This window comes from Bacillus sp. BD48 (assembly GCF_046566805.1).
Taxonomy (GTDB): Bacteria; Bacillota; Bacilli; order Bacillales; family Bacillaceae; genus Bacillus; species Bacillus safensis.
In genome coordinates, this window is sequence record NZ_JANGFM010000005.1 from 115,344 (window position 1) to 173,014 (window position 57,671).

At 40.6% G+C, this 57,671-nt stretch carries 58 protein-coding genes, 1 tRNA gene, 1 riboswitch and 1 other annotated feature (2 of these 61 cut by a window edge); of the genes, 8 read left to right on the forward strand and 51 right to left on the reverse strand.

All coding sequences use genetic code 11. From position 1 onward, the window contains the following. The 4 genes in view from ACLGGR_RS15015 to hemA are tightly spaced (at most 37 nt apart) and all read right to left on the reverse strand, a layout consistent with a single transcriptional unit that may run on beyond the window. Window positions 1–522, reverse strand: partial view of a uroporphyrinogen-III synthase gene (locus tag ACLGGR_RS15015; protein WP_410973375.1) — the 5' portion only. It extends 270 nt beyond the left edge of the window; only the first 522 of its 792 coding nucleotides appear in the window; its start codon is at window positions 520–522; its stop codon lies off the left edge, out of view. Beyond that, window positions 519–1,451: a hydroxymethylbilane synthase gene (gene hemC, locus ACLGGR_RS15020; RefSeq protein WP_025092449.1), complete on the reverse strand. Its 933-nt coding sequence runs from the start codon at window positions 1,449–1,451 to the stop codon at window positions 519–521. Before hemC ends, ACLGGR_RS15015 begins: the two co-directional genes overlap by 4 nt. A 37-nt stretch (window positions 1,452–1,488) precedes the next feature. After that, entirely contained in the window at window positions 1,489–2,319 is an 831-nt protein-coding gene (locus ACLGGR_RS15025) for a cytochrome c biogenesis protein (RefSeq protein ID WP_251216424.1), read from the reverse strand. A 7-nt stretch (window positions 2,320–2,326) separates the two neighbouring features. Then, a complete protein-coding gene (hemA, locus tag ACLGGR_RS15030) occupies window positions 2,327–3,694 on the reverse strand; it encodes a glutamyl-tRNA reductase (protein ID WP_024427831.1) in 1,368 nt (455 codons plus the stop codon). Window positions 3,695–3,936: 242 nt separating this feature from the next. Here hemA and ACLGGR_RS15035 point away from each other — a divergent pair, with 242 nt between their 5' ends. Then, window positions 3,937–4,422: a hypothetical protein gene (locus tag ACLGGR_RS15035; RefSeq protein ID WP_142945567.1), complete on the forward strand. Its 486-nt coding sequence runs from the start codon at window positions 3,937–3,939 to the stop codon at window positions 4,420–4,422. Between the two features lie 205 nt (window positions 4,423–4,627). On the opposite strand, the gene yihA is transcribed toward ACLGGR_RS15035, so the two are convergent. The 14 genes from yihA to ilvE all read right to left on the reverse strand — a co-directional run bounded on the left by yihA (window position 4,628) and on the right by ilvE (window position 22,975). Beyond that, the gene (gene yihA, locus ACLGGR_RS15040; RefSeq protein WP_024423177.1) at window positions 4,628–5,215 is read right to left on the reverse strand and encodes a ribosome biogenesis GTP-binding protein YihA/YsxC; all 588 of its coding nucleotides are present in this window, start codon (window positions 5,213–5,215) and stop codon (window positions 4,628–4,630) included. Beyond that, the gene (gene lon, locus ACLGGR_RS15045) at window positions 5,212–7,536 is read right to left on the reverse strand and encodes an endopeptidase La (protein WP_095285529.1); all 2,325 of its coding nucleotides are present in this window, start codon (window positions 7,534–7,536) and stop codon (window positions 5,212–5,214) included. The genes yihA and lon overlap by 4 nt, the downstream gene beginning before the upstream one ends. Before the next feature lie 171 nt (window positions 7,537–7,707). Further along, a complete protein-coding gene (gene lonB / locus ACLGGR_RS15050) occupies window positions 7,708–9,369 on the reverse strand; it encodes an ATP-dependent protease LonB (protein WP_048239026.1) in 1,662 nt (553 codons plus the stop codon). Window positions 9,370–9,505: 136 nt separating this feature from the next. Then, a complete protein-coding gene (clpX, locus tag ACLGGR_RS15055; RefSeq protein ID WP_024423180.1) occupies window positions 9,506–10,771 on the reverse strand; it encodes an ATP-dependent protease ATP-binding subunit ClpX in 1,266 nt (421 codons plus the stop codon). Between the two features lie 251 nt (window positions 10,772–11,022). Then, a complete protein-coding gene (tig, locus tag ACLGGR_RS15060) occupies window positions 11,023–12,297 on the reverse strand; it encodes a trigger factor (protein ID WP_034279803.1) in 1,275 nt (424 codons plus the stop codon). A 240-nt stretch (window positions 12,298–12,537) separates the two neighbouring features. Continuing rightward, window positions 12,538–13,545, reverse strand: coding sequence for a DNA damage checkpoint antagonist DdcA (gene ddcA, locus ACLGGR_RS15065; protein ID WP_034279801.1), 1,008 nt, complete (start codon window positions 13,543–13,545; stop codon window positions 12,538–12,540). 125 nt (window positions 13,546–13,670) lie between these two features. After that, window positions 13,671–14,270: a 3-isopropylmalate dehydratase small subunit gene (gene leuD, locus ACLGGR_RS15070; protein WP_410973376.1), complete on the reverse strand. Its 600-nt coding sequence runs from the start codon at window positions 14,268–14,270 to the stop codon at window positions 13,671–13,673. 13 nt (window positions 14,271–14,283) lie between these two features. Next, window positions 14,284–15,699: a 3-isopropylmalate dehydratase large subunit gene (gene leuC, locus ACLGGR_RS15075; RefSeq protein WP_048239029.1), complete on the reverse strand. Its 1,416-nt coding sequence runs from the start codon at window positions 15,697–15,699 to the stop codon at window positions 14,284–14,286. Between the two features lie 40 nt (window positions 15,700–15,739). Beyond that, window positions 15,740–16,837 (reverse strand): 3-isopropylmalate dehydrogenase, encoded by a 1,098-nt coding sequence (gene leuB, locus ACLGGR_RS15080; RefSeq protein ID WP_410973377.1) that lies wholly within the window; start codon window positions 16,835–16,837, stop codon window positions 15,740–15,742. Window positions 16,838–16,855: 18 nt separating this feature from the next. After that, window positions 16,856–18,409 carry a 2-isopropylmalate synthase gene (locus tag ACLGGR_RS15085; RefSeq protein WP_024423186.1) on the reverse strand — a complete coding sequence of 518 codons (1,554 nt, stop codon included), beginning with the start codon at window positions 18,407–18,409 and terminating at the stop codon, window positions 16,856–16,858. Next, the gene (ilvC, locus tag ACLGGR_RS15090) at window positions 18,396–19,424 is read right to left on the reverse strand and encodes a ketol-acid reductoisomerase (RefSeq protein ID WP_024423187.1); all 1,029 of its coding nucleotides are present in this window, start codon (window positions 19,422–19,424) and stop codon (window positions 18,396–18,398) included. Before ilvC ends, ACLGGR_RS15085 begins: the two co-directional genes overlap by 14 nt. A gap of 18 nt (window positions 19,425–19,442) precedes the next feature. Next, window positions 19,443–19,961 carry an acetolactate synthase small subunit gene (gene ilvN / locus ACLGGR_RS15095; protein ID WP_007501584.1) on the reverse strand — a complete coding sequence of 173 codons (519 nt, stop codon included), beginning with the start codon at window positions 19,959–19,961 and terminating at the stop codon, window positions 19,443–19,445. Beyond that, the gene (gene ilvB, locus ACLGGR_RS15100; protein WP_025092480.1) at window positions 19,958–21,682 is read right to left on the reverse strand and encodes an acetolactate synthase large subunit; all 1,725 of its coding nucleotides are present in this window, start codon (window positions 21,680–21,682) and stop codon (window positions 19,958–19,960) included. Before ilvB ends, ilvN begins: the two co-directional genes overlap by 4 nt. 122 nt (window positions 21,683–21,804) lie before the next feature. Further along, window positions 21,805–22,052 (reverse strand) — a binding site (T-box leader). A gap of 8 nt (window positions 22,053–22,060) precedes the next feature. Next, window positions 22,061–22,975 (reverse strand): branched-chain-amino-acid transaminase, encoded by a 915-nt coding sequence (gene ilvE / locus ACLGGR_RS15105; RefSeq protein ID WP_024427825.1) that lies wholly within the window; start codon window positions 22,973–22,975, stop codon window positions 22,061–22,063. Between the two features lie 432 nt (window positions 22,976–23,407). Here ilvE and ACLGGR_RS15110 point away from each other — a divergent pair, with 432 nt between their 5' ends. Beyond that, window positions 23,408–24,451, forward strand: a complete 1,044-nt coding sequence (locus ACLGGR_RS15110) for a lactonase family protein (RefSeq protein WP_410973378.1) — start codon at window positions 23,408–23,410, stop codon at window positions 24,449–24,451. Between the two features lie 32 nt (window positions 24,452–24,483). On the opposite strand, the gene ACLGGR_RS15115 is transcribed toward ACLGGR_RS15110, so the two are convergent. The 9 genes from ACLGGR_RS15115 to ACLGGR_RS15155 all read right to left on the reverse strand — a co-directional run bounded on the left by ACLGGR_RS15115 (window position 24,484) and on the right by ACLGGR_RS15155 (window position 32,068). After that, on the reverse strand, window positions 24,484–24,903 hold the full coding sequence (locus tag ACLGGR_RS15115) for a YkvA family protein (protein ID WP_106048513.1): 420 nt from the start codon (window positions 24,901–24,903) through the stop codon (window positions 24,484–24,486). A gap of 95 nt (window positions 24,904–24,998) precedes the next feature. After that, entirely contained in the window at window positions 24,999–26,165 is a 1,167-nt protein-coding gene (dltD, locus tag ACLGGR_RS15120) for a D-alanyl-lipoteichoic acid biosynthesis protein DltD (RefSeq protein WP_410973379.1), read from the reverse strand. Further along, window positions 26,165–26,401 carry a D-alanine--poly(phosphoribitol) ligase subunit 2 gene (gene dltC, locus ACLGGR_RS15125; RefSeq protein ID WP_024423191.1) on the reverse strand — a complete coding sequence of 79 codons (237 nt, stop codon included), beginning with the start codon at window positions 26,399–26,401 and terminating at the stop codon, window positions 26,165–26,167. The genes dltD and dltC overlap by 1 nt, the downstream gene beginning before the upstream one ends. A gap of 21 nt (window positions 26,402–26,422) precedes the next feature. Beyond that, on the reverse strand, window positions 26,423–27,607 hold the full coding sequence (gene dltB / locus ACLGGR_RS15130; protein ID WP_410973380.1) for a D-alanyl-lipoteichoic acid biosynthesis protein DltB: 1,185 nt from the start codon (window positions 27,605–27,607) through the stop codon (window positions 26,423–26,425). Then, entirely contained in the window at window positions 27,604–29,109 is a 1,506-nt protein-coding gene (gene dltA / locus ACLGGR_RS15135) for a D-alanine--poly(phosphoribitol) ligase subunit DltA (RefSeq protein ID WP_410973381.1), read from the reverse strand. The genes dltB and dltA overlap by 4 nt, the downstream gene beginning before the upstream one ends. Window positions 29,110–29,123: 14 nt before the next feature. Continuing rightward, the gene (locus ACLGGR_RS15140; RefSeq protein WP_024427820.1) at window positions 29,124–29,273 is read right to left on the reverse strand and encodes a teichoic acid D-Ala incorporation-associated protein DltX; all 150 of its coding nucleotides are present in this window, start codon (window positions 29,271–29,273) and stop codon (window positions 29,124–29,126) included. Window positions 29,274–29,527: 254 nt separating this feature from the next. Further along, window positions 29,528–30,754 (reverse strand): Kelch repeat-containing protein, encoded by a 1,227-nt coding sequence (locus ACLGGR_RS15145; RefSeq protein WP_410973382.1) that lies wholly within the window; start codon window positions 30,752–30,754, stop codon window positions 29,528–29,530. 268 nt (window positions 30,755–31,022) lie between these two features. Next, window positions 31,023–31,505, reverse strand: a complete 483-nt coding sequence (locus ACLGGR_RS15150) for a DUF4241 domain-containing protein (RefSeq protein WP_410973383.1) — start codon at window positions 31,503–31,505, stop codon at window positions 31,023–31,025. Between the two features lie 380 nt (window positions 31,506–31,885). Then, window positions 31,886–32,068 (reverse strand): hypothetical protein, encoded by a 183-nt coding sequence (locus ACLGGR_RS15155; RefSeq protein ID WP_410973384.1) that lies wholly within the window; start codon window positions 32,066–32,068, stop codon window positions 31,886–31,888. 191 nt (window positions 32,069–32,259) lie between these two features. On the opposite strand from ACLGGR_RS15155, the gene ACLGGR_RS15160 reads away from it, so the two are divergent. From ACLGGR_RS15160 to ACLGGR_RS15170, 3 genes are all read left to right on the forward strand, one after another. After that, on the forward strand, window positions 32,260–32,448 hold the full coding sequence (locus ACLGGR_RS15160; protein ID WP_251216419.1) for a hypothetical protein: 189 nt from the start codon (window positions 32,260–32,262) through the stop codon (window positions 32,446–32,448). Window positions 32,449–32,542: 94 nt separating this feature from the next. Further along, the gene (locus tag ACLGGR_RS15165; protein WP_410973385.1) at window positions 32,543–34,090 is read left to right on the forward strand and encodes a T7SS effector LXG polymorphic toxin; all 1,548 of its coding nucleotides are present in this window, start codon (window positions 32,543–32,545) and stop codon (window positions 34,088–34,090) included. Between the two features lie 21 nt (window positions 34,091–34,111). After that, complete coding sequence (locus tag ACLGGR_RS15170) at window positions 34,112–34,450, forward strand: hypothetical protein (protein ID WP_024423199.1); 339 nt, start codon at window positions 34,112–34,114, stop codon at window positions 34,448–34,450. 195 nt (window positions 34,451–34,645) lie between these two features. Here the strand turns inward: ACLGGR_RS15170 and ACLGGR_RS15175 are convergent, their stop codons facing one another. The 7 genes from ACLGGR_RS15175 to ACLGGR_RS15205 all read right to left on the reverse strand — a co-directional run bounded on the left by ACLGGR_RS15175 (window position 34,646) and on the right by ACLGGR_RS15205 (window position 39,842). Next, window positions 34,646–35,005 (reverse strand): HNH endonuclease, encoded by a 360-nt coding sequence (locus ACLGGR_RS15175; protein WP_410973386.1) that lies wholly within the window; start codon window positions 35,003–35,005, stop codon window positions 34,646–34,648. 92 nt (window positions 35,006–35,097) lie between these two features. Next, window positions 35,098–35,820, reverse strand: coding sequence for a hypothetical protein (locus ACLGGR_RS15180; protein WP_410973387.1), 723 nt, complete (start codon window positions 35,818–35,820; stop codon window positions 35,098–35,100). Between the two features lies 1 nt (window position 35,821). Next, entirely contained in the window at window positions 35,822–36,613 is a 792-nt protein-coding gene (locus ACLGGR_RS15185) for a hypothetical protein (protein ID WP_410973388.1), read from the reverse strand. A 263-nt stretch (window positions 36,614–36,876) separates the two neighbouring features. Continuing rightward, window positions 36,877–37,587, reverse strand: coding sequence for a hypothetical protein (locus ACLGGR_RS15190; RefSeq protein WP_410973389.1), 711 nt, complete (start codon window positions 37,585–37,587; stop codon window positions 36,877–36,879). Between the two features lie 72 nt (window positions 37,588–37,659). After that, window positions 37,660–37,998: a hypothetical protein gene (locus tag ACLGGR_RS15195; RefSeq protein ID WP_410973390.1), complete on the reverse strand. Its 339-nt coding sequence runs from the start codon at window positions 37,996–37,998 to the stop codon at window positions 37,660–37,662. Window positions 37,999–38,014: 16 nt separating this feature from the next. Then, window positions 38,015–39,271, reverse strand: a complete 1,257-nt coding sequence (locus ACLGGR_RS15200) for a PIN-like domain-containing protein (RefSeq protein WP_410973391.1) — start codon at window positions 39,269–39,271, stop codon at window positions 38,015–38,017. 361 nt (window positions 39,272–39,632) lie between these two features. Beyond that, entirely contained in the window at window positions 39,633–39,842 is a 210-nt protein-coding gene (locus tag ACLGGR_RS15205) for a hypothetical protein (RefSeq protein ID WP_211043139.1), read from the reverse strand. 214 nt (window positions 39,843–40,056) lie between these two features. Between ACLGGR_RS15205 and ACLGGR_RS15210 the strand changes: the two genes are divergently transcribed. Beyond that, window positions 40,057–41,037 (forward strand): SDR family oxidoreductase, encoded by a 981-nt coding sequence (locus ACLGGR_RS15210; RefSeq protein ID WP_410973392.1) that lies wholly within the window; start codon window positions 40,057–40,059, stop codon window positions 41,035–41,037. 301 nt (window positions 41,038–41,338) lie between these two features. Here the strand turns inward: ACLGGR_RS15210 and ACLGGR_RS15215 are convergent. The 10 genes from ACLGGR_RS15215 to ACLGGR_RS15260 all read right to left on the reverse strand — a co-directional run bounded on the left by ACLGGR_RS15215 (window position 41,339) and on the right by ACLGGR_RS15260 (window position 48,904). Further along, window positions 41,339–41,412, reverse strand: a tRNA-Arg gene (locus ACLGGR_RS15215). Window positions 41,413–41,532: 120 nt separating this feature from the next. Further along, on the reverse strand, window positions 41,533–42,057 hold the full coding sequence (locus tag ACLGGR_RS15220) for a YfcE family phosphodiesterase (protein ID WP_410973393.1): 525 nt from the start codon (window positions 42,055–42,057) through the stop codon (window positions 41,533–41,535). Between the two features lie 14 nt (window positions 42,058–42,071). Further along, window positions 42,072–42,674, reverse strand: a complete 603-nt coding sequence (locus ACLGGR_RS15225; RefSeq protein ID WP_095409231.1) for an XTP/dITP diphosphatase — start codon at window positions 42,672–42,674, stop codon at window positions 42,072–42,074. Window positions 42,675–42,684: 10 nt separating this feature from the next. Continuing rightward, a complete protein-coding gene (rph, locus tag ACLGGR_RS15230; RefSeq protein ID WP_065214560.1) occupies window positions 42,685–43,413 on the reverse strand; it encodes a ribonuclease PH in 729 nt (242 codons plus the stop codon). Window positions 43,414–43,564: 151 nt separating this feature from the next. Then, window positions 43,565–44,626 carry a GerMN domain-containing protein gene (locus ACLGGR_RS15235; protein WP_142945579.1) on the reverse strand — a complete coding sequence of 354 codons (1,062 nt, stop codon included), beginning with the start codon at window positions 44,624–44,626 and terminating at the stop codon, window positions 43,565–43,567. A gap of 100 nt (window positions 44,627–44,726) precedes the next feature. Further along, window positions 44,727–45,545, reverse strand: a complete 819-nt coding sequence (racE, locus tag ACLGGR_RS15240) for a glutamate racemase (RefSeq protein ID WP_373271705.1) — start codon at window positions 45,543–45,545, stop codon at window positions 44,727–44,729. 7 nt (window positions 45,546–45,552) lie between these two features. Then, window positions 45,553–45,993 (reverse strand): MarR family winged helix-turn-helix transcriptional regulator, encoded by a 441-nt coding sequence (locus ACLGGR_RS15245; protein ID WP_410973394.1) that lies wholly within the window; start codon window positions 45,991–45,993, stop codon window positions 45,553–45,555. Window positions 45,994–46,142: 149 nt separating this feature from the next. Continuing rightward, window positions 46,143–46,367 carry a spore germination transcription factor GerE gene (gene gerE, locus ACLGGR_RS15250; RefSeq protein ID WP_003184172.1) on the reverse strand — a complete coding sequence of 75 codons (225 nt, stop codon included), beginning with the start codon at window positions 46,365–46,367 and terminating at the stop codon, window positions 46,143–46,145. 206 nt (window positions 46,368–46,573) lie between these two features. Continuing rightward, complete coding sequence (locus ACLGGR_RS15255; protein WP_251216409.1) at window positions 46,574–47,890, reverse strand: CitMHS family transporter; 1,317 nt, start codon at window positions 47,888–47,890, stop codon at window positions 46,574–46,576. A gap of 153 nt (window positions 47,891–48,043) precedes the next feature. Further along, the gene (locus ACLGGR_RS15260; protein ID WP_024423208.1) at window positions 48,044–48,904 is read right to left on the reverse strand and encodes a LysR family transcriptional regulator; all 861 of its coding nucleotides are present in this window, start codon (window positions 48,902–48,904) and stop codon (window positions 48,044–48,046) included. A 135-nt stretch (window positions 48,905–49,039) separates the two neighbouring features. Between ACLGGR_RS15260 and ACLGGR_RS15265 the strand changes: the two genes are divergently transcribed. After that, on the forward strand, window positions 49,040–50,170 hold the full coding sequence (locus ACLGGR_RS15265; protein ID WP_410973395.1) for a 2-methylaconitate cis-trans isomerase PrpF family protein: 1,131 nt from the start codon (window positions 49,040–49,042) through the stop codon (window positions 50,168–50,170). 26 nt (window positions 50,171–50,196) lie between these two features. Here ACLGGR_RS15265 and ACLGGR_RS15270 read toward each other — a convergent pair whose 3' ends face one another. From ACLGGR_RS15270 to ACLGGR_RS15290, 5 genes are all read right to left on the reverse strand, one after another. After that, window positions 50,197–50,916, reverse strand: a complete 720-nt coding sequence (locus tag ACLGGR_RS15270; RefSeq protein ID WP_410973396.1) for a biotin--[acetyl-CoA-carboxylase] ligase — start codon at window positions 50,914–50,916, stop codon at window positions 50,197–50,199. A 79-nt stretch (window positions 50,917–50,995) separates the two neighbouring features. After that, on the reverse strand, window positions 50,996–51,457 hold the full coding sequence (locus ACLGGR_RS15275) for an acyl-CoA thioesterase (RefSeq protein WP_065214556.1): 462 nt from the start codon (window positions 51,455–51,457) through the stop codon (window positions 50,996–50,998). 121 nt (window positions 51,458–51,578) lie between these two features. Beyond that, window positions 51,579–52,343, reverse strand: coding sequence for a succinate dehydrogenase iron-sulfur subunit (sdhB, locus tag ACLGGR_RS15280; protein WP_024427169.1), 765 nt, complete (start codon window positions 52,341–52,343; stop codon window positions 51,579–51,581). 1 nt (window position 52,344) lies between these two features. Then, entirely contained in the window at window positions 52,345–54,105 is a 1,761-nt protein-coding gene (gene sdhA, locus ACLGGR_RS15285; protein WP_048239041.1) for a succinate dehydrogenase flavoprotein subunit, read from the reverse strand. A 37-nt stretch (window positions 54,106–54,142) separates the two neighbouring features. Further along, window positions 54,143–54,751 (reverse strand): succinate dehydrogenase cytochrome b558 subunit, encoded by a 609-nt coding sequence (locus tag ACLGGR_RS15290; RefSeq protein WP_048239042.1) that lies wholly within the window; start codon window positions 54,749–54,751, stop codon window positions 54,143–54,145. A 283-nt stretch (window positions 54,752–55,034) separates the two neighbouring features. On the opposite strand from ACLGGR_RS15290, the gene ACLGGR_RS15295 reads away from it, so the two are divergent. Further along, window positions 55,035–55,478: a YslB family protein gene (locus ACLGGR_RS15295; RefSeq protein ID WP_024423214.1), complete on the forward strand. Its 444-nt coding sequence runs from the start codon at window positions 55,035–55,037 to the stop codon at window positions 55,476–55,478. Window positions 55,479–55,632: 154 nt separating this feature from the next. On the opposite strand, the gene ACLGGR_RS15300 is transcribed toward ACLGGR_RS15295, so the two are convergent. Further along, a complete protein-coding gene (locus tag ACLGGR_RS15300; RefSeq protein ID WP_410973397.1) occupies window positions 55,633–56,868 on the reverse strand; it encodes an aspartate kinase in 1,236 nt (411 codons plus the stop codon). 133 nt (window positions 56,869–57,001) lie between these two features. After that, a riboswitch (Lysine riboswitch) is annotated at window positions 57,002–57,179 on the reverse strand. Between the two features lie 61 nt (window positions 57,180–57,240). Beyond that, window positions 57,241–57,671: the final stretch of an excinuclease ABC subunit UvrC gene (gene uvrC / locus ACLGGR_RS15305; RefSeq protein WP_410973398.1), read on the reverse strand. It continues 1,342 nt past the right edge of the window; 431 of the gene's 1,773 nt are visible here — the last part of the coding sequence; its start codon lies off the right edge, out of view; it ends in the stop codon at window positions 57,241–57,243.

Sequence of the window (57,671 nt, forward strand, 5' to 3'; positions counted from 1 at the left end):
TTCCTCATCCTTGACTGTTTCATATAAAATCCATTCTTTTACCTCTATGCCGAGCGGAACAAGGGTCTCTTTCACCACATCTCGTGACAGATGCCCTTTTGCTACAAACACACGCTCTCCTGGGCGTACATGGTCAAGTAATGCATCTGCCAGCTCTTCCGCTATAAATCGTTCTGGCACCACATCCACCTTTAAGCCGTGCTGCTCAAGATAGGCAGAGGTTTTCTCTCCTACAGCAGCCACTTTCAAATGAGTTAAGCTCTTATGTAAATGATGGTCTTTTATGTAATTCAGATAAAAAGACGCACCATTCACACTCGTGAAAACAAGCCAGTGGCTATTTTCTAAGTCCTTTAAAAAGGCCTGTGCTTTTTCTTTTGTGAGCGTAGGCTCAAACCGAATAAGAGAGGTTAAAACCGCATGGCCGTTCAGCGCTTCAATCTTTTGCTGAAACACGCCCGCTTGACGTTCATTTCGAGTGACAAGCACCGTCTGTCCGTGAAGCGATTTGCCTATGCTCATTGAGACAGATCCTTTTTCACCTTGTCGATCAAATCCTTTGCTCCCTTATCGGCCATCTGCTTCGCACACGCTGTTCCAATTGCCTCAGGGTCAGTGCCTGTGACGGTTTCTCGAATAATCGTATGCCCATCAGCAGATGCAACAAGACCTGTTAGTTCAATTTCATGATGCTCATTCATCGTTGCATAGCCAGCGATCGGCACCTGACAGCTTCCATCCATTTGTTTGAGGAACGCTCTTTCTGCGAGGACCGTTTTCTTCGTATATTCATTCGTAAATTGAGCGAGAAGCTTAAGCAGCTCTTCATCATCCCCGCGGCACTCAATCGATAGCGCGCCTTGTCCAACGGCAGGAAGGCAAGTTTCAGGAGATAAAAATTCTGATACGACCTCTTTGCTCCATCCCATTCTGGACAGACCGGCAGCCGCTAGAATAATGGCATCATACTCTTCATTTTTCAGCTTTTCCAATCTTGTATCAATGTTTCCCCGGATCCATTTAATCTCAAGATCTGGTCTCTCCTGAAGAAGCTGGGCACTACGCCGTAAGCTGCTCGTTCCCACAATTGCGCCCTTAGGCAGTTCGCTAAGACTCAGATGATCCTTCGAAATAAGTGCATCCCGCACATCTTCACGCTCAGGAATACAGCCAATGACTAAGCCTTCCGGAAGAGCAGCCGGCATATCCTTCATGCTGTGCACCGCCATATCGATGTCATGATTCAGCATCGCCTGCTCGATCTCTTTAACAAACAGTCCTTTTCCGCCAACCTTAGACAAGGTCACATCTAAAATTTGATCACCCTTTGTTACAATTTCTTTTATTTCAAAAGAGTAAGAAGGGTTTAGTTCAGACAGCTTTTGAATGACCCATTTTGTTTGTGTAATTGCCAGCTTACTTCGTCTAGAACCTACTTTAATTGTACGCAATACTTCTTCCTCCCGACAATGCCTTTAAGACTCATCATTATTGAAACCAATGAAAGGTTGATAAGCTACCAAGCAGAAAATAATTAATCATCAGCACAAGAAATGAAGCGACATTCCAAAATGCCACGATTTTGCCCTGCATTTTTCTCACCAATCTGATATATAAGTAAAAGCCATATAAAAACAGCATAATAAACGAACCAAGCACCTTTGCATCTGTCCAGTACAACGTATCATACGAAATATATGCCCAAATGATGCCAAGAATTAAACTAAGCAAGAGCATTGGCACACCAATAATGTTTAATACGTACGCCATATGATCGAGCTTTGATAAGTCTTCGATTCTCAGAAGCCATTTTCCCCATTTTTTCTTTTTCAGTAAACGATATTGAAAGAGATAAAGCAGTGAAAACGCAAATGAAAGAGAAAAGGCACCGTAGGATAAAATCGCCATCGTAATATGAATCACGAGCAGTTCACTCGTCAGCTTCCCCGTTAGTTCTGCTGAATGGAGGTCAGATGGTGTAAAGGTGTGAATCGCCATCATGGAAAAACCGATCACATTTGTAAAAAAGACAATAAATTCAACGCGCAATACCTTTGTGAGCACAAGAGAAAGTGTCACAAGCACCCACGTATAAAAATATAACCCCTCTGCTACATTCAACACAGGGAATCGGTCTGTTTCCATCATAATATAGAACATGTAGACTGTTTGCAGCAGCCAGACAATAGAAAGCAACCAGAAAGCCATTTTTCCAGCCTTCCGGTTGTGTTGAAGAAAATCTATGAAATAGAACAAGACACTTAGTGCATAGATTAAGATCGTCGCTTCATTGAGTCTCGCTACAATGGATTCCATCATCGCTTAATCACTCACTGGCAACTGTAGCAAAGCCTTGTGCCATATTTGGTTTGAACAGCTGAAATGATCCTTGCTCCACCTGCATTGGCTCGACCTTTTGCTCTTCATCTTCAACCTGTAAATCAAAGATTTCTTTAAAGAGTAAAAGCTTTTCCTCTGCATTCGGCTCAGCGGCAATTTCTTTTGCCTTTAAGATAGGATCTTTCAGCATTTGGTTGATGATGCTTTTCGTATGTTTATTTAACAGCTTCATTTCACGGTTTGTGAGATTTGGAAGCTTCCGCTCAATACTCTGCATCGTATCAGCTTGAATTGTGAGTGCCTTTTCTCTAAGTGCAGAAATGACCGGTACAACACCTAACGTATTCAGCCATTGCTTAAATTCCACAATTTCTGCTTCAATCAGAAGCTCAACCTGCTCAGCCACTGCACGGCGCTCTTTTAAGTTGGCAGCCACGATACCTTCAAGGTCATCAATGTCATACAAAAAAGCACCTTCTACTTCAGAAATGGCTGGATCTAAATCACGGGGTACAGCAATATCCACCATAAATAGAGGTCTGCCCTTCCGCTTTTTATTCGCACTTTCGACCATTTCTTTTGTAATGACAAATTGTTTCGCACCCGTTGAGCTGATTAAAATGTCCGCTTCGGATAATGTTTTTTCTAATTGGTTTAAGCTCTTAGGCTCTCCTGAAAAACGACCGGCCAATTCCTTTGCCTTCTCAAACGTTCGATTGATGACCGTTACTTGGCCAATTCCTTGACCTTGAAGGTTTTGAGCCGCCAATTCGCCCATTTTGCCCGCACCAAGAATCAGGACATGCTTATCAGAAAGACGTCCAAATATTTTTTTAGCAAGCTCAACAGCTGCATAGCTGACAGACACAGCATTAGATGCAATATCTGTTTCCGCATGAGAGCGTTTTGCAACGGTTACCGCCTGTTTAAACAAATAATTGAAAACGGTACCAATGGTCTTCTCCTCTTGAGCTACTTTAAAGCTGGAACGCACCTGACCGAGTATTTGCGTTTCGCCAATCACCATGGAATCAAGTCCACAGGCCACACGGAATAAATGCTCAACCGCTCCATCGTTTTCATAGAACTTCAAATACGGAGAGACATCTTCCTTTTCTAAACCGAACCAATCGGCTAAAAATCTTTTTATATAAAACCGTCCAGTATGAAGCTGATCTACTACTGCGTAGATCTCTGTTCGATTACATGTTGAGATGACGATATTCTCTAGAATGCTTTTTTCTTCTTTAAGCTTGGACATCGCTGTTCCGAGCTCACTCGGTTCAAAGCTCAGCTGTTCCCGTATCTCAACAGGGGCTGTTTTATAATCTAAACCCACAACAAGAATATGCATAACTTCAGCTTGCACCCCCAACGCCCTGTCTAATTTATAATAATTACAATATAGAATTTATTATTTATAATGATTATAACATATATTCATTTTTAACTGGATAAAAATTGTGAACAGATTTCAAAAATGTTGTGATATAGTAGAAAAATGTTCGACATCAATTATGCCATATCATCACTTCAAGCAATTTACCAGATTTGGCGCGTGCGGACAAATGATCTGCTTAAAAGAAGGTGACATCTTTGAAGAAGAAATCCATTTTGCTGCCGCTTACTTTACTGGCTGTAGCGCTATATGCCATTCTCTCAGGAGGTCAATTTGACATTTGGAAGGATCAAGAGAAATGGTATACACTTGTACTGCTTTTTGGTCTCGCTTTTTTATATCAAGGAAAAAAGGAGCAAGAAAGCGCTCATGTGTTTATCGGTATGCTCATGACAGGCCTTTCGCTACACTTTATTCTTCAGCCAAAATGGGACCACTGGCCAGACACATTTACGATGATTGTGTTCATCGTAGGACTTGCCCTCTTTGTGAAATCATCTCAGAAAAAAGAATATCGTATTGAAAGTGTTGTACTGATCGCACTCGGTCTGTTCCTTTATTTCTTTCAGCAAATTACAAAACAGCTAAGTTCCCTTTCGATCCCTACTTCCGGTTTTGAATTGTACTGGCCCTATGTACTGATTGCTGTCAGTCTCCTCTTATTATTTTTAAAAAGGAAATAACTTATACAATAAAAAAGGCATCTGCTCATGACAGATGCCTTCAGCGTGAAGACAAACCCTCGCATTCTGTGTCAGTCCTGCGTGCTGGTGCTCACGAATAGCAAATTCGCTCCAGTACTCGTCCTTTCTAGACTTCAAGGGTTTTCATATCACGCTAAAAGAAGACAAAGATAAAAAAGGCATCTGCTCATGGCAGATGCCTTTTTTAGCCGTTTACTTTCGCAAGGATCGCATTCCAGGCTTCATCTTTCCCCTTTTTTGTTTCAGAAGAGAATAAGATGAGTTCATCTGATGGGTCAATGTCGAGCGTCTGTTTGACGACTTTCGCATGTTTTTCCCATTTGCCTTTTGGAATTTTATCCGCTTTTGTTGCAATGACGATCACGGGAACTCCGTAATATTTAAGGAATTCATACATGTTCACATCATCTACTGATGGTTTATGGCGCAGATCCACAATTTGGACGACTGCTTTTAATTCTTCACGCATTGTAATATACGTTTCGATCATTCTACCCCAGGCCTCGCGCTCTGTTTTTGATACTTTGGCAAAGCCGTAGCCCGGAACGTCCACAAAATGGAGCATATCATTAATAATGTAGAAATTAAGCGTCTGGGTCTTACCTGGTTTAGAAGACGTACGCGCTAAATTTTTACGATTAATTAATGAGTTGATGAACGAGGACTTCCCAACATTTGATCGTCCAGCAAGCGCGATTTCAGGCAGTCCGCCGCTCGGATACTGCTCTGGTTTTACCGCACTAATGACGATATCTGATTTTGTTACTTTCATCTTCCCTCTCCTACCAACGCTTTCTCAAGCACCTCATCTAAATGTGAGACCGGAATAAAGGTTAATCCTTCTCTCACACTTTCAGGAATATCATCAATATCCTTCTCATTGTCCTTTGGAAGAATAATGGTTTTCAATCCTGCACGATGTGCGCCTAATGCTTTTTCTTTTAGTCCGCCAATCGGAAGCACTCTTCCTCTTAACGTTATCTCTCCTGTCATACCAACCTCTTTTGACACAGGACGTCCTGTGAGTGCTGATACAAGAGCCGTCGCAATGGTGATACCAGCTGATGGCCCGTCCTTTGGAACCGCACCCTCTGGAACATGGATATGAATATCGTGCTTTTCATTAAAATTAGGATCAATGTTCAGTTCATCTGCTTTGGAACGAATATAACTGAATGCCGCCTGTGCAGATTCTCTCATGACATCACCAAGCTTACCTGTTAACAAGAGCTTGCCTTTACCAGGCGAGAGTGATACCTCAATTGATAAGGTGTCTCCGCCAACAGTCGTATACGCAAGTCCTGTGACAACCCCCACTTGGTCTGTCGTTTCAGCCTGACCATAACGGTAAAGTCTTTTTCCGAGAAATTCAGATAAGTTCTTTTCCGTCACTGTGATGCGTTTGCGGTCTTCAGCCACAATTGCTCTTGCTGCTTTACGGCATATCGCCGCAAGCTGACGCTCTAATCCACGAACACCCGCTTCTCTTGTGTAATAGCGGATCGTATCATAAATCGCGGCTTCACGAAGCTGCAAGTTCCCTTTCTTTAATCCGTGCTCCTTTAGCTGCTTCGGCAGAAGATGATCTTTCACAATCTCTGCTTTTTCAACCTCTGTATACCCTGCAATCGTGATAATCTCCATTCTATCACGAAGTGGACCTGGAATGGTTGCTAAATTGTTGGCAGTCGCAATAAATAACACCTGAGATAAATCAAATGTCTCTTCAATATAGTGATCGCTAAAGTTGTGATTTTGCTCAGGGTCCAGCACTTCAAGCATCGCAGAAGACGGATCACCTCTAAAATCAGAGGACATCTTATCGATTTCATCTAAAAGAAACACCGGATTCATTGTGCCTGCCTTACTCATCCCACGAATGATACGGCCTGGCATCGCTCCTACATACGTTCTTCTATGTCCACGAATCTCAGATTCATCACGCACACCGCCAAGAGAGATACGGATAAACTTTCGGTCAAGTGATTTAGCAATCGATTTGGCAAGTGACGTTTTCCCTACCCCAGGAGGTCCTGCTAAGCAAAGAATCGGTCCTTTTAATGAATTGGTCAGCTTCTGTACAGCAAGGTATTCAAGCACACGTTCTTTGACTTTTTCCAGCCCATGATGCTCATCATCTAAAATTTCACTTGCAAGCTTTAAATCTAGACGATCTTCTGTATAGATGCCCCATGGAAGATTGATCAGCCAATCAATATAATTTCGAATGACAGAGCTCTCCGCAGAGCTTGAAGGAATTTTTTCATAACGGTTCAATTCTTTTAGCGCCGTTTCACGAACAGAATCCGGCATGCTGGACTCTTCGATTTTAGACATTAATGAACTGACTTCGCCTGTTTTCCCTTCCTTGTCTCCAAGCTCCTTTTGAATGGCTTTCATTTGTTCACGCAAATAATATTCTTTTTGCGTTCGTTCCATTGAACGTTTGACGCGCTGTCCAATTTTCTTTTCAATTTCCAGCACTTCTTTTTCATTGTGAATTAAGCTGATGACACGATTCAGACGTTTTTTGACATCCACTGTTTCTAGCACTTCTTGCTTGTCCTTTAATTTGAGCGGCAGGTGAGATGCGACGATATCTGCCATTCTCCCCGGTTCCTCAATATCCGTCACCGTTGCATATGTTTCAGCTGAGATTTTCTTTGAAATTTTTATGTACTGATCAAAGTGATCTAACAAAGTGCGCATGAGTGCTTCTGCTTCTGCGTCCTTTAATTCTTCTTCTGCCAATTCTTTAATATCGACGGACGTATAGTCCTCAAGCTCCACGTATGATTCGATCTGCGCTCGATTTAAGCCTTCAACGAGTACACGAATCGTTCCATTCGGCAGCTTTAGCATTTGTTTGATTTTTGTGTAGGTGCCGACTTTGAAAATTTCCTCTTCACCTGGTTCATCTATTGAAATTTCCCGCTGTGTTGCTAGAAAAATCATATGATCGTTCATCATCGCCTGTTCTAATGCTTGAACAGACTTCTCGCGTCCAACGTCCAAATGCAAGACCATTGTTGGATAAACAAGCAAGCCTCGCAATGGAAGGAGCGGAACATTCTTTTTGATTTCATCTGCCATGTTGATTGACACCTCCGTCACTAGTATGAATCATTATAATATACCTGTTTCAGTCTTGTACAATGTAAAAGACTTGAGAAATGATGATCTTACCGTAGTATACCCTTTCTTTTTATCTTGAAAAAGAAAAAAAGGTCTATTTCACTAAAAAATCCCCATATGTGATGGGGATTAAACAGATTTTCTTTTCATTTCCTCTTCTAGTCCATCTTTCTTCTCGTCTGGCGGGTTGACCAAACACTGATCCAGCACTTCTTGGAAGTGCTTCACAGGCACAATGGTGACGCCTTCAATCTCTTTTAAGATCGACTGCTGGTTGTCATAAGGAATAATTACGGTTGTGGCACCAGCCTGCTTCGCCGCCTTAATCTTCGGTATCACACCGCCGATCGGCTTCACCTGACCCTGCAATCCGATTTCACCTGTCATCGCTGTCAGATGATCAATCGGGATTTGATGAATGGCAGAGAATATAGCCGCCGCCATGGCAATCCCAGCAGACGGTCCATCAATAGGGGCACCGCCTGGGAAATTAATATGGATGTCATATTCATTTGTCCGTATCCCTAAGTTTCTCAGCACTGTTAATACATTTTCAACAGACCCTTTGGCCATACTTTTTCGTCTAATGGATTTAGACTGACTGCCAATGCTTTCTTCTTCTGCAATGCCTGTAATATTGATACTGCCTTTTTCAAGCGCCTTACATATATTCACTTCAATCTCAAGCAAGGCCCCGCTGTTTGGTCCGTAAACAGCCAGACCATTCACTACACCGACTTTTGGCTTTTCCGGTACTTTTTGTTCATATCTTGGTGTCAACTGGCTCGAATGAATGACCCACTCGACATCGGCGATCGTGATGTCTTTTCGGTTTTCTGTGACAGCCATTCCAGCGGCGATCTGCACCATATTGACTGCTTCACGGCCATTTTTCACATATGAGGTTAACAGGTTTAGCCCTTCATCACTTAATTCCTTTTGAATTTTTTGGACAGCTTTAGCAGCGACAATTTTCAGTTCATGCTGGTCAAGGTCCTTAAAGAAAATTTCTAAACACCTCGATCGAATCGCTGGTGGAATTTCTTCAGGTGTTCTTGTCGTAGCACCAATCAATCGAAAATCAGCCGGAAGCCCATTTTGAAAAATATCATGAATGTGATTAGGAATTTGAGTGTTTTCCTCACTGTAGTAAGCACTGTCTAAAAATACTTTCCGATCTTCAAGGACTTTCAGCATTTTGTTCATTTGGATCGGATGCAGTTCGCCAATTTCATCAATAAACAGAACCCCGCCATGAGCATGCGTAACGGCTCCTTGTTTTGGCTGCGGTATGCCGGCCTGTCCCATCGCTCCTGCCCCTTGGTAAATCGGGTCATGCACGGAACCAATGAGTGGGTCTGCGATACCTCGTTCATCGAATCTTGCGGTTGTGGCATCGAGCTCTACAAATACCGCATCTTTCTTAAACGGTGAATCAGCATGACGTTTCGCTTCTTCCATGACAAGACGGGCAGCGGCTGTTTTACCAACACCCGGGGGTCCGTACACAATGACATGCTGAGGATTCGGTCCGCACAGCGCTGCTTTTAGAGCACGAATGCCGTCTTCCTGCCCTACAATATCTTGAAACCCCTTTGGCCGGACTCTCTCTGATAAAGGCTCACTCAGCTTGATTGACCGCATCTTTCTGAGTGCTTCCATTTCTTTTTTTGATTCTTTGTCTATCGTCACCTTTTGTGTGCGCTGATTTCGCAGTAAGTTCCAAAAGTACAGCCCGATGACGATACCAAAGAACAGCTGTATAAATAATACGATTCCTGTCCAGCTCAATCGGTGCTCCCTCCTTCATCTATCGTATGTATTGGTTTCTGTCTGCTAGTATTTCCTAGAGCTGGACGGAATAAACACATCTTCCACGATAAATAAAAAACTCCTGAATCAAAATGATTCAGGAGTGAGACTTCTCTTATGCAGATGTTTTTGTATCTTTATTAACGACTGTGCCATCCTTTAACACAAGACGCGGCGGCTCACCATCAGCAACCGTTGCACCAGTGATAACACATTTTTCAATATCATCACGAGATGGAAGGTCAAACATGACATCAAGCATGATGCCTTCAATGATCGAGCGAAGACCACGAGCCCCTGTTTTACGCTCAATTGCTTTTTTCGCAATTTCGCTAAGAGCATCTTCTTCAAATTCAAGCTCTACATCGTCAAGCTCAAGCATTTTTGTATATTGCTTAACAAGCGCATTTTTAGGCTTCGTCAAGATTTCTACAAGTGCTTTTTCATCTAACGGCTCTAGGCTTGCAATAACCGGCAAGCGGCCGATGAATTCTGGAATTAAACCGAAGCGAAGCAAGTCTTCTGGCAGTACTTTTGATAGAAGGACTTCTTTTTCAAGATCTTCGACTTTATTTTCCGCACCGAATCCAATTACTTTTTGACCTAAGCGGCGTTTGATGATTTGCTCAATCCCGTCAAAGGCTCCTCCACAAATGAAGAGGATATTCGTCGTATCAATTTGAATGAATTCTTGATGCGGGTGCTTACGTCCACCTTGAGGCGGTACACTAGCGACTGTTCCTTCAAGAATTTTCAAAAGGGCTTGCTGGACGCCTTCCCCAGATACATCGCGAGTGATAGAAGGGTTTTCTGATTTTCTTGCTACTTTATCGATCTCATCGATGTAGATAATGCCTTTTTCCGCTTTTTCTACATCATAATCCGCTGCCTGGATCAGCTTTAGTAAAATATTCTCTACGTCTTCACCAACATAACCTGCTTCAGTTAATGATGTAGCATCTGCGATCGCAAATGGAACATTTAAAATACGTGCAAGTGTTTGAGCAAGTAATGTTTTACCGCTTCCTGTTGGTCCAATCATAGAAATATTACTTTTCGAAAGTTCAACATCATCAATCTTGCTGTTGGAATTGATCCGTTTGTAGTGGTTATACACCGCTACAGCTAAGGATTTTTTCGCATTGTCTTGTCCGATGACATATTCATCAAGAATCTCCCGAATTTCATGAGGCTTCGGAACATCCTTGAATTCAACTTCTTCCTCAGTGCCGAGCTCTTCTTCAACTATTTCCGTGCAAAGCTCGATACATTCATCACATATATATACGCCAGGTCCTGCGACCAGTTTACGCACTTGATCTTGCGTTTTTCCGCAAAACGAGCATTTTAATTGACCTTTTTCCTCGTTGAATTTAAACATTCTTTCACCCCTTATTCTTCTTCACTTGCCTGTAGCTAACAGTCAGCTACCTTTCTGGGTCCAGTATGTATGCATTTTACCATACTTTCCTAAAAGACGGTAACGATGTGTTTCTAACACTGCACATTGAGATATGTATGACAGAAAGATGCGACTTACACTATCGTTTCCAAAAGAAGCGATGATAAGTCAAAAATTGTACAAAACAAGGCACGAGTCACTCGCGCCCTGTTTTATTATTATGCACCATATTAACGGTTTTCTACAAGAAAATCAATTGCTTTACGAACTTTTAAATCTTCTTTCATTGCTTCAGTAGAACCGATCGCTTGTTTGATATTTTCAATTGGCATGTTGTATGCTTCAGCCATTTTTGAAAGTTCTTCTTCCACTTCTTCGTCAGACACTTGTAAGTTTTCTGCAGCAGCAATTGCTTCAAGTGTTAGGTTAGATTTTACGCGTTTAGCAGCATCTTCTTTCATTTGCTCTTTCAGCGCATCTTCATCTTGTCCAGAGAATTGGAAGTAAAGCTCAAGGTTCATTCCTTGCATTTGAAGACGTTGTTCGAATTCTTTCATCATGCGGTCTAGCTCAGTGTCAACCATCGCTTGTGGGATGTCAACTTCCGCATTTTCAGAAGCTTTCGCAACTAGCTCTTCACGAAGTTTTCCTTCTGCTTCGTTTTCTTTTGCTTCTTCAAGACGTTTCTTCGTTTTTTCAGTTAATTCAGCAAGCGTTTCTACTTCTTCATCAACATCTTTAGCAAACTCATCGTCAAGTGCTGGAAGTTCTTTTGCTTTGATTTCATGAATTTTCACTTTGAATACAGCTGGTTTACCTGCAAGGTCTTCAGCGTGGTATTCTTCTGGGAATGTAACTTCTACGTCTTTTTCAGCGCCAGCTTCAAGACCAACTAATTGCTCTTCGAAACCAGGGATGAATGAACCAGAACCAACTTCAAGAGAGTAGTTCTCAGCTTTTCCGCCTTCGAATGCTTCTCCATCAACGAATCCTTCGAAATCAAGAACAACTGTATCGCCATTTTCGATTGCGCCTTCTTCTTTGACAACAAGCTCAGCTTGACGGTTTTGCATGCCTTTTAGCTCTTCTTGTACATCTTCATCAGTGACAGCTGTGTCGTCTTTTTCTACGTTAAGACCTTTGTAGTCACCAAGTTTTACTTCAGGCTTCACTGTTACTTTTGCAGTGAAGATTAAGCTTTCGCCTTTTTCGATTTTCTCAACATCGATTTCAGGGCGGTCAACTGGCTCGATACCAGCTTCGTCGATTGCTTTTGGATATTCAACTGGAAGAAGAATATCTAAAGCATCTTGATAAAGAGATTCTACACCAAAACGCTGCTCGAAAAGACCACGTGGTACTTTCCCTTTACGGAATCCAGGGATCGATACTTGCTTAACCACTTTCTTAAATGCATCATCAAGTGCTTTGTTAAATGTTTCAGCGTCAACTTCTACAGTTAGAACGCCTTCGTTACCTTCTTGTTTTTCCCATTTTACTGACATGTGTGTTTCCCTCCAAAAATCTATTCAGATTGTGCGTTGCTCCATTCTAAAGCATCATAAAGACTTCGTCCAATCAAAAACCACGCACTCCACTAAGAAGCTTGCATTATGTATACAACATTTGACTTGATTATACATATCGTCTTTCAACCGTTGGAATCTGACAACTGCACTATATATGCACAAATACAACCATTATATTATAACATAACAAGTCCGTCTTTCAACTAAATCGACAAATTACAAATAAGAAATTTCTTCAATATCTTTCAGCATTGTGCAAGCTTCTCTCAGCTCTCGTTCGTTAAATTCATACAATAGATGCAATTCTTCGAGTTCAATCTCAATCCCATGCATTTCATAGCCGACTTTATGAAGTGCAGCTGCCCAAAGACTCGGATCTGTGTACTTAGGAAGAAATGGATACAGCACAAATAAGTGCCGGCGCCATAGCTCTTCCACGCCTTGGTAAAGGGTTGGGTTCTCATTGCCGAGCGTGTCATCGAGCATACGAAGCACTTGCTGAAGAAGCGGCATCTGCTCTGGCTTTACAGCCTCAGAAGGAATAAGGGTTAGAGAATCACCGAATTTCGTCACATGAACCGGCTTTGCCACATCATGATCTGCCAGAAGCTGCAGGATCATTGATTTGACCAAAGGGTTCCCATCAGGATTTTGTAAGATTGTATTTAATAGACCCATGTGCGGTGTGATGTTCCGGTCTTTCAACGAATGGATGAACTGTACCTGTTCTTCCGGCCGCTTTAGCATGTCATCTATGTTGATCTCACTTCCGGCGTCCTCATCTTCATCTAGAATCTCTTCAGGTGATTCGATCATTTTTCTGCTAAATTCGAGCAGCTTGTAAAAATGTTCCGCGCTTTCTGCTGGAAGGTGGTTCTCCTCGAGCACAGCCTCAATCGTCTGTTTGACTTCTTCATATTCTTTCAGCTGAATTAAGATCGTCATATACACTTGTAGCACAGTGAAATAGTGACCATATCCTTCATGCAGCATTTTTTCACAAACACGCTTTGCATCCTGCAGCTCACCCAGCTCCAGAAAACAAATGGCCATTCCGAGGTGAATATCGGATTCTTCATCGTCATCATACGATTTTGCTTCTGAAAACAAGTGAAGCGCCTCTTGATACTGTTTATCTTTTAATGCTGCCATTCCTTTTTCAATCAGTCTTTCTTTCAGACCAGGAAACAAAATGACATTATCTTTCTTCTTGTCATGCTTCATGCTTACGTTCCTTTCGGGCGCATATTTTTTATCAGTTTACCAACGAAGATTAGTAAACACAAGTAACGAGAGGTTTTCATGCAAAAAAGAAGCCGTCACACCTCGGGCGGACAGCTTCTCGTTGCTTAGGCGCGCAGCCAGCTGCTGCGCTTTTCTTCAAATGCTTGAATGTCATCTTCTAATAGTAATGTTAAAGAAATCTCATCATAACCATTTAGGAGCATTTCTCTCCAGTGAGGATCGACTTGAAATGGGGTGATATTCCCTTCGTGATCTTCTATCTGCTGTTTTTCAAGATCAACCGTCATCTCATACCCTTTGTTCTCATATGACGCAGCGAAGTTTTTCCACACATCATAATCAAGACGAATTGGAAGCATCCCGTTTTTAAAGCAGTTTTGATGAAATATATCTGCGAATGATGGTGCGATGACGATTTTAAAGCCATAATCATCAAGCGCCCAAGGAGCATGTTCCCTAGATGATCCGCAGCCAAAGTTTTCTCCTGCGATCAAAATGGATGCTCCTTCATAGATCGGCTGATTCAGTTCGAAATCTGGATTTGGGCTGCCATCGGCTAAATAACGCCAGTCGAAAAAGGCAAAGCGGCCATATCCTGTTCGTTCGATTCTTTTTAAAAATTGCTTCGGAATAATTTGATCTGTATCTACATTGATCCGGTTAAGCACAGCGGCTTTCCCTTTATGAGTGACTAAAGGCTCCATCTATGACAACTCCTTACACGACTGTTTTCTCTTGATTAAACTTCCTGACATCGACAAAGCGGCCATGTATTGCAGCCATTGCAGCCATTGCCGGGCTGACAAGATGCGTTCTCGCACCCTTCCCTTGACGCCCCTCAAAGTTACGGTTTGATGTGGACGCGCAGCGCTCGCCCTCCGGTACCACATCGTTATTCATACTAAGACACATACTGCAGCCGGATTCTCTCCATTCAAATCCTGCTTCAAGGAAGATTTCATGAAGACCTTCTTCTTCTGCTTGCAATTTGACACTTTGAGAGCCAGGCACCACAATCGCTCTGACATGATCTGCTACTTTTTGTCCTTCAATCATAGAAGCAGCTTGGCGTAAATCAGTCATTCTTGAGTTCGTACATGAGCCGATAAAGACATGCTCAATCGTAATATCTTCTATACGCTGATGCGGATGGACACCCATGTATTCGTAAGCACGAATCGCTTCTTTTTGATCATCTTCTTGTGCAAAATCCTCCGGTCCTGGGATTGATGCATCCACAGGGAGTACCATTCCTGGGTTAATTCCCCACGTAACCATTGGTGAAATCTTATTTCCATCTAACACAATGGTTTTATCATAGGTTGCACCTGGATCTGTTCTCAGTTCTTCCCATTCTTTTATAGCTGCTTCGAAGTCTTCGCCCTGCGGTGCATATTTGCGGCCGCGGCAATATTCGAAGGTGATTTCATCAGGTGCAATCAATCCTGCTCTTGCGCCTGCTTCAATTGACATATTACAAACGGTCATCCGCTCATCCATCGTCATGTTTCTGAATACTTCCCCAGTGTATTCAATGACATAACCTGAGCCGAACTTCACGCCGTGCGCACCAATGACGGCTAAAATGACATCTTTGGCAGTTACCCCTTTTTGAAGCTTTCCGTCTACTCTAATTTCTAACGTTTTCGGACGCTGCTGCCAAAGTGTTTGTGTAGAAAGTACATGTTCAACCTCACTTGTACCGATCCCAAAGGCAAGTGCGCCAAATGCGCCGTGAGTTGATGTATGACTATCTCCACAAACGATTGTTTTCCCCGGAAGTGTCAATCCAAGCTCCGGTCCAACGACATGGACAATTCCTTGGTCAACACTATGAAGGTCAGCAAGACGAACGCCAAATTCCGCACAGTTGCGCTCTAAGGCACTCACTTGCTTTTTAGCAATCTCATCTTTGATCACAAATCGATTCACAGTTGGGATGTTGTGATCCATCGTCGCAAACGTGTTTTGAGGTCTTCTCACCTTGCGCCCTTTTTGTCTTAATCCTTCAAATGCTTGAGGTGATGTCACTTCATGCACCAAGTGCAGATCAATATATAAAAGGTCTGGTTTCCCCTCGCCGCTTTTGACTACATGCTGATCCCATATTTTTTCGATGATTGTTCGAGGCATAACCCTTTTCCTCCCTCTACCTAATTCCACAAGATTCTATTTATACAATGGTTTGCACGCGCTGCTTGAGTGCGTCTACAACCGCATTAGTAATTTCTTCAGTCGTTTGATATGTTCCCTCTTTTGCTGCTAAATCTTTTGTTCGTTTGCCAGAGGCAAGAACAGCTTCCACAGCTTCCTCTATTGCAGCTGCTTCTTCTTCTAATGCAAAGGATGTTCTAAGCAAGCTTGCTGCTGATAAAATGGTTGCCAGAGGGTTTGCAACGTTTTGCCCCGCAATATCGGGTGCTGAACCATGAATTGGCTCATATAAATGAAGGCCAGTGCTTGATAAACTAGCAGATGGCAGCATGCCGAGTGATCCAGTAATCATCGAAGCTTCATCGCTTAAAATGTCACCGAACATATTCTCTGTTACAATGACATCAAATTGAGCGGGCTTGTAAATCAGCTGCATGGCAGCATTATCGACGAGCATATGCTCAAATTCAACTTCTGGATATTGGGCAGCAACTTCTTCTACCGCATCCCGCCATAGTTTACTAGAAGCAAGAACATTCGCTTTATCCACTGACGTCACTTTTTTCCGTCTTGTTAAGGCCATGTCGAACGCTTCTTTTAATACGCGGACAATTTCTTCCTTTGTATAAAGGAGCGTATCAACGGCAGCTTCTTTTCCTTCATCATCCGTATAGCGTTCGCTTGGTTCACCAAAATAGAGACCGCCTGTTAATTCACGAACGATGACGAAATCGACTCCGTTAATGTGATCCTGTTTTAACGGAGATGCCTCGCTTAAACTAGCGAACACCTTTACAGGGCGGATGTTTGCAAATAAGTCCAGCTGTTTACGAATGGCGAGCAAGCCTTTTTCTGGACGAAGCTCTGGCGGGTTTTGATCCCACTTTGGTCCGCCGACTGCTCCTAATAAAATCGCATCAGCGCTTTTGCATACATCTACTGTTTCCTTTGGAAGCGGGTTGTTTTTTTCATCTATGGCGATACCGCCAATAAGCGCAGTTTCGAATTCGAATTCGTGCCTAAATTGAGCCGCCGTCTCTTGAAGGACAGCGACTGCAGATGTCACGACTTCCGGTCCGATTCCATCGCCGGGCAAAAGTGCAATTTTCTTTTTCATGAGAACCTTCCTCCTTTCCTATGAGATCGCGTGATGTTTCTCAATTTCAATCAGATTTGATTTGAAGATTAAATGCCTGTTCACCGCATTGACGTAAGCTTTCGCCGATGCTTCAAGCACATCTTGCGCTACACCGCGTCCTGCTGTTTCTTTTCCTTCTATTGAAACAGTGACATATACTTCAGCTAGTGCATCTCTGCCTTTTCCATTTGATTGAATGCGGTAGTCCAGCAAATGAATTCTTTCCTCCATACAGCGCTCAAGCGTGTTGTACACAGCTTCTACACTGCCTGCACCTGTAGCTGCTTCTTGAATGACTTCCTGCGTTTCTTGGTTTTTCAGAGAAACTGTTGCTGTTGGCATTTGTTCTGTTCCATAATGCACTTGCAGACTTTCAAATTCGTAGCCAATTTTTCGGTCTGCTACTTTTTCTTCTAATATAATAGAGATCAAATCATCATCTGTAATTTCTTTCTTCTTCTCTGTCAAGTTCTTGAAAGTCTCAAAGAATTTATTGATTTCGTCTTCCGTTAGTTTAAAGCCTAGTGTTTTCATGCGGTCTTTAAACGCGTGTCTTCCGGAGTGTTTTCCAAGGACAAGCACATCTGTTGTCACACCGACAAGCTCTGGAGAAATAATTTCATAGGTTGTTTTTTCTTTGAGGAAACCATCTTGGTGAATACCTGATTCATGTGCAAAAGCGTTGTTTCCAACGACTGCTTTATTACGCGGCACAATCATTCCTGAGTACTTGCTCACTACATCACTTGTACGCTTAATTTCATTCAATTGAATCGTTGATTCGACCTGGTAAAAGTCTTTTCGAATATGAAGAGCTACTGCAATTTCTTCTAACGCGGCATTTCCAGCGCGCTCGCCAATTCCGTTGACAGCCGTTTCAATTTGATCTGCTCCATTTTCAATAGCAGCAAGTGAGTTTGCCACCGCCATTCCTAGATCATCGTGACAGTGAGCGGACAAGTTGACGCGGTCTATATTTGGAACGTGTTCCTTCATATATTTAAAGATATTACCGTACTCTTTTGGCGCTAGGTATCCAACTGTATCTGGCAAGTTAATGACACTCGCCCCAGCGTCAATGACCTTTTCTACAATTTCTGCTAAAAAAGCAAGATCTGTACGGCACGCATCTTCTGCTGACCATTGGACAACTGGAAAACGTTCTTTCGCATATTTCACCATTGCGACAGCCTGTTCTACGACTTCTTCACGTGTTTTCTTTAGTTTATGCTTCAGGTGAATGTCAGAAGTGGCAATAAAGACATGAAGCCTTGGCTCCACTCCATCTTTTAAAGCTTCCCATGCAGCATCAATGTCACCTTTCACACATCGTGCAAGACCAGCTACAGAACAGTTTTTAATCGTTCTTGCTATTTCTTGTACACCTAAGAAATCCCCTCGGGATGAAGCGGGAAAACCCGCTTCAATGATATTAACCCCAAGGCGCTCAAGCTGCTTTGCAATGATTAGCTTTTCTTGTGCATTTAAGTTCACTCCTGGAGATTGCTCTCCATCTCGAAGTGTTGTGTCAAAAAAATTAATTTTCCGCACCGACGCTCACCGCTTCCTTTTTCTTTCCTTGTTTAACGAAAGGCATCATTTCACGAAGCTTTCTACCAACGATTTCAATTTGGTGCTCATTTTCATTTGCATTGATTGCATTGAAACGTGGACGATTCACTTGGTTTTCAACAATCCATTCTTTTGCAAATGTTCCGTTTTGGATATCAGTCAAAACAGCTTTCATTGATTCTTTTACTTTTGCATCCACAACACGTGGTCCTGATACGAAGTCACCCCATTGTGCTGTATCAGAGATTGAATATCTCATGCCTTCTAATCCTTCTTCATACATAAGGTCAACGATCAATTTCAGTTCATGCAGACACTCGAAGTATGCAAGCTCTGGCTGATAACCAGCTTCTGTTAACGTTTCGAATCCTGCTTTTACTAGTGAAGTAAGACCTCCACAAAGAACTGCCTGCTCACCGAATAGATCCGTTTCTGTTTCTTCTTTAAATGTTGTTTCAAGAACGCCCGCTCTTGCTCCGCCGATCGCTTTTGCATAAGCAAGGGCTTTGTCTTTCGCTTGGCCAGATACATCTTGATAGATAGCAAATAGGGCAGGTACACCAGCGCCTTGCTCATATGTTCTTCTTACAAGATGTCCTGGACCTTTTGGAGCTACAAGATACACGTCTACGTCACTTGGAGGAACAATTTGATGGAAGTGAACGTTGAATCCGTGTGCGAATACAAGTGAGTTGCCAGCTTCTAATTGATCTTTGATTTCTTCATCATATACTTTCTTTTGCTGCTCATCTGGAAGTAGTACCATGACTACGTCTGCTTGTGCTGCTGCTTCTTTTACTGTGAACACTTGATGGCCGTCTTCTTGTGCTTTTGTATAAGATCCGCCTTTTCTCACGCCGACAATAACATCTACGCCGCTTTCTTTTAAGTTCAACGCATGTGCATGACCTTGTGATCCGTAACCAATGATAGCTACCTTTTGACCATTTAATACGTTTTCTTGAATATCACCGTTATAATATACTTTTACCATTTGACTCTCTCCTTTTGTTTAGACAATTGAAATTGTTTTATTTGTTTGCGGCTTTTGCTGATTATCTCTCGCAAAGGCCGTGGTGCCAGTTCTGGCGACTTCTTTAATGCCGTATGGCTTAAGTAATTCAATGAGTGCTTCAATTTTTGAAGACTCACCTGTCACCTGAATGACGACACTTTCTCTGCTCACATCTACAATAGAAGCTCTAAAAGGTTCAATGACCCCCGTGATCTCCATTCTAGATGCTGGTGCAGATACGACTTTTATCAAAGCCAGCTCTCGCTGAACGATTGATTGGTTTGTAATGTCTGTTACTTTCAGAACATCGATTTGTTTGTTCAGCTGTTTTGTCAGCTGTTCGATGTCTTTCTCTTGGTCTACATGGACGACGAACGTGATGCGTGATACATCTTGAATCTCAGAATGGCCGACCGTAATGCTTTCAATGTTGTAGTGTCTTTTGGTAAAGAGGCCTGTGATTCTGTTCAGTACGCCTGATCGATTTAATACAGTCAACACAATAATTCTTTTCAAGGTTTCACCCCCACCATCTCATGAAGTCCTTTCCCCGGTGCTACCATCGGGAATACTTTTTCATCTCTCGCTACATTGACATCGATGAAAACAGGCTCTCTAGAGGTTAAGGCTTCTTCAAGCTTTTCTTTCGCCTCTTCGTCTGATGAGATTCTGATTCCTTTAATGCCATAAGCTTCAGATAATTTGACGAAGTCTGGCTGCTCTGAAAATTTAGAATGTGAGTAGCGTTCTTCGTAGAAAATTTCTTGCCATTGTCTTACCATTCCAAGGCTGTGATTATTGAGTACAATCACTTTGACTGGAAGGTTCAGCTCACGGATAACGGCAAGTTCTTGCAGGGTCATTTGGAAACCTCCGTCTCCTAAAATCGCTACAACGGTTGCCTCTTGATCAGCCAGCTGAGCGCCGATGGCTGCTGGTAATCCGAAGCCCATTGTGCCAAGACCTCCAGATGTTACCCATTTATCTGCATTTTCAAATGGATAGAACTGCGCAGCCCACATTTGATGCTGTCCGACATCAGTTGCGACAATGGCTTCACCTTTTGTGAATTGATGAATGTATTCAATCAGCTTTTGAGGCTTAAAGCCTTCAGCTTCGTTTTCAACGTACCAGAGTGGATATTCTTCCTTCCACTGATCTAATTGATTTTTCCATTCGTCTGATTCCCCTTGCTTCCCGTCCTGCTTGATCAGCTCTTCAAGAACGAGCTTACTGTCTCCAACAACCGGGATATGGGTATGAATGTTTTTGCCGATTTCCGCTGGGTCGATGTCAATATGAGCCACCTTCGCATGTTTCGCAAAATGATTAAGGTTGCCTGTTACCCTGTCATCAAATCTCGCTCCGATTGAAATGAGCAGGTCACATTGATGAAGAGCCATGTTCGCTGCATATGTGCCATGCATACCAGCCATCCCTAGGAAAAGAGGATGCTTTGCCGGGAATCCGCCAAGTCCAAGCAATGTATGAGCGACTGGGATTTGCTGCTGCTCTACATACTGTCTTAATTCTTCAGATGCTTTGCCATGAAGAACGCCAGCTCCTGCTAGAATAACTGGTTTCTTCGCTCTGCTGACAGCTTCTACTAATTTGCGAATTTGCAAATAGTTCGGCTCTACTTTTGGCTGATAACCAGGTAAATCAATTGGCTGATCATATTCAAACGTTCCTTCAATGCCTGCGACATCTTTTGGAATATCAATCAAAACTGGACCAGGTCTGCCTGTTGTTGCGATATGGAATGCCTCTTTAATGACACCCGGTAATTCCTCTGGATTTCTTACTTGGTAGCTGTGCTTTGTAATTGGCATTGTGATACCGAGTACATCAGCTTCTTGGAAAGCATCCGATCCAATGACTGACGTTGCCACCTGCCCTGTGAATACAACAAGGGGAAGTGAATCAATCATTGCATCTGCAATTCCTGTCACAAGGTTTGTCGCTCCCGGCCCTGATGTTGCAATGACAACACCCGGTTTACCAGATACTCTTGCGTATCCTTCTGCTGCGTGAATCGCTCCCTGCTCATGTCTTGGCAGGACATGAAATAAACCAGAATCGTAAATTTTATCGTAGATTGGCAAAACCGCTCCACCTGGATATCCAAAAATGACTTCTACTTTTTCTCTTTTGAGTGCTTCAATTAACATGAGTGCACCGTTCATCGTTTGTGGTGCTTTTGATTTTTCCGTCTCCATTTGTACATTTGTCCCCATTTGATTTCCTCCTCTTTGTCTTGCTTCAGTCAAGTCCTTTCACCCTTTTCTATTCAAGATAGAGATATGAGACCATATAAAAAAGCCTTCTCACCCCACAATGACACTACTTTTCACTAGGTCAAAGGGGCGAAAAAGCTTTGTTTTTTCGCGGTACCACCCTTGTTCACGGCATATCCTGCTGCCGTCTCATGGACATCTTTCGTCCATTTTGGTAACGAGTGAGCAATGTCACTCGGTCTGCCCTACTATCATTTCAAGCAGACACTCAGAGGTGAGTTCACTTTAGAAAGTAACACCGGTTTCCAGCTAGCACCGGCTCTCTGTAGATACTGACTCTAAAGCTACTAGTCCTCTTCAACGTTTATCGATATCTATTTAGCTTGCATGAATGTTTTCATCTGCAAAAACGACTTTTTCTCCTTCTTCAACTACTCGCTTACGGAATTGTTCAAGAAGTTTGTTTGTGTGGAATCCAGGTTTCCCTTCACCGATTGTACGGCCGTCAACTTTTACAACGGCGATGACTTCGGCTGCGGTTCCTGTTAGAAATACTTCTTCAGCTGTATACACATCGTGTCTTGTGAATGGTTCTTCTTTCACTTCGTAGCCTAAGTCTTCTGCAATCTCCATGATGGCATTTCTTGTAATGCCTTCAAGTGCGCCGATATAACCTGGCGGTGTATAAAGCTTGCCTTTTTTATAAATAAACACGTTGTCTGCAGAACCTTCCGCCACGTACCCTTGATCGTTCAGCATCAGTGCTTCACTCACACCGGCCATATGGGCTTCGATTCGGACAAGAATGTTATTCAAATAGTTTAATGATTTCACTTTTGGGCTAAGAACATCTGGACGATTTCGTCTTGTTGGAACCGTCACAATATCAATACCCGTTTCATATAGGTGCTTTGGAAAAATGGCCAGCGGCTCTACAATGATCACTGTGTTGGCTCTCCCGCAGTTGTTAGGGTCTAAACCAAGATCACCCGCTCCTCTTGAGACGACAAGGCGGATATAGGCATCCTTTAGGCCGTTCCTTTCAACTGTATGAATCATTTTCTCCGTGAGTTCCTCAAGTGAATATGGAATGTTCAGCATAATGGATCTGGCGGAATCATACAGGCGGTCTAAATGTTCTTTCATTCGAAAGATATTTCCGTTATACACGCGAATCCCTTCGAAAACACCGTCGCCATATAAGAAGCCATGATCGTAAACTGAAATTTTCGCATCCTCTTTTTTCACGAGTTCATCGTTTAAAAAGATCCACTGTTCCTTTTGGTCTTCCATTTTCAGTGAGCACCCTCTCTTTCAAACAAAAAGTAGTTGAATTTTCAGACACTTTATATTGAAGTGTCTCTCGCTTGCACTGCATGTTTGTTTAGCTTTTGTTGAACCCATCTTACGCCGCTTTCCATACAGTGTCAACAGCATTTTTAAAATTATTAGACAATTTAGACTAATCAAAATTAAATGTATACGCTTACACCTTTGCTAGACAAGGAATGAAAAAACTTAAAATTTTTTGTATTTTTTCTTCAATTTATTTACTTTACATGAACGGTTTTCTTTTGAGAAAACTTTTGTGATATTTTTTCACATGATTTTTGATAAATATTGTGAGATTTCAATCACTTTGTTTTTCTTTTGACATGCCTTTCTAAAGCGTTTTCCTATGAATTTATGATAGAATGAGAGCATCTAATAGAAGGAGGGCAATACATGGCTAACATCAGAGGTTATATCGGTACGTATACAAAGGGAGACAGTAAAGGTGTTTATACGTTTACATTAAATACGGACAAGCAGCAGATTGAGCAAGTAGAAGTCGCTGCTGAACTTGAAAATCCTACATATTTAACCGTGTCAGAGGATCAAAAGTTTGTTTATGCTGTTGTGAAAAAAGGATCACAGGGCGGCCTTGCTGCGTATCAAATTGATTCAACAACAGGCAGACTTCACTTCATCAACCAAGAGCTTGCCGATGGAGCTTCTCCTTGCCACGTCAGCGTGGACAGTCAAACGAAAACGGCGTATACAGCGAATTATCATAAAGGGACAGCAGAGATGTACGAAATCGATGCTGAAAATGGCTCAGTGATCCGCACGCTCTCACAGGCGCAGCATGAAGGAACTGGCCCTAACGAAGATCGTCAGGAAAAACCGCACACTCACTTTATGGGTCTCACGCCAGATGAACACTTTGCAGTGGCTGTTGACCTTGGAACAGATGGAATTTATACGTATAAGAAAGAAGACGGCAAACTTGAGCTTGCTCATACATTTGAAACAAAACCAGGCAGCGGACCTCGTCATATCACATTCCACCCAACGAAACCTGTGGCATATGTAATGACAGAGCTAAGCTCAGAGGTCATTGTACTTCGTTACTTTGAAGATGGTCATTTTGAAGAGATCCAAACAATCGCGACCATTCCAAGCGATTTTACAGAGAACAATCAAGGCAGTGCCATTCATGTCTCTTCAGACGGACAATTTGTTTATGCAGGAAATCGCGGTCATGACAGCATTGCAATTTTCAAAGCAGACGCTGACGGCCAATTAAGCCTTGTCGAGATTGCTTCTTCTGAAGGAAACTGGCCTAGAGATTTTGTGCTTGATCCAACAGAAGAATTCCTCGTCGGTTCAAACCAAGAATCTAGCAATCTTGTGTTATACAAACGCGACAAAGAAACAGGACGACTCACTGTCTTACAATCAGACATTACCGTCCCTCATCCGGTTTGCGTGAAATTTTTAGGGTAAAGAAAAAAGCCTCCAATAACGGAGGCTTTTCTTTATGCAGACGGCATACCGCCATCCTCAAGCTTTTGATCAATCAAAGACGTATCGGTTTTTTCGCCGAACCATTTTGACAGCCTGTCTTTTGCCTTCCCTTTCACATCATCATCAATGTACATCGCTACTTGAAGCAGAGCAAATGTGATGGCTCCTAAATCATCTGTGTAGCCGACACCAATCAATGTATCAGGAATGAGGTCAATTGGAAGAATAAAGTATCCGAGTGCTCCAATAATCAAGGTCTTTGCTTTGACCGGCACTTCGGGTTTTTGCAATGTATAGTAAAGTAATAGCACAGCATAGACAAGAGAGACGCCAGCTTTTTGTGCCGTCTTTTTTAACTTTTCCCAAAAGGCATGATCATTAAAATGCTTCTTCGAACGCTTTAATAGTTCTTTTTTCTCAGAACGATTCATCATATCGCCTCCATCTACAGCATAGCCCTTTTCCCTTAGTTATACAAGATATCCGTCGATTCGACAAATAAAAAGCAGCAGAAAGCTGCTGCATTCTACTGCTCTTTGTAAAACTTTTCAATTGCCTTATCGATGTACACCCATCCTTTATATGACACATGAATCGTATCTTTAAAGAAATATGGATCGTACTCATGCTTAGTCAAATCTGCGACTTCATACCCATTATCTCGAATTTGACGATTGATTTTTTCATAATAGCCTGTACGGCCTTCTTTCGGAAAGCCGGTGTAATCATACCACTTTCCGTTGACAGGAATCGTTACAAACAAAGGCTTTGCCCCTGCCTGTTTTAAAATATCCAGCATGATTTGAAAATCTTTGTATTCTGGTGATTCCGCATAAGAATGACCTTCACGGGAATCCTTCATCTTTTTCATGATCGGTTTCAGCTTGTGGTCAAACAGTTTTTGATTAATATAAAACGGGTTGTCCCCTGCTTTTTTCGCACCAAAAACGCTCGCTTCTTTTTCAAGCTCAGCCCATGTTTTTCCTTTGACTGACGGAGATGGTTGAAGCTTACGCTCATGCCCCGATCCAATCGTATAGTACATGTCTTTCTTTTGAAGCATGCCATAATACATTTTTGCAATAGGTGAAATCGCGCCATAAGCGAACTTGTTCCCAGATAGCTCTGCTTTAAAAAGCTCTGTAATCACCATGTCGTTTTTGACTGCTTTAAACTTCATGATTCTTTTGATCAGCTCTTTTTTTACAGTTGGATCAATTTCTTTATTATAGGCGAGATTCAGCGCTTGAAGCGCTGAATAGTTCGGTGCAAAGTGATTCTCGTCAGATCCCCATTTCACAAACCACTGCGGGGACACGATAAATACAAGCTTCTTCCCTTTTAATTCATCCATATGCGCTGCGAAGTTCATCGCATGAATTAATGATTGCGATCCACCTTTTCCAATAAGATAAGGTGTAAACCCTTGAGGATTCTCATGAAAGAAATTCGAAGGGTGATATGGATCAAAACGTGATAGTTCAGAAGATCCATAGATCGGCAAATAAGTTGGATCTTTTAGCATTTCATCTTGTAAATAAAGCCCTTGAAACATCCCTGGATCTAATTCTGTGGCTGACTTTTGTAATTTGTCTTTTGGGATCAGGTGTGAGAGCCATGCATTTGGTACAAGAAGAACACCAATGAATAAAACAGCCGCTAAAATAAGCGGCCCAAAAAAACGCTTTTTCATTACTTCATCTCTGCCAGCTGCTCAGCAATATGATTCGGCGTATCCCACACATCACGATCGAATTCTGTAATCGGAACAGTGATTCCGAGTTGACTTTCAATTGCCATAAGCAGTTCTACTGTACCAAATGAATCAAGAAGACCTTCTTCAAAAATCGCAATCTCTGGATTTTCTTTCACAACGTCGTCCTGACAAACCTCTGCAATAATACCGTATACTTGATTTTTAAATTCCATAATTTTCTACTCCCTTAATCATTAATGATGAAATGGTTTTCCTGAAAAAATATAAAATCCGAAACAAATCACATGGAATGTAATAATGATTGACACAACCATTGTGACCTTATTATCCGGCCACCACTTGTGCTTTTTATTCCATTTCTCAAATAAATTGTAACCAGACATGATAACTGCATGATATAGTCCGTAAATAATATATTGAAGGGCAAGACCATGCCAAGCACCCATCAATAGAAAGAGGACAAAGTACCCAATATTTGATACAGCCATTCGGTTCTTGATCCACTTCTTTTTAGTCATAAAGAACACAAATCTCATAAACACATAGTCTCTGAACCAGAAGGACAAGGACATGTGCCAGCGATTCCAGAAATCTTTAATGTTTCGGCTGATAAACGGTTTATTAAAGTTCTCTGGTGATTTAATGCCCATTATATAACTCACACCTACAGCAAATGCTGTATATCCAGCAAAGTCAAAGAACAAATACATGCTGTAAGCATACATATACGTTAACTGCTGAACAAAGTGACTGCTGCTAATGTGATGAATATTCATCAGAATATATGTGTGAATCAAATATCCAATAATGAACTTATATAAGAAGCCAATAAAAATTTTATGAATACCGGCATATAGAAGATCACTGTATGCATCCTTTTCAGGCGGTGTATCCATATCCTTTTCAAATCGGCGGTAACGATCAATCGGACCTGATGAAATCGTCGGGAAAAAGACAATGAAATAGACCAAACGGTGAATCGGAATTTTCTTCTTAATCAAGCCGTCTCTTGTCTCGATAATTAACTGAACACCTTTAAATGTTAAGTACGAGATCCCCAAAAAGCTCAGCCAGTTCATTGGCGGCGGTTGATGCGGATGATGAATTAAAAAGAACGGTAAAATTTTTGACAGCACAAGCGGTAAAATAGATGCCACCACTGCTGTATAGAAAACGGATGCCTGATTCGCCTTTAACCGGTATGCAATATACAGGCGGATGATGATGACTTGCCACACCGTGAACAAGAAGAGCAGCAGCGCGCCATGTGCATCCTTTGAGAAAATAAGCGCCAGCGCCACAACCGTTGCAAACATGTTGTAGCCCTGCATTCTTTTGCCGCGCAGACCAAGAATGATCGTTGGCAAAAGAAGAATACCAATTAGAATGAAGAAAAAGAATGAACTAAACGGAATCATAGAAGAACCTCTTTCGCGATTCTCTTACGGTCAACCTTCCCGTTTGGCGTCATGTACAGCTGCTCAAGATACACAAACTTTCTTGGAATCATGTACGCTGGCAATGAATCCGCCATTTCTTTCTTAATCGCACTTGTCAGCTGATACTCTTTTTCAAATGAATGAGCTGCTGGAACAATCGCTGCAATCAAGTACTCGACATGACCGTTTGGCTGGAATGGCACAATCACACAAGCATTAACATAGGTTGTCTCGCTTACATGATATTCAATTTCTTCAAGCTCCATCCGGTATCCATGAAGCTTAATTTGATAGTCGAGACGACCATGGCACGTAATTAATCCATCCTGCGCCACACCTGCGTCACCTGTACGGTAAGCAGGGCGTCCTTCGTATTCAAAGAACACTTTATCCGTTAAGGCTTGTTCACCTAAGTAGCCTCTCGTGACGCTTGGCCCCACGATGACAATTTCCCCTTTTTCACCATCAGGAAGTGTCTTGCCTTCTTCATCTAAAATGACGATGTCTGTATCAGATTTGGCATAGCCGACTGGTAAAGAATCGTGCTGATCAAGAATCGCCTGCGTGACTTCAATTGATGTGATCGCAACAGTTGCTTCAGTTGGACCGTACGTATTAAAGACCTGCGCCTTTGGAAAACGCTCCAGAAGTGCACTTGCTACAGCTACAGGAAGCGCCTCACCGCAGAACAAGAAAACGTTCAGCTCTGGTAAAAGCTCCCCTGTAAAGGAAGGGTCCATTAAGCACATTTGCACAAAAGAAGGTGTTGATGTCCACACTTCAACGTCAGATTGACTAAGTGCTGCAAACATATCCTTTGGCTTATTCACAAGTTCTTTCACTAAACAGTAAAGTGTGCCGCCTGATTGAAGCGCTGGATAGAGATCCATCACTGATAAGTCAAAAGAAAATGGTGCTTGATTTAAGAATGTGCGTCCCTCACCAATTGGGAAGTCGCGGCACATCCACTCTGTAAAGCTTTCTAAATTATTGGCTGTTACCTGAACGCCTTTCGGTTTTCCGGTACTGCCAGACGTATAAATGATGTAAAAGACATCATCTTGTTGAACCCACTGCGTGGATGGCGGTGCTTCTTTTTCAAGTGCTAAAAGCGATGCCGCACTCTTCACTTCAATGTGCTCTTCTACATCTATTACATTCTGCTCATTTGCACAAATCAATAGACTGGCTTTTGAGCTTTCAATAATTGAGACGATGCGCTCGACAGGTATTGAGATATCGACCGGAATATACGGTCTGCCTGATTTCACACTGCCTAAGAAAGAAATCAGCATCTCTGGCTCCATATGACCATATACAATGACAGGTTCACTGCCAGCTGCGACTGCATCAATCGCACCAGCCATTTGGTCTGATAAATGCCAAAGCTCATCATATGTGATCGAAGCATGTTGAGAAACAAATGCTGGCTGTGTTGGTTTCGTTTGCTGGTATTCATGAATCGTGTGTAATAGTTTCATAGTTTAATCTCCAATTAAAAATCGTTGTAAATGAATGATCCCGTATTTGCAGTATGGAATCCGTAAATAAAGAACAATAATAGCAAAATAAGTAAGTAAAAGCTTGTATACCCTATCCATTTTACAGACTTATTTTCTGATAGCTTTTTGAATAGCATATTGATAACCTCTTTTCTTTTGACACATATAGAGACGCATGGATCATCAAAAGAGTTTCATATCTAAACATAAAAATTTTAAGAAATTATGAACAAAAGATATCGAATTGATGAACGTGCCTTCAGGCAAAGCTGTCTTATTGTAACAAAGATTTAATGTATTTGAAATGAAATGGAAGCTTAAATTTGCCTTAAAATTGGTGAAAGCTGTCGAACAAACGCAAAAGCCACCTAGTTTGACTAGATGGCTTTGATATCAATTACTTCTTATATTTATTGACTTCGAACATGAGAATGTTGTTGAATACCACGTAATCCTTTTTACTTTCAAAGGGACCTTTGTTGTTGTCATGCTCGTCAATTTCATAAAACCCGGGACCTTCGCCGGCATCACGTTTTTTGTACCAGGATAGGAAGGCGTTGACTTCTTTCATTGAAAGGTCATACTCTTTCTGTAAGCCATTGACCATTGTGATGATGAGAAGAGCATCGCCGTCTTCATCTGTTGCATCGTCTTTTGGTGGTGTGGTTGGTTCTGGGTCTTTGTCGCCTGGGGTTTCTGTGTTGTTTGGGAATTGCAGGTCTTTTAAAGATAAAGAGATGACGGATTTGTAGTTTTGATCTGCAAACTCTTTATAATTCTCATTATACTCTCTACCACCTATAAGGTATAATGTATCATCAATAATTACTGTTGAAGCAGCTATACGCATTTTATGATTAGGTACTGCTACTCTGACTAATCCTTCTTGTTCAGTATCATACACAAATAAATCTCTTGATGCAGCAGCTGGAAATATCATGTTATTTTTATAAGTAACTCCACTTAAATACCCTTTAACAAACCCTTTTTTCTTGACAGACCAGACTTCCTTTGATGCATTATATTCAAAAACTTCACCCTTATCATTTTTCCCAAAGATATAAAATTTATCGTCTAATACTAAGTCAATTGCTCCTTCATTTTTAACATTTAGTGAAGCTTCTTCTTTCCATGTTTGACTGGAAAGATCATAACTAAAAAACTCTGTACCGCCTAGTACATAAATTTTATTTCCAATAACACCCGCTTGGACGTTATAAGGACCTTTTGATTTGCTAACAAAGGGAATATCAGATAATTCTTCCCATTTGTCATTCTTTGTATCATACACTTCGAATTTATTATATGATGTGCCTTTGTGCTTCCCAGCAAGAACATAAATTTTAGATCCTACTGTTACTGATGTAGCTCCCCCTCTGCCAGTAGGTATGTCTTTCTTTTTTGTCCATTTATCTGTGGAAGGATCATACTCTAATGTTTCATTAAGAGCATTGTATCCTCCAATTACATATATTTTCCCATCAACTGCATTAGCCACAGCTCCAATTCTTGCTGTTGGCAAATCAGCTAATTGATTCCATTCATCCTTAGCCGCATGTACCATTTGAATTGAATGCGTGAATGAAAGGATGACTAGTAACATCATGACGATCCATTTTTTCAAAAATAACACTCCCTTTTCATTATCTTACTTCTTCATTATCGGAGCGTTTTTTTATTTTTATAGAATAATTGATCTTTTTAAAGAGAAATTAATAGAAAAAAGCACAGGAAAAGTGACTTACTAGAGAGTCGCTTAAAATAATAGGTTCAATCAAAAGCTGCCTAAGTCTATAATCAAAGAACAATAAAAAAACCCATGATTTCATGAGTTTCACATCAGTCCATTATTAGAAAATCCGTCACAAGGCAAGCAGGTTCTCCGTTTTAATCTAGCCCCAAAAGCTTGGATACATCCCATTACCGAAGCCTGTTGTAAACATGGCAATGTCCACCTTGTCATGAAAACGGGTGACGAGCCAGTCCCATGTGTGCTTGTAGTTTTGCTCAAGCGCTTCTGCAAATTCCTCGTAAAGATAGAAATCAATATCTTCTTTATATCGTTTATCCTCATAAGCTTGTAAATATAATGCTGCTTCCACATCCATGAAACAACCCATTCCCGTATTCACACCGTAGCCGAAGAACTCGTCTTCTTTCAATTGATTGAGTTCCTGCCCTGCTCTTGTGGCAAGCTCCCATTCTGTTGCTTGCTCGTTTGTAAACTTGATCATTGCATAGGCTACTCGTTCGTCTCCGCTTTCCAACTGCTTAACTACAAGTATAATAGGATATTTTCCTAGAGTAACTTTCCTCGTAAACGATTGGTCCCCTTCTGAAACAAAAGGATCACAGGCAACGATATGACCGCTCATGATCTCGATATAGCCTAACTGTTTAGCGAATAATTGATCACCCTCTTAACTGCTTGTTGTCTCTCCATTTCTATATAACAGGTGTGTTGGATTGATGTTGTACAAGTGATGACTCCTTCCATGGTTTTTCTAAAGTGTTTGAGATTATGTACTTTTCCCCCATTTAATCAATCAATAAAAAATGCAAATCACTTTCTAACTGTCCATTTGATAATGCAAGTTCCTACTTAAAACTTGATTCATCTTCTCCTTCTCCTATACACCTTACTTTTTTTAGCTGAAGAAAGAATATTCTCTCTTTTGCATATTTACCGCTTTACAATGTCTTTTTCATTAGGAAGGTTAATTAAAAAACGTCCTTCCAATGGAGAGCTGTGCTATTAACTATTTTCTTTTGAGTATTTCTTAATCAATGCGTCGCTAATCCTGCTTACGATATAGATCGCAACCGCAAAAATCAGCATCAACGGAAACATGCTTAAACGATCGTCTGCAACATATACAATGATCCCCACAATGATAGCCACCACGATTGCCGTTAAAAAATGCTTCACCACCACCATCTCACCCCTTTGTATAAATCATCTACATTTTATTACACAAAAGTTTTAATTGAAATGATTTCCATAAAATCAGAAAGTGTCGTTTGTCCGCTCTTAAAGTAGATTGCTATCCCCTTATGTTGTTCGTACAATCTCCAAATGTTAAAATCAACTAAAATATCCATTTAATGGATCAATCAGGAGGTCATTAAGTGTCACAGCAAAGCACGCCATCCAAAATGTTATTAATTATTTTACCCAGCGCTATTATTGCCCTTGTGATGATCTTAGGGAAAATTGATACACCTGTAACAAATGTTTTATTTTATATTGTAGCTTTCGGTGTGATGGGTTTAGTCGGTTCAAGCTTAGTAAAAGACTACAGAAAAAAGAAAAATTAACTCCTCATCTTGGGAGCTGTCGTATATGCAGCTCCCTTTCTTTATGTGGACGCTTAATTGCTTCGAGTACTAACAGAAAGTAAAGGAGAACGGAATGAAAACCCTTGATGTCTTTGAGTTGAAGAATGGAATTGACCAAACGCTGAACAAGTTAAAGCAGCAATCACATAATGTGAAGTCCCTAGAAAAACAAATCAATCAAATCATCTCCTTAGATGGCGCATTAAAAGGAGAAGCTGGACAAGCGATAAAAGATTTTTATATGGAGTGTCACATTCCCTTTTTGCAATTCTTTCAGATCATCATTGAAGAGTACAGCAGTGCGCTAAAAAAGACAAAACAGGCACTTCATGCTTTTGAATCAAACCCGAATGGTTTTATCTCTCAATCATTCATTGAACACGAGCTTGACCAAGGATTAAAAAAAGCCGAACGGACTATTTCTGATATTGTATCCGATGTGAATCAAGCCCTCAGCAGGGTCAGCCATATTGAGCATTTGCCTCATGTAGACGAATCTGCTTTCCAACAAAGCTATCAAAAGGCATGGCTTGAGACGTCCAAAACCATTGGACTACTTCATGCATTTGACAGAGAACAAACAAGTGCTTTAAATGAAACAAAAAGGTCCCTTCACACAATGAAGCAATACATAGATACTTTAAGCAAGATGTTCACTGGCCCGAAAATTGAAATTACCAGTTATCAAAAGGGCTCTATTTTCAAAGGTGGAAAAGAAGAAAAAATCAACAGCAACATCAGCGGATGGAATGAAAAAATAGACAACCCTAAAGAAAACCCAATGATGATCATGCTTAAGAAGCTGCATGATAAAGAGCGATCAAATGTGGATACTCTTGTGAAGAAGAAACCGTCCAATAAAATCAATCAAAACGCCGTGTTCGTAAATGGAAAAGTATATAATACAAATGAAAAGATTGACTTCGCAAATGCCAAAACAGTTGAAGTTATTCGAGATGGAGTGCTATATCGGTTACGAATATCGGATCAAAACAAAGTAAATATTGAAAGCATCACAAAGATTTCTGACTTGAAACAAACCTCAAACATCTTAAATACAACAGTTGAATTTACAGGAATAAATGATGCCATTCGAGTCATCACAGGGAGAGACCCTGTAACAGGTGACAAAGTCGCTGACATGGACCGTCTAGTATCAAGTTTGTACATGATACCAGGAGCTAAAATCGCTAAACTTGGAAAATACGTATTTAAAATAATGAAAGGAGAGAAAGTAGCCAAGAAGATTGTCAAAACACCTTCCTTCGGCAAACACTCCGTACCAAAAGGTCCGTATCGTGAAGTAAATGGTTTCCCTGTAAAAGTAAAACCAGGCGCTCAAGAAAAACATATTCCTGATGCACCTAACTATAAACAGGAGATAGCTAATGGTAAAACAAAGAGTATCTTCTTTGGAGATAATAAAAAAGCACAAAAATTGCTTGATAAACATGCAGGTACTGGTGATATGTTAAAAACCAAAAATAAAGAAAGAGTGGATTTTGGTCAAGTCATAGGAAAGCATTACAATACAGAGACCAATAAGTATGAAGAGACTACAAGAGGCATTATACATTATAGTAAAAACGGCGCTCACATCGTGCCTTCACAACCATCATAAATATGAGAAAAGAGGATTGACATGGAACCTGATTCTTTATTTAAAACATTATCAAAATACAAAAATAGAGACCTTACATTGGAATATGAAAATGGATTAAGGCTAATCGGTAGAACTGATACATTTTTTGAAACTGATAACGGTCTAGAAGATGATGACATCAATTATAAAGAATATTACGCTACAGTCTTTCAAGTAAATAAGATTTTATCTCCTCCCCTTAATAATGAAAAAGACAGTTTATATACTTGGTTAATTGAGGGAAACACTTTGTTTGAGATTTCTCTTTATGAAGATACACCACGTGCAGTTTATATAACAGACGGTCAAAAAATATGGGAATTGGCCAGTGATGAATAACTAAGAAAAGCCCCTCCATGTCGGAAGGGCTTTTCATTTACTTCTGCTTTATTTCAGCATATTTTAGTAGGATGTGTACTCAGCTTTACACCCTGGACATCAAGAAGATGTCGTTTAATGCCACGTCCGATTTTCATAATCCTAGAACAGAACTTGATTATAAAGTTAGTTCCGCATTGATCACATGTGCATTTTTTATAATCCATTTCCAAACCCTCCATCTTCTTTAGCTGTCTTCCTACCGTAACAGGATACACATAGCAGCTGCCAGTTAGAAGAATCCCAGAATAATTTTTTATCTCCCTTATGTGGTTTGAAGTGATCCACTACTGTATCAGCAATCCGTTTGCCTTGTAACATACAAGACTGACACAAAGGATGCTTTGCTAGATCACCTTCACGCGCTTTACGCCATCGGCTATTATACCCACGGCGTGACGATGATTCACGGAACAGATCATATAAAGGCTTCGATGTCTTATGCTGCTGGCAATATCCTTCGCGCGTTAGTTGAGGGCATCCAGGTTCATTACACAGCTTTAATGACTTTTTCATTCATGTTCTTCATCCCCTCTATAAATTAAAAAGCCTTTCTTAAAAGAAAGGCTAAAGATAAACGTTTTATAGCATAATAATATATATCTAACTTAAATTGAATTTAAATCTTTTGCCTTTTTAGTATATATCGCTTTAACTTCCTTATCTTCCAAAACCTTTCCTTTTTGTATTTCTTGCTTAGTTCGGCTCCATTCTGATTTCAGGATTACTTGCTGAATCATTATTATTTCTTTTTGATGTTTCATTGCAACATCTTTATCAAATTCATCATTTTTTAATAATAACAAGAGAACATAGTTGAATTCATTAATAAGTTTTTTCGAGTATTCCTCTGTTGGGTTGACCAGTAAACTGATATTAATTTGTAATCTCCTTATTGTTGCGATACTCTCACCGAAGTTGAAATCATCCTTCCATTCTTTCTCTTCTTGTGAATGCCTCAATAACGAATCCCATTTGACAATATGTAGAAATATCAAATCGTTAATTTCCACAAAATTATCTCTCATTTTATTAACCCATTCAATTCTTTGACTACTTATAGTGTCCACAATAGACGTTCTTCTTGCATTTTTCACTTGAATCACAATTGTTATAATACCAGTAACAACAGAAACAATACCCGCAATAATTGCAGCGGTTATAACTTCATTCATTAAATCTCCCCCTTTTATTTTTATCGGTGAATTTTGAAATTTGTCAAACGAAAAAACGACCTCCACAATGGAAGCCGCTCTCAATTTATCACCTAATACCATCATAACCGCTCTCAGACTAAATGCTTTGCCAAGATCGTGCCAAAAATGTGCCATTTTACTTTACATCGTTATATTCGTTGTATTCAATTACTCCAATAGTTTTTATTCTATTTAAATTAATACATTTCTCAGCTAATTCTGCATCGTAGTATAAGAAATCTTCTTTATTTAAATTAATGTATTCCCTAATAGTTTCAAATTCGTTCATTTTAAATCTCTTTAAGACCGCTTTAAGAAAATCATTGAATATTGCTGTTTGATCTTGGGAGTATGTTTTTCTAACCCATCGTTTAAAAGCAAGAATAATATCTTTTTCCGCTAATTTCAAGCTTTCACCTGTAACTATATTTTTTACTTTCGAATTTAAATATGAAGTTTTTTCATTAAATTTGAACAACAGTTCTTCTATTTCGACTTTACTGACTGATTCCTTTTCCTTGCTAAATAATTCTTGTATTAATCCCTCTGTCCCGTTTTTATACTCTGATACAGATTTTATTAATTCTTCTCTAAAATCAATTAATTTTTCTAAAGACTCTATTGATTTTTGTAATGTCTCTTGAGAAATAGTTTGTGATTGATTTAATTTCTCAGCAGTTTCTTTTATATCAATGATTGACTGCCTTTGACCAGCAACATCTACTAAAGTCATTAATATTGCAATTACAGCTAGAACTACGGAAATACCAGTGGCCATAACATTCATCTGGTTCCCCGCATCTTTATTCCCCCCAAATGCTATTGCCAATATACACGTAATTATTAAGAGTGTAATAATACAACCGTATACTACATGTACAACACTTATTTGTTTATTTTTCATCTTATCTTCTACCTTATCTTCCATATTGTTTTCCACCATAAATCCCCAATCTGTTTTTAAAGACATTATATAACTAGAGTAGTCATTTATCCACATAATCCACCAATTCACCATATCTATTATTGTGTCTAACTCAGGGAATTGCTAAATCCTTTGCGCCTCTTGCTGTTCAGTCATTTCCTTAAAATGAGTTGGACATTTTCTCGTTATAGTGAGTTGATGAAAATAATCTCAAAAAAAGCCCACGTTTAATATCGAGGACTTTCAACTAACTCTATACACCTATTTCAATTTGATATGGTGCTTAGAATCCCATTCTCAAAATATAAATACTTATTCCCTTTATAAATCCACTGCTCCATAGTATGATCTGCTGTTTGAGTTTTGTTTATCTTTTCAGGCTTCCCCCATCCTTCAATTAATACTTCTTCTTTAGACATACCAACAGAAACACTTTGAGGACTATTAGTTCTCTCTTCTATCACAGTTGCTCTTTCCCTTATAGCAGAATACTTTTCTGCTTCTTCTATTTCCTTAATATTTTCTTGAATTTGATCATCTTTATCATTTTGCAAAGCATCTATGTGTTTTTTATTATTTTCTTGAGTTTGAAGAAAATCTAAATCTGCATGACTGTTTTTGTATTTTACTTTATCTAACATTGCATCAACATAAGTATAATCATCATAATTATCTAAACTCACTTTAGCACCTTTTAACTGTTCTAACTTTTTGTATGCGGAAGCTATAAAATAATAATCTTTTTTAAAGTCATTTTCTAAATCCCTTGTCTCTTTAATAACATGATTATATTCTTTATTTTTAATAAAATTAATAATTTTTTTGTCTTCTTTAGTGAGGTCATGTTTCTTTTGAGTCATTTTTTCTTCTCTAGATGCTTCTTTAAGTTTATCGCCATTGAACTTAGTAACATTTTGATTAGAACATCCGAATAAAAGAACTAAGAGTACGGATAAAACAAGAAGACAATTTTTCATTGGAAACCTCCATATTATTTAAGTTCAAGTAACCTTTTTAACAGATTTTTAAAAAGCACCCATTAGGATGCTTTATTTACTAAAAATAAGTCGGTAAATCATTTCTTCATTGCGAATATGTTCTTTAAATTTTGACCTATCCAAAGAGTAAAGATACCATTTTTCATGACTATTAGAGTAATTAGCTAACTCAACCTGTATGATATCAGGAAAACTGTATGTATACTCTTCGCCATTTCCTGGATTCTCCAAATGAATCAGTAAAAGAACTCCTGTTTTCGTTACAAATAAATCATGACCAAGTATTTTATGTCTGATACTCTCATCAAATCCTGGAACATCAGGTTCATAACTAAGTTCAATCCTTTTAAATCTGTTTAAAGAATTAATCAAATCTGTATCAAATTTCATTGTATCCTCCCATGTTTTATAAGATCTCATTATAGACATAACCCCTGAGACTATTAATATCCACTATCAGACCTGACACATCATTTATTAATTCTATTTCAATATCGTTCACTAGAATTTCCAAGATAATTTCAGTGTATGATCTACCAAATTTCTTTTGAAGTAAATTGAATAACTCAGCATAGTAAAGTGGTTTTTCATTAAAATAGTGGAGCTTATTTACTATGAAATTGCAAAATTTAATCATTAATTCACTCTTATCTTCTTCACTAAATTCATTCATATTAAATGAAGATGAAAAAGGAGTTTGAAATTTTTCACCTCTCATCCCTCTAACGTTATAAAAAATAGCATCTTCGTTTGACTCTTCAAACAAATTGGTTTGTTGATACGCTTTACTTATTTCTTTAACCTCTGAAACAGCTGATTGATCTAAACCACCTTTTATTTCTATAAACCCAATAGAGCTAAACATATAAAAATCTTTCTCTGATTTGTTAGAAAATTCATTTAACAATTCTACTCTAGGACCAATAATTCTTCCTTTAGCTTCATACCACCAATCTTCTTTTTTTTCATCGGTTATGAAAATTATATTTGTGTTATTTTCGACGGCATAATCTAATACCTGTTTCCAAAGAATGAAGTCACCATACTTGTTTTGAATCTGTACCCCATTATAATATTTAATACCTTTTTTATTTTTAACATCCTTATAACCAGGCGGTATTTCGTTATTAAATCTATTGTCTGCTTCTTTCATAATATCTTTCAATTCTTCTTCAGAATAGGGGTTACCGACTCTATTACTATACAAATCAGTGATTTTTGATTTTATCGAATCACTTTGTAAAAGATCATCTTCTTCACTAATCTTTTTTAAATTATGTACCTTTACCTCAATTACTTTTTTAATCTCGTAAACTAAAGAATCTAAGTCATCTTTATGTCTCTTTTTAAAATTTGACAGATCTTTATTGAGTATGTCTCTAATTTTGTCAGGTATCTGTTGAAAAGCTGAACATACTTTTTCATTCGATCCTCTCTGTTCTAAAATAACTGATTTTCTATTGTAATGATATTCCAATCCTACGTGATGTGGCATCCATAAATTTTCTTTATATTTATCTAATAGTTCGAGAATTTGATCTGAAGTTTCCTTAGTGTATCTATATAAATTTAATAGAACGTTGGTATCAATAACAATTATTGACTCTTCCCAAATATTTTTATCTTCTTTATCAAAATAAAATTCGCGAAATTTCTCTTTCAATCTAATTCCTCCTATACAGATTTCATAATGATTATCGAACATAATTGCCTAATTTGAAGTAAATGCAAATTTTGTCGAACGAAACACCCTCTGCTATAAAAAAGTCTTTAAATTTATGACCTATTACAACAAGCCTACTCTCTTGGAATATGGGGTTTCCTGATAAAAAGTCGAATTTCATTTTTAAACTAATTACTGAAACATTTAAACATCCACCTGTCATGAGTACATGTGGGACTATAAACCGAAATTGTCCTTTGTCTTATCCGTTGTATCTTGTATAATCCCGATATATCGTAATCTAACGTCTGGTGTTGAATGATTGAATATTTCTTGCAACAAGGCAACGCCTTTGAATTTCTTATAGTGCCAATAACCAAATGTCTTTCTCAAAGTAAAGGTCGGAAACTTCAAAAGTTTCTTTACCAATAAGAGAAAGGGAAACCAATTCTGCGGCAATTAGCTTTACATATTTAAAGAGTGGAGTCTGACTACCTACTTTGAAAATCTCATGAACAAAATTGAGATACCTAATAGGACCTGTAAAATACTCTTCTTCGCCTTCATACATTTTTCGACTTCCGATAAATTGGTCTGCAACTTTTATTACTTCCCAGCCTTGATTGCTGATGCGTATTCAAACACCTTGAAATTCCAACCTACTCATAAAAGCTTACTAAAACTCTTCAAATAACTCCTTCACAAGTTTATTCATTATTAATACTTGGATTAGCAGTAAACAACATAAACATTTAAAGGGAATAAGTACGTTTGGAGGAAATTAAATGACACAAGAATCTGATGAGCGTAAGTTGCAACAAATAAAACAAATGCAACAGATGTTTTTAGAGAAAATGAAAACTCAACCTTATCCCATGTACCCTAATTACGGAAAAATCACACGCTATGAAGAAATCCCAATTAATTTACCTGAACAACGTCAACTTCGTCATCCTGGTGTAGAAGGTTTAATGGTGCCACTTCCAATTATTGAAAATACAAATTACAAAGGGAGTGGTAAGTTAGCGGGAAAAGTTGCTCTCATTACAGGAGGGGATAGTGGTATTGGTGCAGCCGTAGCCATTGCCTTCGCAAAGGAAAGTGCTGACGTTGCGATTGCATACTTAGATGAACACGAAGATGCTAATAGAACAAAAGCAAGAATTGAAGAACTCGGGCAACGTTGTTTATTGATGCCAGGAGACTTGCGAGATAAAAGGCAATGTATCACCATTGTAGAGAAAACAGTAAAAACCTTCGGACGTCTAGATGTTCTATGTAACCACGTTGGTATCCAATTTCAACAACCAAGCCTTCTTGACATTACAGACGAACAATTCGATGACACCTTCAAAGTCAACATATACTCACATTTTTACACAACCAGAGCAGCGCTTCCTTATTTAAAACCAGGCAGTTCTATTATCGGCACTTCTTCCGTCGTAACGTATGTAGGTGAGCAACAAATGATTGATTATACAGCCACAAAAGGGGCAATTGTTGGTTGGACACGTGCTTTGTCTAAAAATGTTGTAAAAAAAGGAATTCGTGTAAACGCCGTTGCTCCAGGTCGAATCTGGACGCCACTAATTGCAGCAAGCTTCTCGTCAGACCAAGTGGCTGTATATGGAGCATTTAATCCAATGGAACGAGTTGCACATCCATTTGAACTCGCACCAACATTTGTTTATCTAGCTTCTGATGATTCACGTTTTGTTACAGGTCAAGTGCTGCATGTTGACGGCGGGGAATCCACAAATTCTTAATATAAGGAGGTCATTGGATTGAGATATGAATTTAATCCAGAAGTAGAGTTATTACTTGTAAATCATTCAATGAAAAAAGTTACTATGGTTTATATGGAGCATTCATGGCTAATGTCTGAAATTGGACGTAGACCGCCTTATTATTGCTACCCAAATTATGAACTGAATTATCCAATCATTTAAATAAATCCGCTCCCCCCTCCCAAAACCCTATTTTGAAGCGATTTACGAACTGATGTTCTGAAGAACAAAAAAGCCTGAACCCCTTGATAATAAAGGGGTTCAGGCTTTTAATTTAGTACGTCCCAGGAGAGATTCGAACTCCCGACCGACGGCTTAGAAGGCCGTTGCTCTATCCTGCTGAGCTACTGGGACATGTTGTTATGTAGTGTGCTTTGGTGTATTACCTCAGCGACAAGATTTATTATATTACTATTGTTCTTTAAAGTCAACGGTTTTTCGAAAGTTTTTTCATAAGGGGCAAATGCTGCACCCTTATGAAATACCTTCCAATGTGACAGTGTTTTCGAGGTCTTGTATGACCTGACCTTCGTCCGTGAAAAACTGTACGTTTGCTTCGCTTCCATCTAGTGTCAGTATAGCATAGCTGCGCTCTTTTCGCACTCTTGGCAGGTGCACGCTGCCTGGGTTAATGAGCAGTTTTCCTCTTAGCAGTTCACTGCCTGGGATGTGCGAGTGGCCAAAGCAGATAATGTCTGCGCCTAGCTCTTCTGCACGGTAGTAGACTTGAAGTAAGGATTGTTTGATGCCATGCAGATGTCCGTGAGTGAGAATTAGTTTTCCGCCTCCATCAAGTGGGAGCAGGAGCTCTTCTTCAAAATCGCCCATAAAGTCACAATTTCCTTTGACGACCTTGTATCCTTCGAGAGCTGGGTGGTTCGTTTCGAGTTCTGAATCTCCGCAGTGAATCATCATGTCAACTTCAGCTGCATGCCGTTTGGCAATGGTTTGAAGTTCGTCTGTGAGTCCATGACTGTCACTAATGATGAGTATCTTCATGGCTTCATTCCCCCTTATTCATTTGCGTCTAGCAGTGATGAAAGCTTTTGAAGCGCGACCGCTCGATGGCTGATCTTGTTTTTCTCCTCTGGTGATAACTCGGCCATCGTCTGGTCTTTGTCTTTGACGATGAAAATTGGGTCGTATCCGAAGCCATTTTCGCCGATTGGCTCTTCTGCGATGAAGCCTTCTACTGATCCTTCTACCGTCTTTGTTTCTTTTCCCGGTATGCTGACAGCAAGGGCACATCTGAATCGGGCTGTGCGGTCTTCTTTTTCAATGCCTTGAAGTTCGCTCAGCACTTTTTCCACATTCTCCGCATCGTCTTTATGCTCACCAGCGTATCTCGCTGAATACACACCAGGCTTTCCGCCCAGATAATCAATCGACAGACCGGAATCGTCTGCAATGACCATTTCACCTGCTTTGGCTTGAATGGCCTCCGCTTTGATGATGGCATTTTCTTCGAAGGTTTGTCCTGTTTCTTCAATCTCTTCAGTAAAGCCGATGTCTGCTAGTGTTTTGACCGTGAATCCTTTTGGCTCAAGAATGGCTTTGAATTCTTTCGCTTTGCCCGCATTGTGCGTTGCAATGATGGCTGTTTTCATCCTGATCAAACCCTTCTCTTTATTCGATGACTTCTCCTGTTACTGCTTTTTGCTTTTCGATTAATTCTTTGATGCCCTTTTCGGCTAAATCAAGCAATCCGTTTAGCTGTTCTCTTGAGAATGTCGCTTCTTCGCCTGTTCCTTGAAGTTCAACAAAGCGTCCAGCGCCTGTCATGATGACATTCATATCTACTTCAGCAGACGAATCTTCTTCATAGTTTAAATCTAACAGAAGTCCTTGCTGAGAATCAATTCCGACGGATATCGCCGCTAAATAATCAGTAATCGGGTTTTCTTTGATAACTCTTTCAGCTCGTAGCTTTTGAATCGCAAGTGTCATGGCAACAAAAGCACCTGTGATGGACGCTGTGCGTGTGCCGCCGTCTGCTTGAATGACATCACAATCAATCCAAATGGTGCGTTCGCCAAGCTTTTCTAAGTCAACGACTGCGCGAAGTGCTCGTCCAATTAAACGCTGAATCTCCATAGTACGTCCTGTGACTTTTCCTTTAGATGATTCTCTTATCGTTCTTTGTGCGGTTGCTCTTGGAAGCATGCTATATTCTGCTGTGATCCAGCCTTTTCCTTCTCCTCTTAAAAAAGGAGGTACGCGGTCTTCGATCGATGCGTTACAAATCACCTTCGTATTTCCCGCTGAGATTAAGACAGAGCCTTCTGGGTGCGTGATGTAGCCTGCCTCTATTTCAATTTTTCTCAATTCGTCATATTGTCTTTCATCTAATCTCATGTTTTACCTCCGTTACGATATACATTCCTCGCGGGTGCCAGCGGGGTTCTCCTACTAACTTTGACAACCTCAGCTCGTTCTAATCGCTTGGAATAAAAAAGAGGCAGCGAATATGCATGCCTCTTTTTCTCCATTATATCAATGTGTGACGTTAAAAACTACCTGTATTCACTTGTTCTGGTCGTGAAACCGGCTTTGTGAGCTCTGCTCCTTTTTCGTTCACAAGCTCAGCCTTGCCGTTCACCTTGACAGATACGCTTTTGACGTCCGGCAGCTCGGTTAATGTGAGCACAATGCTATCAAGAACTTTTTGTGAAATGACCTTTTTCTTTTCATCTGCACTGCCAAAAATGGATTCGTTGAAATCAAGTGTCACATGTCCATCTTTTACTTTTGGTACATCATTCAGCTTCACATCTTGATCGAAGTCTGTAAGCAGATGGCTTTTTTTGCTTGGTCCAGAGACGAGCTCATCAATCGCTGCTGTAATCGGATCATCCTCGTCTTTTGGTGCTCTTTTGGTGACCGGAACGTAGTAGGTCTGTTCATCAGATTCAGCTAAGTAATATACCGTCACTGGCTTTGTCGATGTCATATCAGCGGCAGCCTCGTGCTGGATATTAATACCGTCCTCTCTGCTTAAATCATCTGAGATTGGTGTACCGTTCACAGGCATTTCTTTTAGTTCATGTCCATTCATCTTCAATTTGACTTTGGCTATGGAATCAAACTGTGTTAGCGTCCAAGTAACAGATTGCAGGATGCGCTGTTCATCTTCTTTTTTATAGTTTTTAAATTCATTTGAAAAATCCACAATCGCCGTTCCATCTTTAATATCGACAGATACGCTCGTGTCCGCAGGTAAAACTGCTCTGAATCCATTCGGCATTAAGTTAGAAATAGGTCCCCCGTCCACGAGATATTCAAGGGTTTGTTTGGCACTTCCTTCATTTTTCGGCAGCGGAATGGATTGAGAGACGACATACCCGTTTTTATCAATTAAATATAATTCTCTCATGACCGTATCTGCCTGCTTCTCTTCTTTTCCTTCTTTGGCTGTTTGTTTATCTTCTTTATTTTCTTTCACATATGTGACGTTTTGTGGTGGATCAATCTCTGTTTTCGCTTGGTCTGTTTGAAACAATCCGCATCCTGACAAAAGCATGGCTGACGCGATACACGTAACAGCTGCTGTAGATCCTTTTTTCAGCATACTTCACCCTCCTCTAGTAGTTTGTACTACTATGTATACGAGCTCCCTCGGAGGATTAGACCCTTTTCATAAAAAAATAACCCACTTCAAATAGAAGGGGTTATTGCTGATAGATGTGTTCAAGTGACACGGTTTCGACCTTCCCTGGCAGGTAGCCAAACCAGTCACGAGCGATGTTTTGAAAATTTTGCTGCTGTCCTGTTGTGTAAAATGTATGGACAGGCGCTTCTTTAGAGGTATTTAACAGCCCTTTATATGAAAGTATCGTACTTGCTTCTCTCGCTGTCTCATCTCCTGATGAAATGATGCTGACATCACTGCCCATAAAGCGCTGAATCGGTTCTTTTAAAATTGGATAGTGTGTGCAGCCAAGAATAAGTGTATCAATTCCTGTTTCTTTCATCGGTTCAAGGGAATCTTTCACGACTGCCTCTGCTGTCTGATCTAAAAACGTACCGCTTTCCACAAATGGGACAAGGAGCGGACACGCCAGGCTTTGAACTGTTAGACCTGCTTTTAGTGACAGCAGTGCTTCTTTGTATGCCTCGCTTTTGATCGTATTGACTGTGCCAATAACGCCAATATGCTGGTTGTTTGTCACCTTGATCGCTGTGCGGGCACCGGGCTGAATGACGCCAATGACGGGAATATCAAGCGTTGCTTTGATTTCATCCAGTGCGATCGCCGTTGCTGTGTTGCATGCAATGACGAGCATTTTAATATGGTGGTGTTTTAATAAGTAGTGCGCCATTTCCCAAGTATATTGAAGAACTTCTTCTTCTTTCCGCGGGCCATATGGACATCGTTTTGTATCGCCTACGTAAATGATTTTTTCTTTTGGCAGTTGTCTCATGATTTCCTTTGCAACGGTTAAACCGCCGACGCCGGAATCAATGACGCCGATTGGTTGATCCAACAAAATCGCCTCATTTTCTTTTCATTTGCTGCTGTAGTTTCGTTAAGGATTGGTTGAAAACGATGGCTTCTTCTTCTGTGAAAGCCCCTAGAAGTTCACTGACGTATTCTTGGCGTTTAGCAATCACTTCTTGAATGATCCGCTCGCCTTCAGGCAATAAATGAATGCGAACCACGCGGCGGTCAGATGGATCTTTCACCCGTTCGACAAGCTCACTTTTTTCCATTCTATCAATTAAATCAGTGGTTGTGCTGCAAGCCAAGTACATCTTTTGTGACAGCTCGCCTATTGTCATATCTCCGAATTCATAAAGCCACTGAAGCCCGATGAATTGTGGAGGAGTAATCGTATATTGATTCAGGATTTCTCTGCCTTTTTGCTTAATAATTGCGGCAATGTGACGCAATGATTTTTCAATCTCTGCAACATGGCCTGACTCATTCGTTTCCATATTATTGATACCTCACTATAGCATCTCACTTTGATTAAAACGTACATGTCTATTTTCCTCGTTTTTCAAAGAAAATGCAAGAAGAGACTTATGGAAACCATATAGAAATAACCGGTTCCTTCCCGATATGGAAGGAAAACCGGCTGACTTTAGAGCTCTAGCTCACCCATACGCAGAAGCTCGACTACAGCCTGTGAACGGCCTTTGACTCCTAGCTTTTGCATGGCATTCGAAATATGATTTCGAACAGTCTTTTCGCTAATAAAAAGCTCGCTTGCAATTTCTTTTGTTGTTTTATCTTGGACGAGCAATTCGAATACTTCTCTTTCTCTTTTGGTTAATAGCGGCTTGGATTGAAACTCTTTCTCCTTCAAGTATTGTAACCCTCCTTGCTAAGGTGAGAGCTCTAGTCTCTATAGAATGGGATTCTGTATAGTCGAGATATCATATGCCGGGTGCCTGAGGTAGGTGACGTTAAAATCAAGAAATCCCGCATATCAGCGTCCAATTTACTACGCTTTCATCCACGCAAAAAAGGACGAGTCTCCTCCTTGAGACATCGTCCTTTTTTGCGTGGTATTTAAAAGATTGAAATGGCGCCTGTTAACAATGCAATAAGTGTTGTAAAAAGGGCAGTTAACACGGTCCACAGCAGTGCATATTTTTGCAAATCACCAATATCTTTGTTCAGCATACCGACAAGAAGCAGCGTTGAAGCCACAAGCGGGCTCAGTAAGTGGACCGGCTGCCCTATGATAGAAGCACGTGCAATCTCCACCGGATCAATCCCGTAAGCTGCGCCGGCTTCAGCCAAGATTGGCAGCACCCCAAAATAGTAAGCATCATTTGAAAGAATAAATGTAAATGGCATACTCGTCAAAGCAACAATCAGCGGGAAAAATGAGCTGTAGGAATCCGGAATCATGTAAATGACCAAATGGGCGATGGCCTCAACCATTTTTGTTCCTGAAAAGATCCCTGTGAAAATCCCTGCTGCAAATACAAGTGTGATGACCGTTAATGCGTTTCCTGCATGCGATAAAATTCGCTCACGCTGATCTTCAACCTTTGGATAGTTGATCATAAGAGCGATGACAAATCCAATTAAGAAAAGTACAGGAATTGGGATGATATCTAGGACTAGTGTGACCATGACAGCAATTGTTAAGAAGAAGTTAATCCAAATCAGATTCGGTCTCTTGATATCGGCTACTCCATCTTCAATTGACGCAGCCAATTCAGGAGAAATGGACGGCTCTTCTTTGTACTGAATCTCTGCAATCCCAATCCGTTTTCTTTCTTTTTTCCCAAGTACATAAGCAGTAAAAAGTATAAAAAGACCGCCTCCAACCATCGTTGGGAGTAATGGAATGAAAAATTCGCCTGCATCTAATCCAAGCGCCGCGATTGCACGAGTAGCTGGACCGCCCCATGGCGTCATTCCGCTCATAATTCCTAATGATAATAATGAAATTGTTCCTAAAATTAATGGGTTCATCCCAATTCTTAAGAAAAGTGGCAGCATCGCTGATACGGTAATCATGTACGTTGTGGTTCCATCACCATCTAATGCAACGAGCATAGACAAAATTGCTACCCCAAAAGCAATTTTGACAGGATCACCTTTCACAATACGTAGAATGAGTTTAATCAGAGGATCAAACAATCCAGCATCCAGCATGACACCGAAGAATAAAATCGCAAATAACAATAAAGCAGCTGATGGTGCAACAGTTTTCAGTCCATCAAGCATCATGTCCCCTAATCCTTTGTTAAAGCCACCGATCAATGCAAATATGATAGGTACAACGGTTAGAGCCACCACCGGATGCATACGTTTTGTCATAATGAGAAATGTAAATGTCAAGACCATCAAGATCCCTAAAATAGCTAGCACTTTATATCCCTCCATCCTCTTCTTTACATGATCTGCAAGCGCCCCCTTGCACTTGCGATCTATATGTTAGCGCTTTCTATTTCAAGGATATAATAGCTTTTTTTATAATGAAAATATTGATTTTTTCGTCTATTCAATAAATTTCTTTTATAATCACCCTTGCTGATTTCTTAAAAACTCAATGAACGCTTTCACAACAGACAAATGAAGTGAGTCTGGCTGGTACATGAGCCATGTATCTCTTAAAACAGGCTGTCCATCTTTATACGAAAGACCTTTTACAAATAACTCATCACTTGGTCTGAGACAAATTTCTGGGACAATGGCATAGCCTAAACCATGCTTCACCATCTCTTTTGATGTATCCTGACGGTCTGTTTCCATCGTCACAAGCGGAGGCATTGTGAATGTTTCCTGCCACCATCTATTAATCAGCCGTTTCAATGAACTGTCTGTATGATAGTCAATGAGCGGCAAATTCGGGAGATCCTTTAGCTGGATTTCTGATTTTGAAATGATACAAAGACGCTCTTTATCGAGCAAAAAACGCTCTCCATTCCAGTCATAATCGCCTCTTAAAATCCCTAAATGCACACTTGATGTTCCTAATAAATCCATTACCTTTGTGCTCCAGCCTGTGTTGACCATAAATTGAACATGTGGATACTGCTTAGAAAATTCTTTTAATATTTCTGGCAGTTTATACTGGGCAAAGTTGCTTGAGACCCCCAACCGGATCGTTCCTTTGACCTTTTTTTGCATATTGAGCATGCCATCTTTCGTTTGCTGCAGCTGTTTGAGCATGTCATTTGCATATTTAGCCAAGTATTCCCCCTCTGATGTAAATTCAATTCCTCGTTTTCTTTTAAAGAAAAGCTTCATATCAAACTCCTCTTCAAGCTGTTTCAATCGATAGCTTAAGGCAGGCTGAGAGACAAATAATTTTTCTGCCGCTTTTGTGATGTTCTTTTCTTCATAAAGTACCTTTAAAAACCGCCAATCTTTTTCATCCATTATATGCCCTCCTTTTTTACTAATTATAAAATATTTTTATCGATTTATCTTAAAATAATGTATTTAACTTATTTCTTATTATACTTTACCATTTTGGTTAGATAAACAGTTAATTAAAAATTGAGGGTGAGAGTAATGAGAAAAGTTCCAATCACAATCATGCGAGGCGGTACAAGCAAAGGAGTATTCATTCACGCAAACAATGCACCATATGAACACGATGAGCTCGAAGCATTTCTATTAGACATTATGGGCAGCCCTGACCGGCTGCAGGTCGATGGAATCGGCGGCGGTAATTCTTTAACAAGCAAAGTGGCCATTATTGATAAAGCCACACGCCCGGATGTGGATGTGAACTATACATTTGCACAAGTCAGCATTAATGAGAGATTTGTCGACTTTAAAGGAAACTGCGGGAACATCTCATCAGCCGTTGGGCCGTATGCGATCATTAAAGGACTTGTTCAAGCGGTTGAGCCCATTACAACTGTACGTATCCTCAATACCAATACAAATAAAGTCATTACGGCAGAGGTCGAAGTTGAAAATGGAGAAGTGAAATTTGAAGGACAGGCAGAGATTCCAGGAGTAAAAGGAACTGGTTCTCCCATTTATTTATCCTTTGAGAAACCTGAAGGCGCTGTCACAGGTAAAACCTTTCCGACTGGAAACAAAATTGATACGATTCAAACAAAGTTTGGAGAGATTCCAATCTCGATCGTTGACATTGCAAATCCAATTGCCTTTATTCGTGCCAAAGATATTCAATTAAAAGGGACTGAATTGCCTGAAGAGTTTACAGACGAATTACTGGATGATTTAGAAGAAATTCGTTCCCTCGCTGCTGAAATGTGTCATTTTGCACCTAAAGAAATGGCCACATTACAGTCTCCAGCTGTTCCAAAGCTTGCACTCATTAGCGAGCCTGCTGATTATGTAGATACAAATGGAATCTTGAGACGAGCAGCAGATATGGACATCATTGTTCGTATGCTATCGATGCAAAGACCGCACCAAGCACTTGCCATTACCGGCTCTGTTTGCGTGACAGCCAGCTGTTTCTTGGATGAAACGCTTCCTTCTCAGCTGTTTCAAGGTCAAGATGACACCCTTCGTATTGGGCATCCTGCTGGTATTATGCAAACTGAAATTGACATCTCTCAAAACAGAGTCAAAGTTATTCGAACGGCAAGAGAAATTCTAGACGGAGTTGTCTTCACAAAACAAGACTATGTGATTCAGCCTCATATTAAAAGAGAAGCTTAAAGCAGACGATGTTCTCGTCTGCTTTTTTAATGCTGAAGCGGTGCATCGATATCTCCTGCAGAATGAGCTTTTATCTGCCCTTTCTCATCTTTTAGCTGGAGATGACCGTAGCGGTTGACTCCGCAGCAAATGCCCTCTTCCCATGTTTGTTTTTCACGGTCTAACGAAATCCGCAGCGGTTTATGAAGACGATATAACCGTTTGTTGTAGAGAGCTGTGAGTGCTTCAAACCCTTCATTCTTCCAGCGTGTATGATATTTTTCAAAAGCCGTGGCAAGTTCCTTCACAAGCTGATCGGCTTTTACCTCTGTAAGCTCTGATAGGCAAATGGTTTTGTACGGAACATGCTCCGGCTTTGTCTTCACATTGATGCCAACCCCGATATAAATGGCGTTACGGTCTGCTTCAATTAATGTGCCTGATATCTTTGCTTCATTAATAAGAATATCGTTTGGCCATTTGATCGCCAGCTGATCCTCAGCCCTCATGAGAGGTTTGAGAACATCGTAGATCGCAAGTGCCGTCAGCGGAGCAATCGTAGACTGGGTGGAGAGTTCTTCTGGCGGCAAAACTGTCATGGTCACAGCGACATTCCCTGCAGGCGTTTCCCACGGTCTGCCTAGCCTGCCTCTTCCTGCTGTCTGCTGATGTGCATAGACAGCAAATGAGGGTTTTTCTCCTTTTTGCATAAGCCTTTTTGCTTCATTATTTGTACTATCAATGGTGTCATATTGAAAAATCTTCATGTGTTCTCCTTTTGTTTCTTTTTGATATGATCCTTTTATTATAACAAAATGAAACTTACACGATGATGAGGGCTCTATGTTATTTATTTCGTTGAGCTTGAAATGTCTCTTTTTCTTCCTCTGTAAATGGGACAGGTGCGCCTGTTTCTTTATTAATTTGCACCATAGTGACTGAGCCGGTAAAGCATGGTTCCTGCTGCTCGTTTTCTCCTAAATAATGAAGGATGAGTGAGCTTGATCCGACTTTTTCTGGCTTTACATACACACGAAGTCTCTCCCCAATCTCCACCTGTTTGATGTAATCACATTGCAGGTTGGCCACGACTGTAATTGTCTCTTTCACTCGTTTCATTCGTTTATCAACAATTCCGGTTTTTTGAAAAAAGGCAATCCGTGCTTCTTCAAAATATACAAAAGGGGTGACATTGTTCATATGGCCAAACATATCCGTTTCTGAAAAACGGACAGTCGTTTCGACATAAAATCGAAAGGATGCTCTCCATTCTTCAAATGGTTCCTCAATATATGACGGAAGTCTCACTTCATCATCTCCTTATTCATCAATAAACGCCTCTCCCATATTGGAAGAGGCGTTTATTTTGTGTTCCACCCAGCCTCTTGTAAACACTCATCATGATTGGCAAAGAGGACTGAATGTGATGTTATTCTGCGTGATCGCTTCCGAAGAAGTTACGGAAAGCTTGTAATGTTGTATCTCGGTTAAGTGCTGCAATTGATGTTGTCAGCGGGATTCCTTTCGGACAAGCCTGCACACAGTTTTGAGAGTTCCCGCAGTTCGCAAGACCGCCGTCACCCATAATTTCTTCTAGACGGTCAGACTTATTCATCGCACCTGTCGGATGTGCGTTAAATAGACGTACTTGCGAAAGCGGTGCAGGGCCCATAAAGGAAGACTTATCATTCACGTTTGGACAAGCTTCAAGGCAGACACCACATGTCATACATTTAGAAAGCTCATACGCCCATTGACGTTTTTTCTCAGGCATTCTTGGTCCAGGTCCAAGATCATATGTGCCATCGATCGGCACCCATGCTTTTACTTTTTTCAAGGAGTTGAACATGCGGCTTCTATCAACCTGCAAGTCTCTCACGACCGGGAATGTCTTCATCGGCTGGAGACGAATCGGCTGATCTAACTGATCAATTAGTGCTGTACATGACTGGCGTGGTTTTCCATTAATAACCATAGAACAAGCTCCGCACACCTCTTCAAGACAGTTCATATCCCAGTTGATCGCCGTTGTTTTTTCACCTTGTTTATTGACCGGGTTACGTCTAATTTCCATAAGTGCAGAAATGACGTTCATATTCGGACGGTAAGGGATTTCGAATTCCTCATCATAAGACTTTCCATCTGCTGTATCTTGACGTGTGATTATGAAATGAATTGTGTTTTTTTCACTCATCTTATTTCTCCACCTTTTTCTTCGAGTAATCTCGTTTACGAGGTGCAATTAACGATACATCGACGTCCTCATAGTGGAATGCAGGCTTTTGATTTTTCCCTTTGAACGTAGCCATCGTTGTTTTAAGGAATTCTTCATCGTTTCTTTCTGGGAATTCCGGTTTATAGTGTGCGCCTCGGCTTTCATTCCGGTTATATGCCCCGATCGTAATGACTCTTGCCAGCTGAAGCATGTTGTCAAGCTGACGCGTGAAGGCAGCGCCTTGGTTGCTCCATGATGCGGTATCGTTGATGTTGATCTTCTTGTAGCGCTCCATTAGTTCTTCGATCTTCTGATCTGTTTTTAAGAGTTTGTCATTGTAACGAACCACTGTGACATTATCCGTCATCCATTCTCCAAGCTCTTTATGAAGCACGTACGCATTTTCTGTGCCATCCATACTAAGGATGTTGTCCCATTTCTCCTGCTCTTTCTTCACGGCACTGTCAAATGTTGCAGAAGAAAGGTCTTCCGCAGATTTCTCAAGACCGCTAATGTACTTCACTGCATTTGGTCCAGCGACCATTCCGCCGTAAATCGCTGAAAGAAGTGAGTTTGCACCAAGTCTGTTTCCGCCGTGCATTGAGTAATCACATTCTCCGGCAGCGAACAGACCTTTGATATTCGTCATTTGATCATAATCGACCCATAATCCGCCCATGGAGTAATGAACAGCAGGGAAGATTTTCATCGGCAGCTTACGCGGATCGTCACCCATGAATTTTTCATAGATTTCAATGATTCCGCCAAGCTTAATATCAAGCTCTTTTGGATCTTTGTGAGAAAGATCGAGATATACCATGTTCTCTCCGTTGATCCCAAGCTTTTGCTCGACACATACGTCAAAGATTTCACGCGTTGCGATGTCACGCGGTACAAGGTTCCCGTATGCTGGGTATTTTTCTTCAAGGAAGTACCAAGGCTTCCCGTCTTTATATGTCCAAACACGTCCGCCCTCACCACGAGCTGATTCACTCATGAGACGAAGCTTGTCATCTCCTGGGATCGCTGTCGGGTGAATTTGAATGAATTCTCCATTTGCATAATGCGCACCTTGCTGATAGACGATGGATGCAGCAGATCCAGTGTTAATCATGGAGTTCGTTGATTTACCAAACACGATTCCAGGACCGCCTGTTGCCATGATGACTGCATCTGAACGGAAGGATTCAATTTCCATTGTCGTCAAGTTCTGTGCGACAATTCCGCGGCAAACTTCCTCGTCATCTAAAACAGCGCCAAGGAATTCCCAGCCTTCATATTTCGTGACAAGTCCTGCTACTTCATAGCGGCGAACCTGCTCATCCAGTGCATATAATAGCTGCTGCCCTGTTGTAGCTCCAGCAAACGCTGTACGGTGGTGCTGTGTTCCCCCAAAGCGGCGGAAGTCCAATAATCCCTCTGGTGTTCTATTAAACATAACACCCATACGATCAAGTAAGTGGATAATGGACGGCGCTGCTTCACACATTGCCTTTACTGGCGGCTGGTTGGCTAAGAAATCTCCGCCGTATACCGTGTCATCAAAATGCTCATAAGGTGAATCCCCTTCACCTTTTGTATTGACCGCTCCGTTGATTCCGCCCTGTGCACATACAGAATGCGAACGTTTCACAGGTACGATTGAAAATAGTTGAACAGCCGTTCCCGCTTCTGCTGCTTTAATAGTTGCCATGAGACCAGCTAAGCCGCCTCCGACAACGATGATGCTAGAATTACTCATTGTAGCCCCTCTCCCTCTTCTACTAATCTATTTCCTCTTAAACAAAAGCGAAAATTGCTCTTAGCCCTACATATGAAAGCGCTATAAATATACCTAATGTCACATATGTGGAGATTCTTTGTGAGCGTGGTGAAACGGTAATTCCCCAGCTGACAGCAAATGACCACAAGCCATTAGCAAAGTGGAAAATAGTAGATAAAACGCCGACAATATAGAAGCCTAGCATAAATGGAGAGCTTAAAATATTCGCCATCATGTCATAGTTGACTTCAGCTCCAAGCTGAGCTTGAATTCGAGTTTCCCATACGTGCCAAGTGACAAAAATCAATGTGATAATACCTGAAATCCTTTGCAGTCTGAACAGCCAGTTTCTTAAGTAACTGAAGCGAGACGTGTTGTTTTGTGCCGTAAAGGCTATGTACACCCCATAAACAGCATGATAGATCAGTGGTAAGAAAATCACGAACAGCTCAAGTGCATATCTGAAAGGAAGCTGTTCCATAAAGTGTGCAGCTTTGTTAAACGCCTCTGGTCCATCCGTCGCAAAGTGGTTAATCACTAAGTGCTGTATTAAAAATAGACCGACCGGAATGACGCCAAGCAAAGAATGCAATCTCCGATAAAAAAATTCTTTGTTCCCCGACATTACTTTACCCCCTAGTAAAAAAAGTGCAATTGCTTGAAAATTGTCTTACCCCCGCTTCTTTCAATTGTAAGCACTTTATTCAAATTTATTGACAATTTCATTTTACTCCTATGTCAAAAAAGCGTCAAGAAACCGCGTACATAAATTAAAATTTTCCGAAATTTAAAAGTTTTAAATCAAAATTCGTTTTACTACAATAAGAATTTCTTAGACTTCAGGGAAAACTCTGTCATCATATGCCCACATAAGCTATAATAAATTGTTGAAAGAGGGGAGCCGTACAATGAATAAATTCGAATCTAACTTAGAACAGCTAAAAGAAATTGAAGTCAATGGATTTGCCTACGAGCTGATACGCGAAGTTCTGCTGCCTGATATTCTTGGTCAGGACCATTCATCTATGATGTATTTTGCGGGTAAACTGCTTGCTCGTAAATTTCCTCAAGAGTCATGGGAGAAGATCCCCGAATTTTTCCATGATGCCGGATGGGGGACTCTCACAATGGTCCATTCGAAAAAACAGGAAATTGAGTTTGAGCTCGAAGGTCCACTAGTATCAAATCGACTCACCTATCAAAAGGAGCCATGCTTTCAGATGGAAGCGGGTTTTATTGCTGAACAAATTCAGCTTCTTAATGAGCACGTAGCTGAATCCTATGAACAAGTGAAAAAGCGTGCTGAGAAAGTCATTTTAACCGTTAAATGGGATTTAAGAGACCCTAGCTAACAATGCTTATGAAAGGCGAGGACTTCGTGTCACGCCTTTTTTATATGTCTTCATCTATCATAGCATACTTAATGAATGCGTTTACGCACGTTTCAGCCAATTCCATATAGAAAAAAGAGGTGATCCTCTTTCATGAGATCACCTCTTTACCTTTTTAAGAATGAGCAGCGGCGCTCACCTTTGATAAATCAAACGCATCATGCAGCGCTTCAACCGCTTTGACCATATCGTCACGGCCGACCACCGTTGAGACTTTGATTTCAGACGTACTGACCATTTTCACTTGAATGTCTTTTTGCGCTAACACAGCGAACATTTCAGCTGCTACGCCTGGGTTTGAGACCATTCCAGATCCCACGATGGATACTTTCGCTAATTTGCTTTCTGTCTCAATCTGCTCGTAGCCAAGCGCCCCTTTATATTCTTCTAATACTTCAACTGTTTTGGACAAATCATCCGTTTTGACAGAGAAAGAGATAGAAGTCTGGTTAGTGCTTGTGACGGACTGAATGATGATATCGACATTGATATTCTGTTTCGCAAGCGTTGTAAAGATGGTCGATAATGTTGTAAGTCCGCTTGAAAGACCGCACACGGTCACACGTGTAATCTGATCTTCAAATGCAATGCCTCTGACGACTAAATTTTGTTCCATGGATGATTCCTCCTCAATTAACGTACCCGATTCATTTTCAATACTAGAACGGACTTCTAGCGGGACTTGATAATTTTTCGCAAATTCAACAGCTCTTGGATGCAGGACCCCAGCTCCTAAATTAGCCAGCTCAAGCATCTCATCGTATGAAATACCTGCAAGTTTCCGTGCAGATGGTACATAACGCGGATCTGTTGTAAACACTCCTGGTACATCTGTGTAAATATCACATTTATCAGCTTTTAGTGCGGCAGACAGTGCCACAGCAGTCGTATCTGATCCGCCGCGGCCAAGTGTTGTGATATGTAAGTCATCTGCAATTCCTTGGAAGCCTGCCACAACAACGACTTTTCCCGCACTTAATTCCTCTTTTATTCTTGATTCATCAATGTCCACGATTCTTGCGTTTCCGTGTACATGCTCTGTTTTCATACCAGCCTGCCAGCCTGTAAAGGAAATGGCATCATAGCCTCTTGCTTGGAGCGCCATCGATAATAATGAAATGGTCACTTGTTCACCAGTTGCGAGCAGCATATCCATTTCTCTTTTGCTTGGATCGTCTGTGAGTTCTTTCGCTAGGTCTACTAGAACATCTGTTGATTTGCCCATCGCTGAGACAACCACAACCACATCATGTCCTGCCTCGCGTTCAGCGATCACTCTATCTGCGGCATTGCGAATTTTTTCTGTCGATCCAACGGAAGTTCCGCCAAATTTTTGTACAATTAGTCCCATGTCTACCACCCTTTTTCAAAAGTTCACGTGTGAGAGAAGAGGCTGCTTTGGAGACTGCCCGCTCACTGCAAATAAAAAAGCAATGAGAGAACAAATCTCCCATTGCTTTAAAATCATCATTAAACGATGCAAACAATGAGATAGCCCTCCAAGAAAAGAATTCTTGACAGCCCTACATTTCTTCAATGTACAGCCAGCGAATAAAATGAGTGGATTTTATTCACTTCGGCGACGCTCCCCTTTCACCCCTCTTCTTAGATCCCATCGATCTCCGAAGGCTTACTCTTGAAGTTCGCACCTCTATCTTCAACAAACAACACGTTCATTTATTAAATTAGTCACATCTTAACAGACTTTTGGAAAAAGTACAATCTATTTTTTTAATGCTTCCATTAAAAGTTCAGCCGTCTGTTTCGGAATGCCAGCCTCCTGAAAGTCTTGTAGAGAGGCTTCTTTCATCTTTTTCACAGAGCCAAAATGTTTGAGGAGCTGCTTTTTACGTTTCTCTCCGATACCTGGTACATCGTCTAAAATAGACTGGAATGCATTTTTTCCGCGCAGCTGCCGGTGAAAGCTAATGGCGAACCGGTGCACTTCATCTTGAATGCGCTGCAATAAGTAAAAGGCCTGGCTATTCCGCTCCAGCGCAACAATTTCAAGTGTATCTCCCATCATGAGATTTGAAGTCCGATGTTTTTCATCTTTTACAAGACCTGCGACCGGGACAGACAGATTCAATTCATTTTCAAGCACATCGATGGCTGCGTTGATCTGTCCTTTTCCTCCATCAATTAAAACTAAAT

What these genes read in the sequence shown, in the direction of transcription:
- dltB (WP_410973380.1), bottom strand. Translation starts at nt 27,607, where the DNA reads ATGATTCCGTTTAGTTCATTCTTTTTCTTCATTCTAATTGGTATTCTT.
- ACLGGR_RS15025 (WP_251216424.1), bottom strand. Translation starts at nt 2,319, where the DNA reads ATGATGGAATCCATTGTAGCGAGACTCAATGAAGCGACGATCTTAATC.
- leuD (WP_410973376.1), bottom strand. Translation starts at nt 14,270, where the DNA reads ATGGAGCCTTTAGTCACTCATAAAGGGAAAGCCGCTGTGCTTAACCGG.
- ACLGGR_RS15295 (WP_024423214.1), top strand. Translation starts at nt 55,035, where the DNA reads ATGAATAAATTCGAATCTAACTTAGAACAGCTAAAAGAAATTGAAGTC.
- lon (WP_095285529.1), bottom strand. Translation starts at nt 7,536, where the DNA reads ATGGCAGATGAAATCAAAAAGAATGTTCCGCTCCTTCCATTGCGAGGC.
- sdhB (WP_024427169.1), bottom strand. Translation starts at nt 52,343, where the DNA reads ATGAGTGAAAAAAACACAATTCATTTCATAATCACACGTCAAGATACA.
- ilvB (WP_025092480.1), bottom strand. Translation starts at nt 21,682, where the DNA reads ATGGGGACAAATGTACAAATGGAGACGGAAAAATCAAAAGCACCACAA.
- ACLGGR_RS15290 (WP_048239042.1), bottom strand. Translation starts at nt 54,751, where the DNA reads ATGTCGGGGAACAAAGAATTTTTTTATCGGAGATTGCATTCTTTGCTT.
- hemA (WP_024427831.1), bottom strand. Translation starts at nt 3,694, where the DNA reads ATGCATATTCTTGTTGTGGGTTTAGATTATAAAACAGCCCCTGTTGAG.
- ACLGGR_RS15155 (WP_410973384.1), bottom strand. Translation starts at nt 32,068, where the DNA reads ATGGTGGTGGTGAAGCATTTTTTAACGGCAATCGTGGTGGCTATCATT.
- ddcA (WP_034279801.1), bottom strand. Translation starts at nt 13,545, where the DNA reads ATGAAGCATGACAAGAAGAAAGATAATGTCATTTTGTTTCCTGGTCTG.
- yihA (WP_024423177.1), bottom strand. Translation starts at nt 5,215, where the DNA reads ATGAAAGTAACAAAATCAGATATCGTCATTAGTGCGGTAAAACCAGAG.
- ACLGGR_RS15220 (WP_410973393.1), bottom strand. Translation starts at nt 42,057, where the DNA reads ATGAAGATACTCATCATTAGTGACAGTCATGGACTCACAGACGAACTT.
- ACLGGR_RS15265 (WP_410973395.1), top strand. Translation starts at nt 49,040, where the DNA reads ATGAGAAAAGTTCCAATCACAATCATGCGAGGCGGTACAAGCAAAGGA.
- tig (WP_034279803.1), bottom strand. Translation starts at nt 12,297, where the DNA reads ATGTCAGTAAAATGGGAAAAACAAGAAGGTAACGAAGGCGTTCTAACT.
- ACLGGR_RS15190 (WP_410973389.1), bottom strand. Translation starts at nt 37,587, where the DNA reads ATGAAAAATTGTCTTCTTGTTTTATCCGTACTCTTAGTTCTTTTATTC.
- sdhA (WP_048239041.1), bottom strand. Translation starts at nt 54,105, where the DNA reads ATGAGTAATTCTAGCATCATCGTTGTCGGAGGCGGCTTAGCTGGTCTC.
- ilvE (WP_024427825.1), bottom strand. Translation starts at nt 22,975, where the DNA reads ATGGAAGACCAAAAGGAACAGTGGATCTTTTTAAACGATGAACTCGTG.
- ACLGGR_RS15205 (WP_211043139.1), bottom strand. Translation starts at nt 39,842, where the DNA reads ATGTATGAAGGCGAAGAAGAGTATTTTACAGGTCCTATTAGGTATCTC.
- ACLGGR_RS15180 (WP_410973387.1), bottom strand. Translation starts at nt 35,820, where the DNA reads ATGGCACATTTTTGGCACGATCTTGGCAAAGCATTTAGTCTGAGAGCG.
- ACLGGR_RS15300 (WP_410973397.1), bottom strand. Translation starts at nt 56,868, where the DNA reads ATGGGACTAATTGTACAAAAATTTGGCGGAACTTCCGTTGGATCGACA.
- ACLGGR_RS15235 (WP_142945579.1), bottom strand. Translation starts at nt 44,626, where the DNA reads ATGCTGAAAAAAGGATCTACAGCAGCTGTTACGTGTATCGCGTCAGCC.
- clpX (WP_024423180.1), bottom strand. Translation starts at nt 10,771, where the DNA reads ATGTTTAAATTCAACGAGGAAAAAGGTCAATTAAAATGCTCGTTTTGC.
- ACLGGR_RS15165 (WP_410973385.1), top strand. Translation starts at nt 32,543, where the DNA reads ATGAAAACCCTTGATGTCTTTGAGTTGAAGAATGGAATTGACCAAACG.
- dltA (WP_410973381.1), bottom strand. Translation starts at nt 29,109, where the DNA reads ATGAAACTATTACACACGATTCATGAATACCAGCAAACGAAACCAACA.
- ACLGGR_RS15245 (WP_410973394.1), bottom strand. Translation starts at nt 45,993, where the DNA reads ATGGAAACGAATGAGTCAGGCCATGTTGCAGAGATTGAAAAATCATTG.
- ACLGGR_RS15150 (WP_410973383.1), bottom strand. Translation starts at nt 31,505, where the DNA reads ATGAGCGGTCATATCGTTGCCTGTGATCCTTTTGTTTCAGAAGGGGAC.
- dltC (WP_024423191.1), bottom strand. Translation starts at nt 26,401, where the DNA reads ATGGAATTTAAAAATCAAGTATACGGTATTATTGCAGAGGTTTGTCAG.
- ACLGGR_RS15170 (WP_024423199.1), top strand. Translation starts at nt 34,112, where the DNA reads ATGGAACCTGATTCTTTATTTAAAACATTATCAAAATACAAAAATAGA.
- ACLGGR_RS15195 (WP_410973390.1), bottom strand. Translation starts at nt 37,998, where the DNA reads ATGAAATTTGATACAGATTTGATTAATTCTTTAAACAGATTTAAAAGG.
- ACLGGR_RS15110 (WP_410973378.1), top strand. Translation starts at nt 23,408, where the DNA reads ATGGCTAACATCAGAGGTTATATCGGTACGTATACAAAGGGAGACAGT.
- rph (WP_065214560.1), bottom strand. Translation starts at nt 43,413, where the DNA reads ATGAGATTAGATGAAAGACAATATGACGAATTGAGAAAAATTGAAATA.
- ACLGGR_RS15115 (WP_106048513.1), bottom strand. Translation starts at nt 24,903, where the DNA reads ATGAATCGTTCTGAGAAAAAAGAACTATTAAAGCGTTCGAAGAAGCAT.
- ACLGGR_RS15210 (WP_410973392.1), top strand. Translation starts at nt 40,057, where the DNA reads ATGACACAAGAATCTGATGAGCGTAAGTTGCAACAAATAAAACAAATG.
- leuC (WP_048239029.1), bottom strand. Translation starts at nt 15,699, where the DNA reads ATGCCTCGAACAATCATCGAAAAAATATGGGATCAGCATGTAGTCAAA.
- ACLGGR_RS15185 (WP_410973388.1), bottom strand. Translation starts at nt 36,613, where the DNA reads ATGGAAGATAAGGTAGAAGATAAGATGAAAAATAAACAAATAAGTGTT.
- leuB (WP_410973377.1), bottom strand. Translation starts at nt 16,837, where the DNA reads ATGAAAAAGAAAATTGCACTTTTGCCCGGCGATGGAATCGGACCGGAA.
- ACLGGR_RS15270 (WP_410973396.1), bottom strand. Translation starts at nt 50,916, where the DNA reads ATGAAGATTTTTCAATATGACACCATTGATAGTACAAATAATGAAGCA.
- ACLGGR_RS15260 (WP_024423208.1), bottom strand. Translation starts at nt 48,904, where the DNA reads ATGGATGAAAAAGATTGGCGGTTTTTAAAGGTACTTTATGAAGAAAAG.
- ACLGGR_RS15175 (WP_410973386.1), bottom strand. Translation starts at nt 35,005, where the DNA reads ATGAAAAAGTCATTAAAGCTGTGTAATGAACCTGGATGCCCTCAACTA.
- dltD (WP_410973379.1), bottom strand. Translation starts at nt 26,165, where the DNA reads ATGAAAAAGCGTTTTTTTGGGCCGCTTATTTTAGCGGCTGTTTTATTC.
- ilvC (WP_024423187.1), bottom strand. Translation starts at nt 19,424, where the DNA reads ATGGTAAAAGTATATTATAACGGTGATATTCAAGAAAACGTATTAAAT.